The organism is Paludibaculum fermentans (assembly GCF_015277775.1).
Lineage (GTDB): Bacteria > Acidobacteriota > Terriglobia > Bryobacterales > Bryobacteraceae > Paludibaculum > Paludibaculum fermentans.
On record NZ_CP063849.1, the window covers coordinates 9,414,012 to 9,471,138 of the forward strand.

At 61.2% G+C, this 57,127-nt stretch carries 51 protein-coding genes (2 of these 51 only partly in view); 24 read left to right on the forward strand and 27 right to left on the reverse strand.

Annotation, left to right across the window (positions count from 1 at the left end; translation table 11 throughout):
* From IRI77_RS37355 to IRI77_RS37370, 4 genes are all read left to right on the forward strand, one after another.
* Positions 1–170, forward strand: partial view of a carboxypeptidase regulatory-like domain-containing protein gene (locus IRI77_RS37355; RefSeq protein ID WP_194450002.1) — the final stretch only. It extends 1,414 nt beyond the left edge of the window; 170 of the gene's 1,584 nt are visible here — the last part of the coding sequence; its start codon lies beyond the left edge, outside the window; the stop codon is at positions 168–170.
* A 91-nt stretch (positions 171–261) separates the two neighbouring features.
* Complete coding sequence (locus tag IRI77_RS37360; RefSeq protein ID WP_194450003.1) at positions 262–1,410, forward strand: esterase; 1,149 nt, start codon at positions 262–264, stop codon at positions 1,408–1,410.
* 120 nt (positions 1,411–1,530) lie between these two features.
* Positions 1,531–1,773 (forward strand): hypothetical protein, encoded by a 243-nt coding sequence (locus IRI77_RS37365; RefSeq protein WP_194450004.1) that lies wholly within the window; start codon positions 1,531–1,533, stop codon positions 1,771–1,773.
* Between the two features lie 175 nt (positions 1,774–1,948).
* Complete coding sequence (locus tag IRI77_RS37370; RefSeq protein WP_194450005.1) at positions 1,949–2,437, forward strand: CAP domain-containing protein; 489 nt, start codon at positions 1,949–1,951, stop codon at positions 2,435–2,437.
* A gap of 65 nt (positions 2,438–2,502) precedes the next feature.
* On the opposite strand, the gene IRI77_RS37375 is transcribed toward IRI77_RS37370, so the two are convergent.
* The 3 genes from IRI77_RS37375 to IRI77_RS37385 all read right to left on the reverse strand — a co-directional run bounded on the left by IRI77_RS37375 (position 2,503) and on the right by IRI77_RS37385 (position 4,713).
* Positions 2,503–3,390: an oxidoreductase gene (locus IRI77_RS37375; RefSeq protein WP_194450006.1), complete on the reverse strand. Its 888-nt coding sequence runs from the start codon at positions 3,388–3,390 to the stop codon at positions 2,503–2,505.
* Positions 3,391–3,402: 12 nt separating this feature from the next.
* Positions 3,403–4,071 (reverse strand): Rossmann-fold NAD(P)-binding domain-containing protein, encoded by a 669-nt coding sequence (locus tag IRI77_RS37380; protein WP_194450007.1) that lies wholly within the window; start codon positions 4,069–4,071, stop codon positions 3,403–3,405.
* Positions 4,072–4,179: 108 nt separating this feature from the next.
* On the reverse strand, positions 4,180–4,713 hold the full coding sequence (locus IRI77_RS37385; RefSeq protein WP_194450008.1) for a TetR/AcrR family transcriptional regulator: 534 nt from the start codon (positions 4,711–4,713) through the stop codon (positions 4,180–4,182).
* Between the two features lie 451 nt (positions 4,714–5,164).
* Here IRI77_RS37385 and IRI77_RS37390 point away from each other — a divergent pair, with 451 nt between their 5' ends.
* A complete protein-coding gene (locus IRI77_RS37390; protein ID WP_194450009.1) occupies positions 5,165–6,019 on the forward strand; it encodes a PEP-CTERM sorting domain-containing protein in 855 nt (284 codons plus the stop codon).
* A gap of 36 nt (positions 6,020–6,055) precedes the next feature.
* On the opposite strand, the gene IRI77_RS37395 is transcribed toward IRI77_RS37390, so the two are convergent.
* The 3 genes from IRI77_RS37395 to IRI77_RS37405 form a co-directional block, all read right to left on the reverse strand.
* Positions 6,056–6,346: a lipocalin-like domain-containing protein gene (locus IRI77_RS37395; protein ID WP_194450010.1), complete on the reverse strand. Its 291-nt coding sequence runs from the start codon at positions 6,344–6,346 to the stop codon at positions 6,056–6,058.
* A 41-nt stretch (positions 6,347–6,387) separates the two neighbouring features.
* A complete protein-coding gene (locus tag IRI77_RS37400; RefSeq protein WP_194453934.1) occupies positions 6,388–7,311 on the reverse strand; it encodes a zinc metalloprotease in 924 nt (307 codons plus the stop codon).
* 144 nt (positions 7,312–7,455) lie between these two features.
* Complete coding sequence (locus IRI77_RS37405) at positions 7,456–7,722, reverse strand: hypothetical protein (RefSeq protein ID WP_194450011.1); 267 nt, start codon at positions 7,720–7,722, stop codon at positions 7,456–7,458.
* A gap of 410 nt (positions 7,723–8,132) precedes the next feature.
* Between IRI77_RS37405 and IRI77_RS37410 the strand changes: the two genes are divergently transcribed.
* The 3 genes from IRI77_RS37410 to IRI77_RS37420 are packed head-to-tail and all read left to right on the forward strand — an operon-like array spanning position 8,133 to position 11,992.
* Complete coding sequence (locus tag IRI77_RS37410) at positions 8,133–8,474, forward strand: PadR family transcriptional regulator (protein ID WP_194450012.1); 342 nt, start codon at positions 8,133–8,135, stop codon at positions 8,472–8,474.
* 1 nt (position 8,475) lies between these two features.
* Positions 8,476–11,151 (forward strand): ABC transporter permease, encoded by a 2,676-nt coding sequence (locus IRI77_RS37415; RefSeq protein ID WP_194450013.1) that lies wholly within the window; start codon positions 8,476–8,478, stop codon positions 11,149–11,151.
* A gap of 58 nt (positions 11,152–11,209) precedes the next feature.
* Complete coding sequence (locus tag IRI77_RS37420) at positions 11,210–11,992, forward strand: MBL fold metallo-hydrolase (protein ID WP_194450014.1); 783 nt, start codon at positions 11,210–11,212, stop codon at positions 11,990–11,992.
* Positions 11,993–12,047: 55 nt separating this feature from the next.
* On the opposite strand, the gene IRI77_RS37425 is transcribed toward IRI77_RS37420, so the two are convergent.
* The 6 genes from IRI77_RS37425 to IRI77_RS37450 all read right to left on the reverse strand — a co-directional run bounded on the left by IRI77_RS37425 (position 12,048) and on the right by IRI77_RS37450 (position 21,780).
* Entirely contained in the window at positions 12,048–14,144 is a 2,097-nt protein-coding gene (locus IRI77_RS37425; RefSeq protein WP_194450015.1) for a VWA domain-containing protein, read from the reverse strand.
* 3 nt (positions 14,145–14,147) lie between these two features.
* A complete protein-coding gene (locus IRI77_RS37430) occupies positions 14,148–17,222 on the reverse strand; it encodes an outer membrane beta-barrel protein (protein WP_194450016.1) in 3,075 nt (1,024 codons plus the stop codon).
* A 122-nt stretch (positions 17,223–17,344) separates the two neighbouring features.
* Positions 17,345–18,217 carry a TIGR03435 family protein gene (locus IRI77_RS37435; protein WP_194450017.1) on the reverse strand — a complete coding sequence of 291 codons (873 nt, stop codon included), beginning with the start codon at positions 18,215–18,217 and terminating at the stop codon, positions 17,345–17,347.
* A gap of 61 nt (positions 18,218–18,278) precedes the next feature.
* Positions 18,279–18,965 (reverse strand): response regulator transcription factor, encoded by a 687-nt coding sequence (locus IRI77_RS37440; RefSeq protein ID WP_194450018.1) that lies wholly within the window; start codon positions 18,963–18,965, stop codon positions 18,279–18,281.
* Positions 18,962–20,632, reverse strand: coding sequence for a sensor histidine kinase (locus tag IRI77_RS37445; protein WP_194450019.1), 1,671 nt, complete (start codon positions 20,630–20,632; stop codon positions 18,962–18,964). The genes IRI77_RS37440 and IRI77_RS37445 overlap by 4 nt, the downstream gene beginning before the upstream one ends.
* A gap of 188 nt (positions 20,633–20,820) precedes the next feature.
* The gene (locus tag IRI77_RS37450) at positions 20,821–21,780 is read right to left on the reverse strand and encodes a ThuA domain-containing protein (protein WP_194450020.1); all 960 of its coding nucleotides are present in this window, start codon (positions 21,778–21,780) and stop codon (positions 20,821–20,823) included.
* Positions 21,781–22,062: 282 nt separating this feature from the next.
* Between IRI77_RS37450 and IRI77_RS37455 the strand changes: the two genes are divergently transcribed.
* From IRI77_RS37455 to IRI77_RS37475, 4 genes are all read left to right on the forward strand, one after another.
* A complete protein-coding gene (locus tag IRI77_RS37455) occupies positions 22,063–22,488 on the forward strand; it encodes a DUF1801 domain-containing protein (RefSeq protein WP_194450021.1) in 426 nt (141 codons plus the stop codon).
* 48 nt (positions 22,489–22,536) lie between these two features.
* On the forward strand, positions 22,537–22,911 hold the full coding sequence (locus IRI77_RS37460) for a VOC family protein (RefSeq protein ID WP_194450022.1): 375 nt from the start codon (positions 22,537–22,539) through the stop codon (positions 22,909–22,911).
* Between the two features lie 29 nt (positions 22,912–22,940).
* The gene (locus IRI77_RS37465; RefSeq protein WP_194450023.1) at positions 22,941–23,504 is read left to right on the forward strand and encodes a GNAT family N-acetyltransferase; all 564 of its coding nucleotides are present in this window, start codon (positions 22,941–22,943) and stop codon (positions 23,502–23,504) included.
* Positions 23,505–24,046: 542 nt separating this feature from the next.
* On the forward strand, positions 24,047–25,273 hold the full coding sequence (locus IRI77_RS37475; RefSeq protein ID WP_267239364.1) for an IS3 family transposase: 1,227 nt from the start codon (positions 24,047–24,049) through the stop codon (positions 25,271–25,273).
* Positions 25,274–25,415: 142 nt separating this feature from the next.
* Here the strand turns inward: IRI77_RS37475 and IRI77_RS37480 are convergent, their stop codons facing one another.
* Positions 25,416–26,225: an SDR family NAD(P)-dependent oxidoreductase gene (locus IRI77_RS37480; protein WP_194450024.1), complete on the reverse strand. Its 810-nt coding sequence runs from the start codon at positions 26,223–26,225 to the stop codon at positions 25,416–25,418.
* Positions 26,226–26,292: 67 nt separating this feature from the next.
* A complete protein-coding gene (locus IRI77_RS37485; RefSeq protein WP_194450025.1) occupies positions 26,293–27,081 on the reverse strand; it encodes an SDR family NAD(P)-dependent oxidoreductase in 789 nt (262 codons plus the stop codon).
* 103 nt (positions 27,082–27,184) lie between these two features.
* On the opposite strand from IRI77_RS37485, the gene IRI77_RS37490 reads away from it, so the two are divergent.
* From IRI77_RS37490 to IRI77_RS37500, 3 genes are all read left to right on the forward strand, one after another.
* Positions 27,185–27,745, forward strand: coding sequence for a TetR/AcrR family transcriptional regulator (locus IRI77_RS37490; protein ID WP_194450026.1), 561 nt, complete (start codon positions 27,185–27,187; stop codon positions 27,743–27,745).
* A 199-nt stretch (positions 27,746–27,944) separates the two neighbouring features.
* Positions 27,945–29,102: an enolase C-terminal domain-like protein gene (locus IRI77_RS37495; protein ID WP_194450027.1), complete on the forward strand. Its 1,158-nt coding sequence runs from the start codon at positions 27,945–27,947 to the stop codon at positions 29,100–29,102.
* 303 nt (positions 29,103–29,405) lie between these two features.
* On the forward strand, positions 29,406–29,855 hold the full coding sequence (locus IRI77_RS37500) for a hypothetical protein (protein ID WP_194450028.1): 450 nt from the start codon (positions 29,406–29,408) through the stop codon (positions 29,853–29,855).
* Between the two features lie 136 nt (positions 29,856–29,991).
* On the opposite strand, the gene IRI77_RS37505 is transcribed toward IRI77_RS37500, so the two are convergent.
* Together IRI77_RS37505 and IRI77_RS38820 are read right to left on the reverse strand one after the other, a co-directional pair.
* Positions 29,992–30,498, reverse strand: a complete 507-nt coding sequence (locus IRI77_RS37505) for a hypothetical protein (RefSeq protein ID WP_194450029.1) — start codon at positions 30,496–30,498, stop codon at positions 29,992–29,994.
* An 82-nt stretch (positions 30,499–30,580) separates the two neighbouring features.
* The gene (locus IRI77_RS38820) at positions 30,581–30,736 is read right to left on the reverse strand and encodes an ADP-ribosylglycohydrolase family protein (RefSeq protein WP_194450030.1); all 156 of its coding nucleotides are present in this window, start codon (positions 30,734–30,736) and stop codon (positions 30,581–30,583) included.
* Between the two features lie 123 nt (positions 30,737–30,859).
* Here IRI77_RS38820 and IRI77_RS37515 point away from each other — a divergent pair, with 123 nt between their 5' ends.
* The 4 genes from IRI77_RS37515 (at position 30,860) to IRI77_RS37530 (ending at position 35,199) form a co-directional block, all read left to right on the forward strand.
* Positions 30,860–32,299, forward strand: a complete 1,440-nt coding sequence (locus IRI77_RS37515) for an adenosine deaminase family protein (protein ID WP_194450031.1) — start codon at positions 30,860–30,862, stop codon at positions 32,297–32,299.
* A 90-nt stretch (positions 32,300–32,389) separates the two neighbouring features.
* On the forward strand, positions 32,390–33,304 hold the full coding sequence (locus IRI77_RS37520; RefSeq protein WP_194450032.1) for a DMT family transporter: 915 nt from the start codon (positions 32,390–32,392) through the stop codon (positions 33,302–33,304).
* Positions 33,305–33,375: 71 nt separating this feature from the next.
* Positions 33,376–33,549, forward strand: a complete 174-nt coding sequence (locus tag IRI77_RS37525; protein ID WP_194450033.1) for a hypothetical protein — start codon at positions 33,376–33,378, stop codon at positions 33,547–33,549.
* Positions 33,550–34,134: 585 nt separating this feature from the next.
* Positions 34,135–35,199: a metallophosphoesterase family protein gene (locus IRI77_RS37530; protein ID WP_194450034.1), complete on the forward strand. Its 1,065-nt coding sequence runs from the start codon at positions 34,135–34,137 to the stop codon at positions 35,197–35,199.
* A gap of 21 nt (positions 35,200–35,220) precedes the next feature.
* Here IRI77_RS37530 and IRI77_RS37535 read toward each other — a convergent pair whose 3' ends face one another.
* From IRI77_RS37535 to IRI77_RS37560, 6 genes are all read right to left on the reverse strand, one after another.
* On the reverse strand, positions 35,221–36,249 hold the full coding sequence (locus IRI77_RS37535) for a beta-propeller fold lactonase family protein (RefSeq protein ID WP_228486523.1): 1,029 nt from the start codon (positions 36,247–36,249) through the stop codon (positions 35,221–35,223).
* A gap of 195 nt (positions 36,250–36,444) precedes the next feature.
* Positions 36,445–37,458, reverse strand: coding sequence for an alpha/beta hydrolase family protein (locus IRI77_RS37540; protein ID WP_194450035.1), 1,014 nt, complete (start codon positions 37,456–37,458; stop codon positions 36,445–36,447).
* 223 nt (positions 37,459–37,681) lie between these two features.
* Positions 37,682–38,671: an aldo/keto reductase gene (locus tag IRI77_RS37545; protein WP_194450036.1), complete on the reverse strand. Its 990-nt coding sequence runs from the start codon at positions 38,669–38,671 to the stop codon at positions 37,682–37,684.
* Between the two features lie 155 nt (positions 38,672–38,826).
* The gene (locus IRI77_RS37550) at positions 38,827–39,363 is read right to left on the reverse strand and encodes a metal-dependent hydrolase (protein ID WP_194450037.1); all 537 of its coding nucleotides are present in this window, start codon (positions 39,361–39,363) and stop codon (positions 38,827–38,829) included.
* A gap of 99 nt (positions 39,364–39,462) precedes the next feature.
* Positions 39,463–41,832 (reverse strand): hypothetical protein, encoded by a 2,370-nt coding sequence (locus IRI77_RS37555; protein WP_194450038.1) that lies wholly within the window; start codon positions 41,830–41,832, stop codon positions 39,463–39,465.
* Between the two features lie 205 nt (positions 41,833–42,037).
* Entirely contained in the window at positions 42,038–42,778 is a 741-nt protein-coding gene (locus IRI77_RS37560) for a LytR/AlgR family response regulator transcription factor (protein ID WP_194450039.1), read from the reverse strand.
* Positions 42,779–42,888: 110 nt separating this feature from the next.
* Between IRI77_RS37560 and IRI77_RS37565 the strand changes: the two genes are divergently transcribed.
* Positions 42,889–44,025, forward strand: coding sequence for a zinc metalloprotease (locus IRI77_RS37565; protein WP_194450040.1), 1,137 nt, complete (start codon positions 42,889–42,891; stop codon positions 44,023–44,025).
* 288 nt (positions 44,026–44,313) lie between these two features.
* On the opposite strand, the gene IRI77_RS37570 is transcribed toward IRI77_RS37565, so the two are convergent.
* Both IRI77_RS37570 and IRI77_RS37575 read right to left on the reverse strand, forming a co-directional pair.
* Positions 44,314–44,601, reverse strand: a complete 288-nt coding sequence (locus IRI77_RS37570) for a HigA family addiction module antitoxin (protein WP_194453938.1) — start codon at positions 44,599–44,601, stop codon at positions 44,314–44,316.
* Between the two features lie 7 nt (positions 44,602–44,608).
* Positions 44,609–44,884 (reverse strand): type II toxin-antitoxin system RelE/ParE family toxin, encoded by a 276-nt coding sequence (locus IRI77_RS37575; protein WP_407674128.1) that lies wholly within the window; start codon positions 44,882–44,884, stop codon positions 44,609–44,611.
* 115 nt (positions 44,885–44,999) lie between these two features.
* On the opposite strand from IRI77_RS37575, the gene IRI77_RS37580 reads away from it, so the two are divergent.
* From IRI77_RS37580 to IRI77_RS37595, 4 genes are all read left to right on the forward strand, one after another.
* A complete protein-coding gene (locus IRI77_RS37580) occupies positions 45,000–45,275 on the forward strand; it encodes a hypothetical protein (RefSeq protein ID WP_194450042.1) in 276 nt (91 codons plus the stop codon).
* A 370-nt stretch (positions 45,276–45,645) separates the two neighbouring features.
* On the forward strand, positions 45,646–46,803 hold the full coding sequence (locus tag IRI77_RS37585; protein ID WP_194450043.1) for an RCC1 domain-containing protein: 1,158 nt from the start codon (positions 45,646–45,648) through the stop codon (positions 46,801–46,803).
* A gap of 808 nt (positions 46,804–47,611) precedes the next feature.
* Positions 47,612–49,672: an ATP-dependent nuclease gene (locus IRI77_RS37590; RefSeq protein WP_228486525.1), complete on the forward strand. Its 2,061-nt coding sequence runs from the start codon at positions 47,612–47,614 to the stop codon at positions 49,670–49,672.
* Positions 49,672–51,711, forward strand: coding sequence for a UvrD-helicase domain-containing protein (locus IRI77_RS37595; protein WP_194450044.1), 2,040 nt, complete (start codon positions 49,672–49,674; stop codon positions 51,709–51,711). Before IRI77_RS37590 ends, IRI77_RS37595 begins: the two co-directional genes overlap by 1 nt.
* A gap of 25 nt (positions 51,712–51,736) precedes the next feature.
* Here IRI77_RS37595 and IRI77_RS37600 read toward each other — a convergent pair whose 3' ends face one another.
* The 3 genes from IRI77_RS37600 to IRI77_RS37610 form a co-directional block, all read right to left on the reverse strand.
* A complete protein-coding gene (locus tag IRI77_RS37600; protein ID WP_194450045.1) occupies positions 51,737–53,689 on the reverse strand; it encodes a 5'-methylthioadenosine/S-adenosylhomocysteine nucleosidase family protein in 1,953 nt (650 codons plus the stop codon).
* Positions 53,690–54,558: 869 nt separating this feature from the next.
* Entirely contained in the window at positions 54,559–55,671 is a 1,113-nt protein-coding gene (locus IRI77_RS37605; RefSeq protein WP_194450046.1) for a hypothetical protein, read from the reverse strand.
* Between the two features lie 229 nt (positions 55,672–55,900).
* A protein-coding gene (locus tag IRI77_RS37610) for a glycoside hydrolase family protein (protein WP_228486526.1) crosses the window boundary here: on the reverse strand, positions 55,901–57,127 show its 3' portion. It continues 285 nt past the right edge of the window; only the last 1,227 of its 1,512 coding nucleotides appear in the window; its start codon lies off the right edge, out of view; its stop codon occupies positions 55,901–55,903.

Below are 57,127 nucleotides of genomic sequence, written 5' to 3' on the forward strand. Positions count from 1 at the left end.
GCAGCTTTGACTTCAAAAATGTGCGTCCGGGGGACTACCGGCTGTTTGCCGTCAACAACACCGAACTGGAATATGCCAATCCCGGCGCCATCCGGCCTTATCTCGAAGCGGCCAAACCTCTCCTTGTCGAGATGAACGGCGTTCTCGACGTGGATCTGGAACTGCCCTGATCGGAGCTTCAATGCGCCGCCGGACCCGTCCACACGCAACCGGCCGTGATAGCATCGGCGTGGCGAGAGCCAGATCCAAGGAGTAATAACTATGCAGAGAAAGGCCATGTGGACCGCCGCCGCTTTGTTTGCGGCCTCGGCCATCGTATATGCTCAGGCGCCGCAAACGCCGCCCGTGGTGTCGCCCGAGGTGTCGGCGCAGCGGACAGTGACGTTCCGGCTGATGGCGCCCAAGGCAGAGACCGTGGAATTACAGTGTGGTGACATGCCCGGTCTCACCAGGGGTGCGCTGCCGATGGTCAAAGGCGCGAATGGAGTCTGGGAAGGAACCAGCCCCGTTGTGCCGGCGGGTGCCTACCGCTACCGCTTCCTGGTGAATGGCGTGGCCGCCATGGATCCCCGCAATCCCCTGATGAGCGAGTCCAATACCAATGGCTGGAGCATGGTTGTTGTTTCGGGCGCCGCGTGGGTGGATGCCGCACAGGTTCCGCATGGAGCCGTCGCCGCTGTCACCTATTATTCCAAAGCGCTCAGCCGCAACCGCCGCATGCACGTCTATACGCCGCCCGGTTATGAGCTGGGCAAAGGCAAGTTCCCTATTTTCTATCTTCTACATGGGGCAAGTGACTGCGACGATTCGTGGACATCAGTGGGCCGGGCCGGCTTCATCCTCGACAACCTGATTGCCGCCGGCACTGCAAAACCGATGATCGTTGTCATGCCAGCCGGTCACACCTCGACCTCAATGGGACCCCGCACCGCCGGCGCGCGTGACGAATTCACCGACGACTTCGTGACTGACATCATGCCCTATGTCGAGTCCCACTACCGTGTCCTGAAGGGCCGCCAGAATCGCGCCCTGGCCGGACTCTCCATGGGTGGCGGCCAGACACTCAACATCGGCATGGCCCACCTCGACCAGTTTGGCTACATCGGCGTCTTCAGCTCTGGTGTTTTTGGCCGAGGACCACGGACTGCCGGCTCGACGGCGCCAGTGATTCCTCCTGAATGGGAGACTGAGCGGGCCGCCATGCTCGATAACGCCAAGCTGAAGCCGGGCTTGAAGGTGCTCTGGTTCGCCACCGGGAAGGACGACTTTCTACTGGGGACGACCAAAGCCACGGTCGAGATGCTCAAGAAGCACCACTTTGAGCCTGTCTTCAAGGAAACCGAAGGCGGACACACCTGGCTGAATTGGCGCGACTATTTGAATGAATTCGCTCCGAAGCTGTTCAAGTAGCTCCTATGGGCGCTGGTCCGCCCTTCTGTTCAGAGTGGGCCGTGGGGTCGAATCCCGGCCCGCTCTGAAATATCCTAAATACCTCAGTCGCTTCTGCCGATCATACAAACTATGAGGGATATGAGCGAATGGCCGGGTGATGGATCGGTTGTAACCGCTGAGCAGGTGGCTCAGTTGGACATCAACAACCGGAGTTGGGGCAAGGAACTTCGCACTGCCGCCGCGGAGCTTGTGAATCAGCGGTTGGCCAATCGAATCAGCCGCGAAGACTACACCGTTCGGCGGAGTCGAGGCAAGGCCGATGCGGGTGAGCACCAGCGGCGTGCCGCGGTTCTCGCGTCAAAACTGGTCCGGACATTTTGACCGCTGGACTGCGCCCGAACGCGCTTTCCGTGGCCTCGAGGGTTGAGATGATGGCCGGCCTGGATCCTCGCCAACCCAGCCGAGTATCGACGTACGGTTCATGTGGACCGGAATAAACAGCGAATTGTTTCCCGCACGGACTGCTCCGGCCAGTGCTAAGGTACGAAGTGTGCGGGTGTTCCATGGCCTCCCTCTGTTTCTGCTGCTGATTACTCTGGCCGTTGTCCCCACACTCTCAGCCCCCACAGATTCCCTGGCCCCGCTCATGCTCGCGGCGCACAATACTGTCCGGTCCAAGGTCGGCGTGGCGCCACTCGAATGGTCGCCACAGTTGGAGGCATTGGCCCGGCAGTGGTCCAAGTCATTGGCCGCGAATGGGCAGTTCCGCCATCGCCCGGGTACCAGTTACGGCGAGAACCTCTTTGAGATGACCGGAGATCAGGCCACGCCCCAGTTTGTTGTCGGCAACTGGGCGTCGGAAGCGAAAGACTACAACCTCGAGAGCAACACGTGCCGGCGCGGAGCCCAATGCGGGCACTACACCCAGATTGTGTGGCGCGATTCGAAGCAGGTAGGCTGCGCTGTAGGCCGCCGCGGTCAGCGAGAGGTTTGGGTTTGTTACTACGATCCGCCCGGCAACTGGGAAGGGGAGAAGCCCTACTAGCCTCTGTGCCGCCGCCCCCGGCAGGCGTCTCGAGACGGGGTCCTCCCCTGCAGGCCGCCAGTTCGTTACCTTTTTATGCTCGCCGGGAGCTTCGAAAGCAGCGTCTCAATGCCGGGCGCGCCATCGAAGTCAGAGAATGCGCCCAGTTCCTTCCACTTCTCGTCCTCGGCCGCCCGGCTTGACGCAATGGCTGCCGCCAGATGCTGCGCATCCGAGCCCAGCAGCAGTCGCAGGGGCGGTTCCTCCAACTCCACCAGTTGCAGCAATACTTGGGCCGCCTTCCGCGGATCGCCCATCTGCTGTCCGTCGTAGTGGCGGATGAACTCTGCGTACTGCCCGACGGAGGGCTGGTACTCCTCCCGCACGGCATCGACCTTCATCGACGACCCCGCCCAATCTGTCCGGAACCCGCCTGGTTCTACTATCGTGACCTTGATTCCCAACGGCGCGACCTCCTTCGCCAGAACCTCGGAGAATCCACCGACGGCCCACTTGGCTGACTGATACGCGGCCAGCCCCGGGGAACTGCTCCGTCCACCAATGGAGGAGATCTGGACAATGTGGCCTGACCGCTGGCGCCTCATCTGCGGGAGGGCGGCCCGCGATACGTTCACGACGCCGAAGAAATTGGTCTCCAGCTGGGCGCGGAAGTCCTCCTCGGCCACGTCTTCCACCGCCCCGACATTGCCGTATCCGGCATTGTTTACCACTACATCCAGCCGTCCGAACTCGTCCACAGCGGTCTGCACGGCAGAGCGGGCCATGACCGAATGCGTGACATCCAGAGCCACAGCCCGAACGTTTGTTCCATACTGCTGGACCAGTTCGGCCAGTTGCTGCGGGTCCCTGGCCGTAGCTACCAGGCGATGACCAGCGGCCAGTACGGCTTCCGTGAACGCACGGCCCAACCCGCGGGAACTGCCGGTGATCAGCCATACCTTTGAATTCGACATAAGCGTGTCCTTTCAGATAGTAAGTACCGCGCGGATATCGCGGGTCTCCAGCACCCGCCTGGCGTAGCCAACCCTGGCAACGCGCAGCATCGCGAGCCCCAATTCCTCCGTGGTCAGAACGTAGGAGGGAAGAATGCGTCTCAGTACGGGCAGCAAGGGCCGCAACGCCATATACAAGAATCGGTAGAGCTCCGTTTTTGATCGAGCTCCATGGACCGGCTGGATGAAGCCTGGTCGGAACATGTAGCTGGCGCCGAACGGCAGCCGCATCAGCGCATTCTCGGTTGCGCCCTTCACCCGAGCCCACATAAGGCGGCCCTTTTCCGTACTGTCGGTCCCCGCGCCCGATACGAAGATGAAGGTCATCTGTGGATTGAGGCGGGACAGCGTCCCGGCCGCGGCCATGGCGATGTCATAGGTCACCCTCCGGTACTCCTCTTCCGCCATGCCGGCTGAGGACACGCCGAGACAGAAGAAACACGCGTCAAACCCGCTGAGTTCCTGCTCCAGGCCGGCAAAGTGGAAAAGGTCCGGATGGATCAATTCCCGCAGTTTCCTGTCCTCGGCTCCTGTGGGAGTCCGGCCGATAGTCTGCACAATCTCCACGCCTGGGTCCATCAGAGCGGCGCGCAGAACCCCCTGGCCCACCATTCCTGTCGCGCCAAATATGAGTACTCTCATGACTTTCCCTTTGCCGCTGGTACGGGTCGGAACCCGCAGCCGCTGCCGGGTTCCTGGTTCTCTGTTCAGTTGATGCTTGAGCGCTCACTCAGGATTCACGTCCAGCTACTATTCGATTCGGATTCCGTTCCACATCACTTCGAAACCCAGGCTTCTGTACCTGTCCGCCTCATTTGGATGTGTAGCGATCAACTCCATCGTGGCCGAAGCCATCGCGTCGATCGTGGCAGTCAGGACCTCATGCGGCAAATCCCTGACCACCCCCTGCTCAATTGCCCCTCGCAGCATGACCTGGACTTCGGCGAACGGCGCAGACCCCACGGCCCGGGTCTCTCGAGTCAGCTTGTCTGAGACCTGCAATTGAGCCAGCACCCGGCGCTGTGCAGGATTCTCCATGCCCCAGTTAACAAAGGAGTTCCAGATGTGTTCCAACTTGCTCCTCACATCTGTGTGCCGGGAGAACTCCGACATCATGGCTTCGGCGAGATTCAGCTTGATCTCCCGGTAGAGGGCATTCAGCAACTCGTCCTTGGTGGCGAAATAAGTGAATAACGAGCCTTCAGAAATCTCTGCTGCCTTGGAGATCGCCGCAGTTGGAGCCGCGAGCCCTCTCTCCGCGAAAGTAAGGGCCGCCGCCGCCAAGATTCGGTCTCGCTTGTCCCCGCTTTTGAGCCGTGCCATCCGTTTCGTCCAGGCTGAGTGACTACTCAATTCTAGGCTCGCAGCGCGACTCTGGCAAGGCCCCATGCTACAAGTTGGCGTCCACGACCGGCTCTGTGGAGGACGCCTCTGCGCAACAGCCCGCAGCGTCACTCGATGTTTCAAAGGGTCAACACCGCGGCCGACCTGACGGGATCTATCTATGGATTGCTATATTCCCGTTTGAGCCCAGCGAAAGATCGCAATTTCGCGGGGTGTATGGTGCGCGGCAATTCTGATTCCGCGCCGATGTCAGGAATGGGCGCTCACGGCGACAGTTTCCGCTGGTACTGGGTCCAATCTATACCGAAAAGTGGGTCGGTCCACGGCGAAACGAGCTTATACTGATTCGCGCCCAACTAGCACAAGCTTGTTCAGGGCCAGGAGAAACCCTATGTACAAGGTGTTCCGTGTCACATTGTCGATTGCCAGTTTGGTGCTGCTCGGAGGAAGCATGAATGCAGCCACCATATACAACAATCTGACTCCCAACAACTTGATGGCCATCGCGTCCAGGACCAGCGGCGCTGCCTTTGAGATTGAAGCAGCGGACGACTTCCTACTCAATTCCGGATTCAAAGTCACCTCCGCCTCCTTCGTTGGCCTGGTGGTGCCAGGACAATCAGGCACCCCGACGGTTTCCCAGGTAGTCGTTGAGATCTACCGCGTGTTTCCACAAGACTCCAACACCGTCAGAATCCCCAACGTGCCGACGCGGGCAAATTCCCCTTCCGATGTTGCCTTCGATTCGCGCGACAGCGCGGCCAGCAACCTGTCGTTCTCCACTACCGTGCTAAACGCCTCATTCACCGCCAACAACAGCATTGCGGCAGGCGGAATCCATCCGGCACCGAACCAGACTACAGGCGGGGCCGGCCCGGTGACGGGGCAGGAGGTGCAGTTCGACATCAGCTTCCTGACGCCGGTCGACCTCCCCTCCGGCCACTACTTCTTCGTGCCGCAGGTCATGCTCTCGAACGGTGGGGAATTTTACTGGCTCTCCGCTTCAAGGCCCATCAGCGGTGCAGGCACGACGCCCTTCGCCCCCGATCTTCAGGCCTGGACTCGTGATGCAGCCCTTGACCCTGACTGGCTGCGTGTCGGTACCGACATAGTCGGTGGCGCCTCGGCCCCAACGTTTAACGCAGCGTTCTCTCTCGATGGCACCGCTGTACCGGAGCCTTCCAGTTTCCTTCTACTGTCCGGCGGGCTCGCCCTGCTTGTCCTCCGTCGCCGCTCCAAACTCTAGCCGAAGTCGTGAGGAGGCGCAGGGCGCCTGGCCTCCTCACTTCACCTGGCGCAAGACCAGTTTGTCTTTGCTCACTGCTTCGATCTTGTAATGCCTCCGCCCCTCGCCGATCCCCTCCAGGAACAGGTCTTCTTCCCTGACACTCCAGGTTCCGATGTCGCCGGAGAGAGGCACGTCAGCCGCTGATGGTCCGCTCCCGGTCATCACGCCACCGGGCTTCAGTGTGAATCCGTAGCGGCCCCGGCTTGGTGGGAACGGGTGAGACTCCGGGCGGAACACCATCGTCTCACCCGAATCCTCTTCGTGGGAGTGAATCCAGCCCTGCAATAGATTCGTCTTTTCGATGGAAATTACCTAAGTTCCGGAACTCACGCCGGCCGCCCGATCGATGACCTGGGCCCGTCGAGCGCGGCTGCCATCCGTGCCGCCTGTCCTTGAGTAAACATCACCATCGTATCGTCGTCCACGTAGTCCATGTAGTTGACGAACATGTCGCCGTTGGGGCCATTGCCGCAAGAAACATGAGGGAACTGCGGCTTTCCGTAATTCGGCCTTTGCGCTGAAGGCGTGTCGGCCACATCGTCGTTTCCGGTGCAATCCAGGCGGTCGCCCCAAATATGCAGCAGGTTCAGCCAGTGGCCCACCTCATGTGTGGTGGTGCGGCCCAGGTTGAACGGTGCTGCTGCCGTGCCCAGTGTCCCGAACGCCGAGTGCAGGATCACCACTCCATCCGTATCTGCGGGTCCGCCCGGGAACTGTGCATACCCCAACAACCCTCCCCCGAGTTGGCACACCCAGATATTCAGATACTTGTCCGCCGGCCACGCATCAGCACCCCCCGCGGTGGCTGATTTCACATCGTCGTTGGTTCCGAATGAGCCGGTCGTTGTCGCCGTTCTGGTGATCCCTGACGTCGGGGCACCGTGTGGATCTGTTGTTGCCAACGCAAATTGTATGCGTGTGTCGCTCGTGAGAGTGGCCCATACAGCGGGGACTTTGCCGAGATCCGTGTTCGCCGCCCGATAGTCCTGGTTTAGAACGTCGATCTGGCTCTTCACCTGGGCGTCGCTGATGTTGCCTTCCGGCGTGGAGGACACGATGTGGACTACCACCGGGATCTCCGTCACGCCCGTGCGCTCGCTCGACAACCCAAAAAGCAGGAATCGAGCAAGATGGCGTTCGATGTCGAGACGGCGTGCCTGGTACTCCGGGTCCTGCAGCAATCGTTGGTGAACTTCCGGCGCTCCACATTTTCTGATGGGCGGTTTGGGGACAGGTTGATCTTCCGGCATCACGATCCTCCTTATGCACGGCGCATTTCCAGAATGCCGCACAAGTCTTAAAGCGTAAACCGCTCTTATAGGTGGCCACGATGGCCCGTTGCTCGATCTGGCGACGCCCGTCGGGAGGATTGGAGGGCTGCCGCCGCCCGATCGCTAAACCAGATCGGCCTGCAGGTCGATGGTCCGGGGTTCCTCGAATCCAGTCTCCGCCGCGCCACAGCGGAAAATCACGTGGTAATCCTGCAGGTAGTAATACCGGCCCGATGGCCAGTCCGCCTTCCCGTTGAGCACAATGCGAACTGTCGCCCCATCCTGCAGGGTGGCCAGATGCCTGGACGCACGTTTCGGCGACGGCAGCGCCTGCAGACAGGCTTCCTGACTCAAGCGGACGTTCAAGCCTGTCCCTGAAAAGTCCAGCAAAAGGACTCCATAGTGATTCCGACCGAGAGCCGCCCGCGCAGCCGGAGGACGCAATAGGCTTCCGTCCAAGGTGACTTCGCACTCAATTAGGGCGCGCTCAACCGGCTGGGCCACCCATGCACTCAATGCGGCCGAAACCACAGGCTCGATGGACAGCGGGTCCAGCCTTCGCCGGGTGGATGGTGTTCTCCAGACAGCCTTCGGGAAGGACAACTCGCGTTTGATCACGATCACGGCCTGTCGCAATTCAAGAGCCTACCAGACGGCGAGAGGGATGGGAAGACAGGTTGCCCCCGTGGTTGTCGAAGTCGCGGAGTGACGGTGCGTGGCCAAATTGTTACCTCTGTCTCCCCTTGCCAAACTAGGAGAGCCACGTTACGCTATTCCTAGTTAGACTAGGAGACTGGTTCGTGGCGAAAACAGCTGAACTTTTGCCGGGCACCCTCGACATGCTCATTCTCAAAGCGGTGTCCTTGAGGCCCCTGCACGGCTATGGCGTGCTGTTGCGCATCAAGCAGATCTCCGGCGAGGCGCTCGATATTCCGCAAGGGTCGCTCTATCCGGCGCTCTATCGCCTGGAACATCAGGAGCTCATCGCCGCCGAGTGGGCCCAAAGCGATAACAACCGCAAGGCCAAGTTCTACACCCTGACGCCCGCCGGCCGGCACCGCCTGCGGGAAGAGACAGCGAGTTGGAACAGGCTGGCTACCGCGATGGCGGCTGCGCTTAGTGCGACCTCGGAGGAGGTGTAACATGCTGGGCGGCCTCCGCTCCCTTTGGCGTGTACTCTCGCGCCGGCGCAGCTTCGAAGCCGGAATGACGGAGGAGCTGCGGTTTCATATCGAGGAATACACTCAAGACTTGATCCGGTCCGGCCTCTCACCCCAGGAGGCGGAGCGCCAGGCCCGCATCGAATTCGGTGGTGTGAATACCGTTCAGGAAGAGTGCCGTGAAGCGCGCAGGCTGCATCTCTTCGATGCGCTTGGTAGGGAATCGCGCTACGCCGTGCGCTTATTGAGGAAGTCGCCGGGCTTCACGATCACCGCTACGCTGACAATCGCATTGTGCCTGGGTGCGAACCTCACCATCTTTGCCGTGATGGACTCCATCCTGTTACGCCCACTGCCCTTTCCTGAGGCGGATCGTCTGGTGACGGTTTACAACTCTTATCCGAAGGCCGGAGTGGAACGCGACGGCTCATCCATCACCAATTACTACGAGCGCCGCGGGCAGATTCCAGCCTTCTCCTCACTCTCGCTCTACCGGAATGCCACGGCGATTGTAGGCGAATCCGGATTCACGGAACGTGAACAGGTCGTCCAGGTGACACCCGAGTTCTTCAGCACCCTCGGCTTGGGACCCATGCTGGGCCGGGCCTTCACAGAGAGGGAGACTTCGTATCAGACCGACAATGTGGTCATCCTGAGCGATGCCTACTGGCGCCAGCACTTCAACTCCGACCCGGGGGCAATCGGCCGTCAGCTTCGCATGGACGGCAACCCCTCCACGATCGTCGGCATTCTGCCGCCAGGTTTCCGCTTCCTTTCCTCGGAAGCAAAGTTATTCAGCCCTCTCTCCTCGAATCCCGAGGCGCGCAGCCCGCAGAACCGCCACTCGGGCGGCAATTCGAAACATATGATCGCTCGCCTCGCCTCGGAGGCCACTCTCGGTTTGGCTCAGGCGCAGATCGACGCGCAGAATGCCGCCCTTGGGGCTGACAACCCCAAGGAGCAGTCCTTCCTGTCTGACGCGGGTTTCCGCTCTGTCGTCGCCGGCCTGCACGCGGATCATGTAGCCGGCATTCGACCGGTGCTGCTCTGGATGCAGGCCGGTGCGATTGCCCTGCTGCTGATCGGCGCGGTCAATCTGATGAATCTGCTGCTCGTCCGTGCCAATGGCCGGATGAAGGAGGTCGCTGTGCGCCAGGCGTTGGGCGCCAGCCGCTTGCACGTTGTGAGCGAAGCGTTCGTTGAAACTACGTTTCTTACGATGGGCGGGGGCCTGCTGGGGCTCGCTGTTGGTGCCGCGGGCATCCAGTTGCTTGCCGCGTTGGGCGCGGATCGTCTGCCGCTCGGCAGCAATATCGCCCTTGATGCCCGTTCCGCGGCCGCCGCGTTCGTGGGCGCCCTGCTGCTGGGAGTCCTGCTCGCCGCACCAATCGTCTGGTTGAACCTGCGTGGCCACTCCACGGCCACTATTCGCTCCGAAGCTCGCGGCGCCACCTCCAGCCGCGCTGCTCAAAGGCTGCGCCACGCCTTCATTGTTGCCCAGATTGCGTTAGCCCTTGTACTGCTCTCCGGCGCTGGTATCCTCGGCCTCAGCCTGGAGCGCGCCATGGCTGTCTCGCCGGGCTTCCGGCCCGGTCACGTCCTCACCAGCCAGATCTCAGTGCCGTGGAGCAGCTATCGGACCTGGCCGGACCGTGTCGCTTTCAACGAAAAACTGCTGCGCCAACTCGCTACACAGCCCGGAGTAGCCGCCACGGGTATCGTCAATAACGTGCCACTCAGCGGCAGAAGCGGCAAGAGCGCGGCCGCGGTCAAAGGGCACAGCCGACGGGCGGGCGAAGCGCCTCGCGGTCACTTTGCCTATGGGGTCGACGGCGACTACTTTGCCGCCATGGGGTTTAGCCTACGGGAAGGACGCTTCCTGACCGCTTCCGACTCCCGCCGTGCCGGGCGTGTCTGTGTAGTCGACGAGGACTTCGCTCGCTACTACTGGCCTGGGACCAGCGCACTTGGCCAACTCGTCTTTAACGGTCCCGATGTGAAAGACGACTCCGAGGCTTACACCGTCGTCGGGGTTGTCGGGAACGTGAAGCAGGCCGGTCTCACCGATGAGGTGGCGCAGGGCGCCGTCTATTACCCGTATGCCATGCGTTCGGACGAGAATCTCTTCGTCGTCATTCGCACGAGCCTGCCGCCCGAGTCTTTGGCGATGGCCTTGCAACGGACCGTCCGGCAGATCGATCCAGACTTGCCGTTGAGCGACGTGCGCTCCATGGAATCGCGCATTACCGACAGCCTTATCGCCTATCGTTCTCCTGCGCTCACTGTGGCGATCTTCTCCGTCGTTGCGGTGCTGCTCACCGCCATTGGCACGTATGGAGTCCTGAGCTATGCCGTCACACAGCGCCGCCGCGAAATTGGCCTCCGAATGGCGCTCGGTGCGCGGCCGGGGCAAATCAGGGCGCAGTTCCTCGCACTGGCGATGCGGTTGCTCGGCGCCGGAATCGCTGCCGGTCTGGTCGGTGCCTGGATCGCCGGTGAGTCGATGCGGGCCCTGTTGTTCCATGTACCGCCGGTTCATCTGGCCACCCTCATTGGTTCTGTCGCCCTTATCGGACTGGTGGCCCTGGGTGCGTGCCTGATTCCTTCCTACCGTGCGGCGCGGATTTCGCCCATGGAGGCACTCGCCGGAGACCAATGAGCGCCGCCTTGAGGGATGGCTGGAATCCCAATCGGCCCCAGGCGAATCAAAAGGAGAAATGACCGGTCGCAACCTGACTATCACCTACATCGGCGGGCCGACGGCCCTCATTGAGTTCGGCTCGGTTCGCGTGCTCACAGACCCGACCTTCGATCCCCCCGGTGGAGACTACACGACAGGTCCTGTCACTCTCCACAAACTCACCGGTCCGGCTATACCGGCTGACCAACTCGGATCGATTGACTACGTGCTCTTGAGTCACGACCATCATTTCGACAATCTCGATCACGCCGGACGGAGCCTGCTTTCCACCGCGAAGTCCGTCCTCACGACGGAGGAGGGCGCCGGCCGGTTGGGTGGCAATAGCGTAGGAATGAAGCCGTGGCAAAGTGTGGAGTTGGAGGTAGGAGCTGGAAACATCCTGAAGGTTGTAGCCACCCCCGCGCGGCACGGCCCCAGTGACGGGGACCGCGGTCCTGTGGTCGGCTTCGTTCTGTACTATTCAGACGCGCCCGATCGCTGTGTCTATTTCTCCGGCGATACCGTCTGGTACGAAGCGGTCGCCGAGGTCGGCCAGCGGTTCCCTGTCAAGACCGCCATTCTCAACCTGGGCGCGGCGCGGGTGCCGGTGGTTGGCTCTCAACACCTGACTATGACAGCCGAAGAAGCCGTGGAATTCGCCAGGTCATTCCCGCAAGCGACCATCGTCCCGCTTCACTTCGAGGGATGGCAGCACTTCTCTGAAGGGAAGGACAAAATTGCCCTGGCCTTCGCCGAGGCGGGGCTCAGTACCCGGCTTTGCTGGCCGGACTTGGGCGGCAGGAACCGAATCGTCCAGTGACTTTGCTGCGTCGGCGAACAGACGAATGCTATGGGCGCCCACTCCCGAGGGCGCCCTATTGCACCACGAGAATCGGCGCCTGCCAAAACGCTGCCTTCTGCCCCGCGGGGTTCAGCACCGTCACCTGGCAGTCATACTTGCCCGGCTGCAGCTGCGCCAGCGAAACATCGAACTGAATCGGCAGTATCTTCAATCGCCCGGTTCCGCCTGAAGTGACCTCAACAGGAACCGATTCGAACGCCTTCTCCTGGCCTCGATAGAAGCTCACTACCGCTACCAGCGGTTGAACCTCGGCCGTGCCCTGCTGATAGGAATGGAGGTAGACGAACAGATTGTGATCTTTGCTGAAGACCCGCGTCACACTGGGAATCAGCTTCTGCCCGTCCTGCACCAGCGGATTCACATCATCCCGTCGGTCTTTCTCCTTCACCGCGTTATACAGCGCGTCCTTCATGTCCACGCGCTGGCTGCCCAGCACGACCGAGCTGATGGCTACGCGATCCTCGTCTTTGTTCAGGTTGGGGATCACGAACTTCGATTGATAGGTTCCAATTCGGCCGGTCTCTGCATCGCGCGCCAGAAACTTGATCGTGTACTCGCCCGGCAGCAAGGTGTACCCGGTGTCGTAAACAATCGGCCGTTTCGCCAGCTCCGCCGCGGTCGTCTCACTCAACTTGGCGCTGACCTTGTCGCGGACGTTCATCACCGTCGTCCCAAATGAATTCTTGATCTCTCCAATGAAGTCGATCACGGTCCGATCAGCTCCGCGCCTCTTGGCGAGAGCCAGTTCCCGTCCTGGGATCTTCACCACCACGGGCACATAGTACTCCGCTCGATTCAGTTGGAAGTAGTCGATCTCCATGGCGATGGTCAGTTCCGTGATCGGATCCGGCAGCATTAACGCATCTTCCAGTTGACGCTCTTTGTCCGCCGCGGAGAACTTCGTGAACTGCTTGCCGGCGAAGTAACCCTGGCGATAGTCCAGGTTCGCGGCAACGTCGTTGTTCAGGGTGATCTTGATCCGGCGGAACTTCCCATCCTGTGCCGCATTGGAGGCGTAGTAGCCGATCACGTAATAGCTGGAGATCGCCTCCGCCGCCTGCACGATCCCCTTTGTCAGGTCGTTCGTATCGAACAGCGCCTTCCCTCCGGTATCCGCCGCCAGGGAGTAGAGCGTATCCTGCGACTGCTGGAAGCGCGCGGTGTTCGCCTGCATTCCGGCGCCGGAGTACATCCCGGCGTTGCCCGGCGAGGACTGGGACGCATCGCCCATGGGGGCATCGGCCACCAGTCCGCGTGCGTCAATCGGCCAGAACGAGACGCCGGAGCGGATCGCCGAGTTGACCGTGGCCATCAACTGCGCCTGATTGTTCATGCCGTTCAGACGCAGCCCGCTGGAGAAGTAGATCAGCGACTTCTTGGCGCTCAATTGCCCAAGCATCTTGGCAGCCGTCTGCAGTGCCGACAGTTGCCTGTCCGTATTGAAGATGTTGAACTCGCTGTCATCCTGTCCGAACGCGGCTCCGGCGTCGCCAGTGGCCGCATCGTTTGTTGACTCATCGAATCCCTGGCCTTCGCCGATGATCATTGTCTGCATGATGCTCAGCAGCCGGTTCCGGTCATCCGTGAAGTCCTGCAGGACCTCCACTGCGCCGCCCGAATACCGCAGGATCGAAAACAGGTCATCCGGCGTCATCTGGCCGCGAATGAATTTCTGGGCCGCGGCCAGCGCACGGATCTGTTCCGCCTGCTGCATCGCTGTCATATCGAAGTACAGCGCCATCAGGCGGCGGTTCTTATAGCGGCCGTCGCCCGCGGCTTCGGGCGCGATACGTGACTGGCCCAGCTTTTCGTACACCTTCACCTGCTCAGGCCCGCCTGGAGGCGCGCCGGCCGCCGCCGCCGTGAGCTTCTGGTATTCGAATACCCGGATCTGCTGGGGTACGCCGTCCTCCGTCACCGTGAAGTCCTTGGCCGTCAAACCTTCCACCGGCTTGCCCTTTTTATCCGTGACCGTCACAGTCTCGACAACCAGTTGGGCTCCGGCTGTGAACGTAGCTGTCTCAGCCTTACCCGCCTGGACATTCTCGCCTACTTGTTGCGCGGCAGCAGCCAGCGTCCAAAGGAAGAGGGATAGAATCGCTGAGCGCATCGATCAGAACCTCACCCGCAAAGTCGTCTGTATGCTCCGCATCGCGTTTGCTGCCGCGGGCAGGCCGAATTGGGCGCCATTCACCGTCGTATTCCAGGTTGTGTAATTCACCCGGTTCAGCAGGTTCACTGAGTCCAACCGCAGATCAACATTGAAGCGGTCCGTCAGCCGGAAAGTCCGGGCCATCGACGCACTCAGGGTGAACTGCGAGGGGCCGGTAATCGTATTCCGGCCGGCCGTGCCCCAGGCTCCGGGCTTGGGTGTCGAGTAGGCAGCCGGGTTGAGGAAGTGGCCGGGAGCCGCATCATAGAGCGCTGCGCCCGTGTAGTCGGGCCTGATGGTACCGGTGACTCCAGTCCCTTCAACCGCTGCCAGGTAGACAGGCGTCTGCGGCAACCCGCTGCCTGCCGTGATCTGCGTCGCCAGGCTCCATTCCTTCAGGAGCCTGCCTTTCCACCCGTTCAGGAAGCTGCCGCCGCTGAGACCCACGCCTGAGGTGTATTGCACCTGCGCTGTGAGCAGGTGCCGCTGGTCGAAATTCGACCGGCTGCGTTCCGAGCCTGTATCCCGCCAGTTCTGTGCGATGGAAAGGCCGCCGAGCCCGGTCAATGCCGAGGCCGGTTGCGCACCCATCTGATTCTGCCCGCCGGACCCTTGACCGTTCGCTCCGCCGCCCTGTCCTCCAAGTGCCGCCGCATTGTCGATCGATTTCGAGAAGACATACTGCGTCGATGCCGTGAAGCCCCCGCGGAGCCGCCGCCGGAGTTGAACGTGGGCCGCCTGACGGCTGGAATTGCCGCTCGACTGCAAATAGGCGAAGCCGCTGGGACAGGCCGGGCAGGGGTTTACCGCGCCGATCGGAAACGTGTTCGGCAGGACTGCCTGCATGGCGTGGGTTCCCTTGATGCCCGCATACGTCGCAGTCATCTGCATTGAACCCGGCAGATCCCGCTGTACGCTGAGTTGCCAGTTTTGCGCATAGCCGGGCCGGAAGTCCGGATCAATCGCGATCGTATTGTTGCTGCCGGAGGTGGCCGAGCTGAAGCCGTTCGCCAAGGTGATCGGATTTGCGTCACTGTTCTGAACGCTGGCCGTCGTCGAAAGAGGCGGTTGCTGCGCCATCCGGGTGGCCAGGGACGGATAAACTGAGGTGTCGTAGTAGATCCCGTACCCGGCCCGCACGATCATTGACGAACCAGCCAGAGGCTTCCAGGCAATGCCGATGCGCGGCGAGAATCCCTGCTTGAACGGGCGGAGCAGCGAGTTTGGGTATTGCCGCCCGCTTACGGCTCCCTTCGGATTGCTCGCCAACACCGGCGCCGCCACCGTGAAAGCCGGCGCGATGTCCAGGTTCACCAGGCGGTTTTGCCGCTCAGTGATGGGAGCCCCGTAATCCCAGCGCACGCCCCCGTTCAGGGTAAAGGCATGGTTGAGCCTCCAGTCGTCGGTAATGTAGGCGTCATAGACCGTCTGCCGGAAGTACTTATCCGCATTGCCGAACGCGATGGAACTGGTGCGCGGAGTGCCAAGCAGGAAGTCGGCAAAGTCCGAACCCGTCCCGGCCCCGGTGAACGTGAATGTGCCGCGCGGATCCTGCTGGGAAAGGTAATTGAATTGTTGCCTTCGGATGTCACCCCCGAACGCGACATTGTGAGCACCGTACGTCCAGAGCATCGAGGCGGAGAGTCCGCTCGTCTGGCTTCGGTTGAAGGAACTCTGCGCATCCGAAAGACCCGCGATACCGCTGGAGAAACTCAGCGCAGGCGGACCCCAGTTCGCCGGATCCTGGTTGTTGCCCGTGATGCCGGCCTCGCCCGACACGTTTACCCGGTTCGCGAAGAAAGGCGTCACCCGCGTCGACATCCGGCTGAACTGCACGCCCATGTTCAGAAACAGTCGCTGGCTGAATCGATGGGTCCAGTTGGCCCCACTATTGATCCCTTGAAGATTCCGCTTATCGAGAAAGCCGAATAGACTAGGGTCGTCTGCTCGTGTGCGTTGGAAACTGAATTGGCCGGATACCTGGTTGCTCCGGCCCAATGTCTTCGACGCGCGCGTCTGCAGCGCGTCCTGATGCGTGGGATTCAGCAGCGGCACCTGGAAGTTATACCCGCCGTTGCCGCCGAAGTTAGGCTGAGGGTAGTAGTTCAGAAGAACGCGCGCTTGCGGGCTGATTCGATTCTGGGGAATGGCATTGCCGGGGAAGAAAGTCCCCGTGAGAGGATCGATGATACTCTCCCCAAATGCTCCGTTCCGCTGCCCCGCGGTGGGCACGAGCGATGTCGCGGTGGTCGCGTCGTTATTCCGGGTCCATTGATAGCCGGCGAACAACATCGGACCATTCTTGAGTAGATGGGGAATCTTCAGCGGCCCGCCGAGGCTCGCCATTCCAGTCAGCCGGTTGTAGCTCGCCTTGGGCGTGTTCTGGCCGGTGAGCGAATAGGGCCGGGCATCAAAAGCCGAGTTGCCCAGAGACATGCCCAGGCCCCCGTTGTACAGTCCTTTACCCCCAAAGCGGTTGTTCCCGAACGCCGCCGCCTGTCCGAAGTTGGAAGCCGCGCCGTTGTTTACGCTGCCGTTAATCAGCAGCCCGTCGGCGGCCCGTTGGCTCATTTCGTCGTCGCCATTGACGGGCGCCGTGGTGGCCGCCTTGCGAGGTTCGGGCTTTGCCGCTACTTCCGGTGCCGTCGCGGGCCGCACCGCGGAGACCGCCTTGGGAGGAGCGACTGCTACCTGGATTTCGGCTTTGATCCGCTCCATCGACAGCAGGGTCAGTGCCCATTCCCGGGCCGCGGAGCCGGCGGCAACCGTTACCTCCTGCCGCATCAACTCAAACCCGAACATCTTCACCTGGACCGCCCAGGTGCCATCCATCAGGTCCGGGAAAGTGTACCGGCCCTCTGAATCGGTGACCGCTGTGGCGGTTCTGCCTTCCCGGCTGGCGGATACTGTCGCACCGGGTACGGGGCGCATTTTGAATGTCACGCGGCCCCGGTGTTCGGAGGCCTGGACGAGCGGAAGCAAAATACAAACCACCGCGCAGAGTCCAAGGTAGTGGCGGATGCGTCGGGAATCCATGGGTGAACTCAAGGTGATCAGGCGAATCGCGCAGTGCTGAGCACCGGCCGACCTCATGTTTCCGCCCGTATGTTTGCGGGCGAGGATAACTTCCGTCAGGTCAGCCGGTCTCGGCAGGGGCGCTAGTTCTCGGTGGGCGTCTTCTCGATGTGGTCAACCACCAGCATTTCCATCGGCGCCTTGCGCGGCTCCAGCTTGAGGCCATATTGCTGCACTGAATCGTAGATCGATCCAGCCCGTTCGACAGGGATATCACTGGGTGGGGCTCCGCCTCCGGGCGGCGGGCCTCCAGCTCCGGGGCCGCCCATCGGTCCACGTCCGCCGCCAGGCATGCCGCGCATGGTTTCAGGCGTAAAGACCAGGTCGAAGTCATACTGGCCCTCGATCCCGGTCATATCGACCACCGGACGCTCGGCAAAGCGGGAGATCATCTCAGCCAGGCCGGACACCGTCACGGAAGGAGCCTTTAGGTGCGCGCCCTCCGGCCCCATTGACATCATCACACCGCCCCTGGGCGGTGCGCCGCCGGGCGTTTTGGCGTCCGGAGCGGCGGCGGGTGCGGTCGTTTCGGCGGGTTTCAGTTTCGGACCGTTCTTGCCTGCCACCAGGGCATAGATTGCGCCCTCCTTGGTGTTCCTATGGACCGTGAGCTTGAAACGTTCCGTCAGCAGCGCCTGCAGCATCTCAGGCACCTGTTTCTCCGTCGCACCCTCGGGGAACTTCGCCACGATGTCGAAACGCTGGTTTCCCATCCACTCCGGACCTTCAATCTGAAACTCCTTCACCCTGAAAGCATTGCGGACACAGTCCTTCAGCGAGACGTTGGAGTAGCGCAGCATCCCTCCGTCCGTGTTCATCATGATGCGGATTCGGCCCATCTGTTGAGGCTCGGACAGTTTGATCGAGGCCACCTCAAACGCGAGCGTCCCGGCCGCCTGCTGGCCGAACGCAGCACAGCAGGAAAGGATCAGTGCACAGGCGAAACTGGATTTCATGTCAATAGCTTGCGACGATTCTGATGTTCGGCGAGCAAATTGTGTGTAAGGAATGTAAGCGTCAGATGGAAAGTTTGTAGCCTGCGCCCTTAACCGTCAGCAGCAGGCGCGGATACCGGGGATCGGCCTCAATCTTTTTGCGCAGCCCGGCGACATGCACATCCACCGTCCTGCTCAGCGTATCCCCACTCAGGTTCCACACATTCTCCAGCAGTTCTTCCCGCGTGATCACCGTGCCACGGCGTTCGATCAGGTACTCGAGCAGCCGGAATTCCACCGGTGACAGCGACAACGGTTTGCCGGCTCGGCTCACCTCGTGCCGGCGAAGGTCAATCCGCAGGTCTCCAAACTCCGCTCGCTCCGCCGTGACCGTTGCCGGAACAGCCGACCTCCGCAGCAGCGCCTCAATGCGAGCCATCAGTTCCACCGGCTCGCAGTTCTTCTGCACATAGTCGTCGGCGCCCAGCTTGAGACCCACCACCCGGTCGACCACTTCACCGCGCGCCGTCAGCATCAGAACCGGCACATTCTGGCCTTCCCGCCGCAGGTCCCGGCAGATATCGAACCCGTTCTTGCCTGGCAGCATTACGTCGAGGACGATCAGGTCAAAATGCCGTGTGAGCGCCAGTTCATAGCCGGCAATGCCCGTCTGGGCCCACTCCACCGTGTAGCCCTCTGATTCCAGTCGGTCGATCATCCCCACCGCAAAGGCGGCTTCGTCTTCGACGAACAGTATGCGGTGGCTCATAGCGGCAGATGCAGCGTGAAGGTGCTGCCACGGCCGGGCCTGCTCACCAATGTCACACTTCCTCTATGCGCCTCGGCTGCGCTGCGAACCAGGCTCAGCCCAAGGCCGGAACCGGGAATCTGCGCCTCGACGGCGGCCCGTCCCCGGCTGAACGGCTCAAAGATCTCGGTTTGGTCTGTCGGATCAATGCCGTCGCCCCGATCCTCCACGCTGAGGCGGATCTCCTTCTCCAGCGGAGCATGCACCGCGCTCACTCTGATCCACCGGCCCCCGCCGGCATGCTTCAGCGCATTGTCCAGCAGGTTGTCGAACGCGGTGCGCAGCAACTTCGAATCCCCTACGATCGGGGGCGTTGGGGAGGCAAGATCAACCTCCAACTCAAACCCGCCGCGCGTCAACTCTTCGCGCCGCGCGCCAATCGAATCCTCAATCAGGCTCCGCAGATCAACCTCATCCTTGGCGGGCCTGCGCAACCCGGAGTGAATCCCTGCCAGTTGCAGCGTCTGTTCCACCATCTCATTCAGGCGCCTGCTCTGCTGATGGATCAGCTCGCCGTATTGCTTCACCTTGTCTGGTCCCGTCACCAGCCCATCGGCCTGGTTCCGCGACAGCATCGCAATGGCCGACACCGGAGTCCTGAGTTCATGTGAAACCCCGGCCACAAACCGCATCTTCTGGTCGGCTAACCATTGCATCCGCCGGGCAGCGATAACAAGGAAGGCGACAGCCGCAAACAGCAGCACATCCACGCCGAGGCTGACCAGTAGATCCCACCCGCGTTTGCGCTCAAACGCCGCGGCCATTGGCATGCCCTTGTGTGCGATCTGCAGCTCCCACAGTCCCGTGTCTCGCAGGGAAGTCAAGCTACTCGTGAACACATGGTTCTCACGTTGGATCAAGACAGAGGCCCGTTGGCGGGGAGGCGAGCCAGTTGCCGCGGCAGGCGGCAACGGAATTGGCAGGCTCACATCCATGGCCGGAAAGACCGTCCGCAAGTCAGCGTGCAGCACGCCCCCATACAGGCGCTGATCCGGCCTGTTGAGGGATACCACTGCGAAATCATATTCGCTCGCCGCAGTACCGCCGAAGCTCTTTTGAATCAGGCTCGGGAACAGTGTCTCGCTCACATACTTCGTGTCGAAACGCGCCACGAAGCATCGGTCCATGCCCCATTTGATGGTCTTGGTAATCTGCGCTTCGCCCGGGACCTTGTGCTCCACGGAGACTATGTCGAAGATCGGCGCAAAGATCGTCGAAGGATCTTCCACTCCTCTGAGGGAACATCGCGCGGCCGGTAGCCATTCCGGCCGGGAGGCCGGGACAAACATTCCTTCCGCAGTCAGGCGCAGTACCTCCGGCGGTTTTTGGGGCTGCAGATTGAGGTAGTACAATTCACCGATCAGCTTCGGAGTCCCTGTCAGCGGAGCTCCCGATCGGAGTGCCGTGTTGGCTTCGTTTTGCAGAAACCGGACCGACTGGCTGACGACGCCGTTGAACTCACTGGCGAATAACTGGGCAGCCGAATTCAGGTGCTCTCGTTCCCTCTGGGCATCGGCCGCGGAAATCCGGCCAGACCACTGGTATTGCAGGACCGCAAGCCCCACCAGCAGGAACGCAAGTACCGAACTGACCGCGACGAGAGCTCGGGAGCTGAAGGATCTGCCCATTCACCTGCATTCTAGCCGAATCGCCAAGCTGCGTCGCAAAACGCAACTTGGCGTGGCTCTCGGGGCGAGGAAAAGGGTACCGCGGGCCATCTGCCGACAACACACGGAGCAATTCGTTGCTTCCGGCAAGGTCGGCCCCCTGATCCAGACGGGTACGCCCAACTCGATCAGGAGGCCCCAATTGGTGTTTACTTGGCCGGAGCGGCCGCGGGACGCGGACGCCCGCCCGGCGATGTCCAACCTGCCGGCGGAGCGTAATCCGCGCGCGTGCTCGACTTGTCCGCGGTCGGAAAATCCGCCGGGACCTTCTGTTTGACCTTGCCCGTCGCCGCCCATTCCGTCCCCCGCTGATAGGTGGCGATAAAGCCTACGCAATTCAGCGCGGCCAGGTCATGGCCCATGACCGTATGGAAAATGCGGCCCTTCCCGTAGCTCAGCACCATCAGAATCGGCTCGTGATGATTGGTGCCACGGTTTGAAGGATCCGACCACGCCGTTGCCAGAACCGTCATGTTCTCGCCCGGACCGCGCATATTCGCATACAGTTCGTCCGGCACGTGCAGCCATTCCTTGGGCAAGCCTTTCGTGATCGGGTGATCGGTGACCTGATTGACCACCTTATAGGCGAGCCGCGCGCCATGCTGTCCCGCTGGCCCCGGAGCGGGATCCGATACCAGCTTCCCGTTCTCGTAATAGAAGTGCGGCCCGGACTTCTCATTCCGCCCGCGCCAGCCGCCCACGCCGATCATTAGGTTGTACTCTTTCCAGTTCGGAAATGCATTGTCAGCGGCATGCACCGACACCAGTCCTCCGCCGTTCCGGATGTACTCTTCGAACGACGCCTTCAAGCTGTCCGGCCAGCGCTCGTCCGGCACATCGTAGTTCGACACGATGACCTTGTACTTGCTCCATTCCGGCTTGAACGTGCTGAAATCCGCACCCTTTGGCGGAGCGGTCACAACGTCCACGCTGAAAATGCCTGCATCGCCCAGCATCTTCTTCAGGTAAGGTGTGGTCTCCTGCCAGGCATGATAGGGCCCACCTTGTTCGCCATCCAACAGCATGACGCGGATGGGCGGGGCGGCGGTCGCCGGCACTACCCATGCGAAGAGGCCCGTCAACACCAGGCCCAAAACACTCTTCTTCATAATGATTGCTCCCATGACACCGCTGCAGGCGGTAACGGACGAAAACAGCTGTCCTGCCGCCCCTGCGTGCTGGCAAGGCGTGCCGGGAACCCTCGCTTCGTCGGATCGGGTGAAGCGCATGCTGGTCGCGTCCCCCAACAGTCTACAGGGAACTTAACAGTTTGGGGCGATCCCGCCGGTCCCGATGCCGGGGCTGCCAGTTGTGCGCCCGGCAAGACTCGAGACACCCAATTCGACCTCTTACGCTAAACTGAGGCCCTGGCCCAGTCAGCAGGAGCCCTCATGAAATCAAACTCAGCAGGTCCCCGGTCGTTGAAGCCGAAACAGGCAGTCGATCAGAGCGTGGAATCATTCCTTGCGACACTGGATCACCCACGTAAACCGGAAATTCTCGCTTTGCGTGAACTCATACTATCGGCCGATCCGAACATCCGCGAAGCCATCAAATGGAACGCGCCCAGCTTCTACACGACGGAGCACTTCGCCACCATGAACCTGCGCGCGAAGAATGGCCTGGGCCTCATCCTCCATTTCGGCGCGAAGAAGAATGCCATCTCGAAGACCGGAGTCCCCATCCCCGATCCGCACTCCCTTCTCGAATGGTTGGCGAAAGACCGTGCCCTGGTCACGTTCCGGGATCTCAAGGACCTGGACGCCAAAGGCGATGCCTTCACTAATCTCCTGCGGGAGTGGATCCGGCATCTCTAGCCGTCGAAGCCCCGGAAACACAACTCGCACACAAGCTACCATCGCCATATGCGCCTGCAATCCGCGATGCTCTACGTGAAATCCCTGCCGGAAATGGAGAAGTTCTACAGCGGGGTCCTGAGCTTGTCCCCGCTGGCCGAGTCTCGAGGGGACTCCTGGCTGGAGTTTGACACCGGCTCGACGACGTTCGCCCTGCACGCCATCCCCGCCCACATCGCGGATCAGATCGACATCACCTCACCGCCTGAATTGCGCGAAGAGACGCCATTCAAGCTTCTGCTGGAAGCTGACGACCTCGAGGCCGAACTCACCCGCCTGCGAACGTTGGGCGTGTATCTGGTCCAGCGGCCGTGGGGGACCTGGGACGGAGTCGATCCGGAGGGCAACATCTTCGGAATCGTCCCGTCCCGCCCCAAGCCCTGACCATGTCAGGCGGCCGGTAATATTAGGCAATGGCCCACGCGTCCGGCTTGGACTTCCTCTGCTTCCGCGAAGCGCGCTCCTTGGACATTCCGGCTCTGCGCCATCTGATCGAGTCTTCTGTTCGCGGATTGCAGGCCGCCGACTACTCGCCCGAACAAATCGCTGGAGCCATTGGCCCCGTCTTCGGCGTCGACACGCAATTGATCGCCGATCGGACTTACTACGTAGTCGAATCACCTTCTGCTGGTTTGGTCGGCTGCGGAGGCTGGAGTAAACGCAAAACCCTATTCGGTAGCGATCAGGCCAGCGTCCGCGAAGACGCGTTTCTGGATCCCGCCGTGGACGCCGCGAAGATCCGTGCCTTCTTCATTCATCCGGACTGGGCCCGAATGGGCATCGGCACCAGGATCCTCGACGCCTGCGAAGCCTCAGCCCGCGACGCCGGGTTCCGCCGTTTCGAGATGGGCGCGACTCTAACGGGCGAGAAGCTCTACCGCACGAGGGGTTATGTCGCGGTACAGCGGATCGAAGTGTCGCTCCCTAATGGCGCCACACTTCCGGTGATCCGAATGTGCAAAGACGCGGATTGGTGAGGATACCCGAAGCTCATGGCTGTCCCCGTGGCCCTCGGGTGCGGGCACGTAAACCGTGTGCCTCACGTCCCGCCGCGGTTCCCCCGCGTTCTCAACCCCGAAGTGAATCCCATCCGGAGTACGGTCCCATTGGGCTCCATACACTGCGCCCCCCAACTTCGGCGCTGCCAGGCTTGCTTGGCGTCTAATCCTGGCCCCCCCTCCGTGCCAACATCAATGAGACACTTCCGGTTTGCCTAATTAATGAGCAGGGCGGGAAAGAGAGCCCGCATGAACAAGCAGCAGATCAATGGTCTTACCTCGGCCTTGGGGGCCGCGAAACGAAGCGAGGACGAGCGTAGCGAGCCCGAGCGCAGTGTAGCGGCCCCCAAGGCCGGCGCCGAACGCCACGCCAACCCCGAGGTGAGACCGCGCGCCAAACGCCGCAGCTTCCCGGCTGCCTACAAACGGAAGATTCTGGCCGAGGCCGACGCTGCCACCGACAGTGGAAGCATCGGCGCGCTCCTGCGCAGGGAAGGCCTCTACTCGTCTCACCTCACCAATTGGCGTCGGGAACGAAACGCAGGCATTACCCAAGGTCTCACCCCTCGAACTCGCGGGCCCAAACCGCGGATCGACTCCTCCACCAAGGAGGTGCAGCGGCTCCTGCGCGAAAACGAACGGTTGACCGAGCGGCTGCGCAAAGCCGAAATCATCATCGACGTCCAAAAAAAAGTGGCCGCTTTGTTGGGACGAACCTTGGCCACGCCGGATCCGGAGGATCTTCTCTGATGGAGGCCGCCACTGCACTTGCCTTGCAGGTAGGGACTCGGCCGGCCTGCGTGGCGCTGGGCGTGCCCCGCGCCACCTTCTATCGTCGCTTGGCGCCGTTCTACGGTCCGCGTCCGGCGCCTACCCGGCCCGCTCGTGGTCTGTCCGACGTCGAACGCGAAACGGTTTTAGCTCAACTCAACAGTCCACGCTTCCGGGACCAATCACCCGCCGAAGTGGCGGCCACATTGCTCGACGAGGGCCAGTATCTTTGCTCGTCGCGCACGATGTACCGTGTGCTGGACGAAGCCGGCGGAACCCGGGAACGCCGCGATCAGCTCAGCCACCCCACCTATCAGAAGCCGGAACTGCTCGCCTCGGGTCCCAATGAACTATGGAGCTGGAACATCACCAAGCTCCTCGGCCCAGCCAAGTGGACCTACTTCTACTTGTATGTTGTGCTGGATGTTTTCAGCCGCTATGTGGTGGGTTGGATGCTCGCCCATCGGGAAAGCGCGCAACTCGCGAAGCAGCTCTTCGAAGATACCTGCCGCAAGCAGGGCATCCAACCGGAGCAACTCACCGTGCATGCCGATCGCGGTTCCTCGATGACCTCAAAGCCGGTCGCGTTCCTGCTCAGCGACCTCGGCATCACCAAGACTCACAGCCGGCCTCATGTCTCCAACGACAACCCCTATTCGGAAAGCCAGTTCCGCACCTTGAAATACCGGCCAGGGTTCCCTGACCGCTTCGGGTGCATTCAGGATGCAAGAGCCTTCGCGGTGGATTTCTTTCACTGGTACAACGAGGAGCACCATCATTCCGGCATCAGTCTGCTGACTCCCTCGGTGCTCCACCACGGTGAGGCGCCGCAGGTCATCGCGAGCCGCCAAACCGTTCTCGACGCAGCCTACCTGGTTCACCCTGAACGATTCGTGAAACAAGCGCCCAAAGCCAATCCGGCCCCCAGCCAGGTCTGGATCAATAAGCCATCCACTTCAGAGGACAATACTCAGTAAACTCCTCTGAACTGTGTCTCAAAGTCGTTGACGCGCGCCGCCCGCCGGGCAGGGAAGCCCTAGCCCGAAGAGATGTCCGCCGCTTCGACATCTAATCAGCCCGGGCCCCTACGCGCAACAGCCGACCCGCCCCGAGAGCGGATCAGGCCCTCGAAGAGACGCTTCCATAACGGTCGGCGGGCGCCGTCCGCGAGAGATTCGGCATCATTGCTATCCTCGCGGTTTCATACGCTGTCCACTGCTCCGCATCCGGCAGCGCCGGGATCGTCGCGAATTCGCCCTGATCCAACCCCGCCAAGGCCGCGTCCACCATCGCCTCCACCGGCATCACGATCTCCTGCGGCAAATGCTCCACCGGCGTGCCGGCCGTGCTCCAGAAATTTGTAGCCGTCGCACCAGGCAACACTACCTGAACCCGGATTCCCTTGTCCGCCAGTTCATGCTGCAACGACTGGCTGAAGGCGAGAACGAAGGCTTTCGACCCTCCGTACACCCCATTCAGGATCTCCGGAGCTATGGCTGCAATCGACGCGATGTTGATAATCGTTCCGGACCCGCGTGCCACCAGTCCAGGCACCGCAGCATAGGTCAGGCGCGTCAGAACTTCAATATTCAGGCTGATCATCTGCGCCATCGCTCCGATGTCCGAATTCAGCAGCGGAGCCGTTGCGCCCACGCCCGCGTTGTTCACCAGCATGGTCACCTGCTGGTCCTCGCGCAGCCTCTGCTCGACCTTAGCCAGATCGGCCGCATCGCTCAGGTCCGCGCCCAGGATCTCCACCTTTCGTCCTGTGGACCAGGCAATCGCCCCGGCCAGCTTTTCCAGCCGCTCAACATTCCGGGCCACCAGCAGCAGGTCATAGCCGCGCTGAGCCAAACGCTCCGCGTAAACTGCGCCGATTCCGGCAGAGGCTCCGGTGACTACCGCGATGCCTTTAGATGTCGGATTCATGTCTTTGTCCTCTCGTCCAATTCATTCACTCGTCCACTAACTGATCGGCCGCGCCTCCCGCAGGCACTCAGGACCCCTGGCGATAGCGCTCCGCCGCGTGTACCTGCAGGAAATTGGGGACCATCGCTTTGCGCGCTGCCTCGAAACTCGTCCACTGTTCCACTTTCGGCAGCGACGGAATGGTGATGGTTTCCCGGGCGTCAAAGCCCGCCAGCGCCGCATCCACCAACTCGCCCACTTCCATGACTGCCGGTAGCGAGTCCACATCCCGGCCGGACTTTGCCCAGATCTCCGTACGCGTAGCGGCCGGCAGCACCGCCTGCACATACACCCCCCTGGGACCCAATTCCACATGCAGGCCCTGCGTCAGGAACAGCGCGAACGCCTTGGTTGCGCCATATACGCTCATCCCCAGTTCCGGAGCGAGGCCGACGACAGATCCAATGTTGACGATCGCTCCCGCACCTTCCCTGGCAAGCCGCGGAGCCACGGCGCTCGCCAGGCGCGTCAATGCGGTGGTGTTCAGGCTGATCAACTGGGCCACATCGTCAGGAGCCTGATCCAGAAAACCCCCATGGGCGGCAGTCCCTGCGTTGTTTACGAGAATCCCGATCCGCGAGTCGTCGCGCAGCCTGGCTTCCACTCGCGCCAGGCCGTCACTGTCGGTGAGATCCGCGGGCAGCAGTTCCACCGTTACGCCGTTTTCCTGTCGCAACCGTTGGGCCAGTTCCTCCATCCGGACTCGATCGCGTGCCACCAGCACGAGAGCATGGCCCCGCTTCGCAAATCGGTCCGCATAGACCGCGCCAATGCCGCTCGACGCGCCTGTTATCAAAACTGCCGCTTTGGAGTTCATCAGTTGGGTCCTACCACCTTCGAGTTATTCATGATGACTGTCATCTGCCGTAAAGATGTTCACGGTCATGAAAAGGTGTCAGAATATTTCACAGGAGTCCTGCATGAAAGTCAGTCGCGAGCAGATGGCTGGGAACAGGCGAAAGATCCTCTACGAAGCGGCTCGTCTCTTCAAGGCGCGCGGCTTTGACGCCGTCACGGTCGCCGATGTAATGAAGGCCGCTGGCCTCACCCACGGCGGCTTCTACGGTCACTTCAAATCGAAGGAGGATCTGATAGCGCAGACCCTCGTCCACGCCCTCGCCCCCGCTGCGCCGGCCAGCTTCGATTTGGGCCGCTATGTGGGTGCCTACCTCTCCCGCAAGCATCGCGATGATCTCGCCGGCGGCTGCCCCACGGCGGGCCTCGGCTCGGAATCCATCCGCCAATCGCCTGAGGCGCGGGCTGCGATGACCGACGGACTCCGCCGCCGCATCGATCTCTTCACCGAAAGCGCACCCGGCAAAACAGCAACCGAGAAGCGTCAGGCCGCCATCGGCTCCTGGGCTGCAATGGTCGGCGCTGTCATCCTCTCCCGCCTCAGCGACGATCCGAAACTGTCCGACGAAGTTCTCTCTCAGACCCGCGCCTGGCTCCGTTCCAACGGCGTGACTCCGGCTCTCTAGCCGGAGCGTCACGCCACGTCCCGCGGAATTGCGCTGAACCACCGCCTCAGACCCACCGCCACAGACCCATTCCCGCCCGTCCCGCATCCTGATATCGTGTGTCCCAATCACCATGAATCGACGTTGCTTTGTCTCTACCGGCCTGCTCGCAGGCGCCGCCCCCGCCGTCGCGCAACTGCCTGACCTCGGTAAAAGCAAGATGAAGATTACTTCTGTCCGCCTGGTGAACACCCGCCCAAAGCGCCCCGTCCCCAGTTACACGCCGGCCCCCGGTTCCTGGAGCACGCAAGCCGTGGAAGTCGCCAATCCCATGTCGATCTACCCGCGCTACAAGGCCACCCGCTCCCTCTTCTTTCCCGACGCCGGCAAAGTCCCCGGCTTCACCGTCGAGATCGCTACCGATAAGGGTGTCAAGGGCTATGGCAGCGGGGGCGCCGCAGGCGGAGTCATAGTGGAAGGCCACCTCACCAAACTTCTGCTCGGCGAGGATCCTTTCGACATCGAGAAACTCTGGGACATCCAATGGCGTTCCACCATGCACTACGGCCGGATGGGCGTGACGATGAACGCGATCAGCGGGGTCGACCTGGCCCTCTGGGATCTCATCGGCAATGCTCTCGGGATGCCGGTATACAAGCTGCTCGGTGGGCAGACAAAGGACAGGATCCCTGCCTACTGCACCGGCAACGACATTGAGCAGCATGTCGAGTTCGGTTTCAAGCGACTGAAACTAGCCATGCCGCACGGCCCTGCCGATGGCCGGGAAGGGATGCGGAGGAACGAAGAGGTGGTGAAGCGGGCCAGGGCCGTCCTGGGCCCGGATGGCGAGATCATGCTCGACTGCTGGATGGCCTGGACCGAACGCTATACCCTCGAGATGGCGGCCCTGCTCGAACCACATCGCATTTATTGGATGGAAGAGGTCCTCCAACCCCACGACTACGCCGGTTTTGGCCGTCTCCGCAAGGCCATCCGCTCCACCCGCATCGTCACCGGAGAGCACGAGTACGGCCGCTACGGTTTCCGCAACCTGCTGGAGCACGAAGCGGCCGAAATTTGGCAGCCCGACCTTCACTGGTGTGGCGGCCTGACTGAGGCTAGAAAGATTGCCGCCCTCGCCGCCGCCTATGACATCCCCGTCATCCCACACGGCGGAGGAACCACGCAGGACGGCCTCCACTTCATCATGTCGGCCACCAATAGCCCATGGGCCGAAATGTTCCTGCCGCCTCCAGGTGGCCCACCCGAGGTCTACAAGCGGTTCGAGGAGGAGTACCGGGTCACCAGGGGTCCGGAAGGAATCTACACCGCCCCTTCGGATCGCCCTGGCTTCGGCTGGGACTTCGAACCCGTTTAGACAATCCGCTCAACCTTGCCGGCGGTATGGGTCGGCCGCCTAATTCGCCCATCTGGAGCTTCGTTCTTACCGGCGCGGATTCCCGCGCCCCACGTTGCGTGCCCCTCGGCGTTTGCCTCCCATTGAGCGCTTTTTGTGCGGAACACCTCGAAGTTGTCCGGTGTCGAACTTCCCAGGATGACCCGCATAAACTGCAGGTGGCTCCTGCCACTGGGACACGCGTTGTTGGATTGCATTGTCCTGGCGTGGTGCATGCATGGGCACGCACGTCCGCCGCAGTTCTCAACGGCCATTTGTGGTGCAATGCCAGCCGCTCTCTTGCTGCAGGAGAGCCCGGGCATAGCCTTCGATCTGCGCACGCTTCCACCGCCCAGCGACTATTTGTTCCTTCAATCCGGCAATGCTCTGGCCGGGTTGATTGCGGGTGTATTGAACCCATCCCCCTGGTTTGTGCACGGCGCACGAGGTTGGGATCCCATCGCGTTCACCACCTACCAACTGCTGGCGTTCGCATCGTGGCTCCTCATCGGAACCTGGGTCCAATCCGGGCATCCCCGCTTGCGAGCCGTGATGCTCGCTTACCTGCTGGCCCGCTGTTGGATTGCAGCCTTCGGGCTCTACGAGGTAGGTTGGCGAATCCAAACGGCATTCTGGATCTGCCTCACGCTTTGGCTCATACTCCGCGCGATACTCTGCACAATCCTGGCGGCAGTCAGGACCGTCAGGTCTTGGAGTGCATGGAAATCCCAATAGGAGAACCGGGGCGGGTCTGATCTACGCCGCCCAACTGAGTCGGAGCCATGATGCCGTGCCCGTTCTACACACACGTAACCGAACGCCTCACGCTACCGGTTCCAACCCTCTGGATTGCGGAACCACGTGCCCGTGCCTACTTACAGTGTTCAGCCACCTGCTCAACGTACTGCTTCAATTCACCCTTGGAGCGTTTCTCGAGTAGTTCGTCCAGAAACGGCCACTTTGCCTTCGGCTTGGTCTTCAAAATGGATTCGTAGGCGCTCAATGCGCCTTCCGTCGCGGCCATGAAAACGGCGGCATCGTCTTTGGCCTTCTCTGGGTGTTCAATGATGAAGGCCGCGGCCGACGGCAGCATTTGCGTGAATATCTCGGCGGCGTAGTTCTTCTTGGCCGTGAACACTGGGCCCACGAGATTGCCGCAGACTTTGACGTTGATATCCGGAACATCAATCAGCCAATGTACGAGCCAGTTACGCTGTTCCTTGGCTTGAGGGCCCAGTGGGTCAGCTTCCAGCGACCGCGCGATTGCCACGGCCTTGGTTCGATCCTCCGGCGTCGAAGGTTTGCGGTCCTGCGTTTCAGCGTGTGCCGCCAATACGGTTAGCAGCAAAGGAGTGATTGCATGGAAAGAAAAAGGCATTACAGACGCTATTATCCATGAAATGACTTGCGCTTAGCCCGCAGCGGCCCATACGCCAATAATCCAGCCATTGTTTTGCGTCTCAGTAGGGTGGCAGCAGCAGGCGATGGCCCTCCAGGGGCCCGAACAGCTTTCTCTGTCTGTGCGGTGACAATCCCTCGGCCGGCAGTCCAAGGGCGTCACCCACGGCGGTGCCGAGAATACAGCCGAGAATCGCCTCGTCCAATGGCAACCGCATTCAAAGAGGAGGACGCTAATCCGCAATGGAAAGTTGATGACAATTTGCAATCGCACAATACCGGCCGCAGCTCTCCGAACAGCGCCATCCCACCCCTCCCTTCGCTATCCTGAACACAGTCCCATGCCCAGGCAACAGCCTCAAGCTGAGTTCACCAGAGTATTGCCGGCCATCGCTGCCACCCTCCTCTTCCTCAGCCTCTGGTCAGCCGTCGCCCAACCCGCCGCCCACCCCTTTGAGCCCCACTGGCAGCACCTCAAATCGACCCTCTCCAACGACGACCTCTACCGCCTCATGTGGGCTCTCCCCAAGGGCGGTGACCTCCACAACCACCACGAATACTCCATCCCGATGTCCTTCTGGCTCGAAGGCGCGGCGCGGCACGGCTACCTCACCCGCACAAGGGTCAGCAGTTGCGGCGAGTCGGAAGCCTTCCAGTGGCTCACCCTCCGCCCGGATTCCGTCAGCAAGCTCTCCGCCTGCGCGCAGCGTGACTTCACGCCCGTATCCGCCCTCACCGCTCCCCAGCGCAAGGCCTGGCTCGCCGCCCTCACGCTCGACCCGAGCGAATCCAAGGACGAATTCTTCGATCGCCTGGTCCGCCGCCTCGGCGATCTCGAACGCGACCCGCAACTGATGGGCGATGCCCTGATCCTCGCCCAGAGGCAGCTTCAGGCCGAGGATGCCGTCTATCTCGAAACGCAGCTGGACCCCCGCGAATTCCACGGTTTGACGGAAGATCAAGGCGCCGCGGCCATCCGCGCCCGTCTGGCCAAACCAGACTCTCTCGCCACGAGAATCCCCGTGCGCCTGCAGGTCTCCGCCCTACGCTTCCTGCCCGGTGCGGAGGACGATCTCCGGCAGGGCTTCGCCTTCGTCCATCGCAATCGCGACCTCTGGGTCGGCATGAACCTCGTCGGCCGTGAGGACAACCCCGACGGGCGTCCCGCTCGGTTCGCTGCAGTGCTCCGCGAACTGCGCCGCGCTTACCCCGATGTGCACTTGAGCCTCCATGCCGGCGAGAGCAGCCAGGCGGACACCCATGTAGCCGATACCCTCGCCATCGGCGCCGAACGCATCGGCCATGGCACCAATGCCTATATGGACCCGAATGCCATGAAGCTGCTCCGCGCAGGCCGCCAGCTAATCGAAGTCAGCCTCACCAGTAACCTGGCGCTCGGCTACGTCCCCGACCTCCGTCGCCACCCCTTCCCCACCTACCTCCGCCAAGGCATGCCCGTCTGCCTGAATACCGACGACCGCGGCGTCATGGACTCCAATCTCACCGACGAATACTTCGCCGCCGTAGCCCTTTTCGACCTGACTTGGGCAGAAGTAGTCCAGATCGGCCGCTGGAGCCTGGAATACTCCTTCGCCGAAGCTCCGCTCAAGCAGGAACTCCTGGCTCGATTCGCGAGCAACGTTGCCGCTTTTGAGAAATCCTACTCTTCCGCGGATTGGCCGCAGCGCCTGTCGCGCGTGCCGCCGCGGTCCTCCGGCACTACGCCGCGCCTGATGAAATTGCGCCCGCAGCCCTCGGCCCGCCCCGCCGCCCGTAATTAGTCAGCCGTCGGGTTCAATTCGGCGAGACATGCGAGATGTTCGCGGGCTCCAAAACTTGTCCGAACCCGCTGCTTACGCGACCATATTCAGATGACGGCCAGTCCCGCCACCCAATCGCCAGAACATCACTCCGTCTCGAACCTCCTCGATTGGACCCTCCTCCTCCTCCCAGGCCTGATTTGGGGTGCATCGTTCCTCTTCATCGCACAGGGACTCGAAAGCCTGCCTCCGAACGGCATCACCTTTACCCGCCTCGTCATCGGCTTCCTGACCCTTTCCCTCTTTCCCGGAGTCCGCCGCCCCGTGGCCCGCGCCGACTGGGGCCGTGTCGCCCTCCTGGGCATCATCTGGATGGCCTTCCCGCTCAGCCTCTTCCCCTTCGCTGAACAGCGCGTCTCCTCGGCCCTCACCGGCATGCTCAACGGAGCCACGCCCCTCTTCGCCGCCGCCGTCGCCAGCCTCCTCGCCCGCAGCCTGCCGCCGCGCCCCGTCCTGCTTGGCTTGGCCGTCGGCTTCGCCGGGACCATTCTCGTGGCCGTGCCCAGCCTCGGCGAAGGCAGCAACCAGGCCGCTGGAGTGTTGATGATTCTAGTCGCTGTCATGAGCTACGGCTTCTCTATCAACCTCGCCCGGCCCTTGCAGCAGCGCAACGGAGCCCTGCCCGTCATCTGGCGCGCCGTAGGCTTCGCGGTCCTGTTGACGGCCCCATTAGGCGTACCGGCCCTCCGCTCCGCTCACTGGACCTTGCCCTCGCTCCTGTCGCTGCTCGCATTGGGCATCTTCGGCACAGGCATCGCCTACATCCTCCTGGCCGTGGCGGCAGGCCGCATCGGAGCGACCCGCGCCTCCGCCTCCACCTTTCTGATCCCCGGAGTCGCCCTCCTCCTGGGCGTTCTCGTGCGGGGCGAGCGCGTAGCCCTGCTCTCCCTCTGCGGCGGCGCCGTCTCCCTGGCCGGGGCGATCCTGATCCGCCGCGCCAGCCAGACCGCCGCGGCCAAATCCTGAGCCCGGCATACCAAGTGCGGATGCCTACCCACAAACCGCCCGGCATCCGTATGTGCAACGCTGGAAGTGCCATGAGAGACACAGAGACCATCGAAACTGAGCTGATGGAAATCAGCGCCATAGCCGACGATAGCCTCAAACTCGAGCGCATCATCGAGTGGTGTGCCACGCACCCTGACGAAGTCCCCTTCGCTTTGCACGTGCTGATGGGAAGCAAAACCAGCAAGCCCCCCGAAAGTGCCTGAGTCGCAGCCGGCCTGACCTCCTGAGTCGTGACGAGCAGCGGAGCACTGATCCAGATTCCCCACGTCCCTCCAGGCTGTTCAAACCCCGGCCGAAACGTGGGGCGAGCCTCCAGGCTTGCGGGCCGGCTCTCCAGCCGGCCTTCTTTCTTTGGGGTTCCATTTCGAGGTATCTTCACGGAGCATCACCTGGCCCCGTCGGCAGAAAGACTCTCGATCGCAGCCTAACCGGGAAGTGCCGGGCCGCTGTCCATCCACCGGAGAGCGCTTCAGTCCTCTGACGCTAAAGCGGGGAGGCGCGTCTGATCCGCTCAAGGTAATCAGCGGACGATGCCGCAAATCCAGCCATTCATCCTCAAGGAAGTAGACCCCTTTTACGGAACTCGCCCTCACGAAACCAGCCGCCGCCGGAATGAGTCCGAAGCCGAGAATAGACGGATCTTGTGAGCCCTGGGATCCTCTCCGTCACCTCAAATCGCGCCACCACAGAGTTCTGTTCAGCCTGTCCTCTCCGCTAAAATCAGAGGTTCGCCGACAGAGCCCTTCCCGGCTCCTCCATCTCATCACCCTGCCATCCTGAGTCACAAAATGAACAGAAGATCCTTCGTAGCTGCTTCCCTCGCCATACCCGCCACGGCCTCCGCCGCTCCACCTCCGGAATCCGCCCCCGGCCACGACGCCCTGCGTTGCGGCTCGGATGGCGTCTTCCGCATCCTGGCCATCTCCGACCTCCACTACACCCCGAACATCGACACCCACGGCATCGCGCTCGCGGAACGCCTCATCGAGACCGAAAAGCCCAATCTGGTCATCGTCAACGGCGACTGCCTCTCCGGCAAGGACAGCCAGGCAGAAGCGGAACTCCGCACCTCCATCGGCTTTGTCGCCGCCGCCATGGAGAAGAAACAGGTGCCCTGGGCCGTCACGTTCGGCAACCACGACCAGGAGCACTTCCCCAAAACTCAAATCGGCAAGGATGCCGTCCTGGCCATCTATTCCTCCTACCCTCACAACCTCAACGCCGGGTACAGGCAAGGCCTTCATGGGGCAGGGAACAAGCACCTCTTAATCTGGAACGCAGCCGGCACCCGGCCGGTCTACTGCGTCTGGCTGCTCGACTCGCAGGACTACTTCCAGGATGGGAAGAACCGCCCCTACGACTGGATCCATGCCGATCAGATCCTCTGGTACTACCAGACATCAGCCGAACTGGAACAACTCCACGGCGCCAAAGTGCCCGGCCTGATGTTCTTCCACATTCCGCTGTGCGAATTCAACGAGATGGTCAACCACGGCAAAATTGTCGGAACCAGGCAGGAGCATGAGTCGCCATCGCCCATCAACAGCGGGCTCTTCGCGGCGCTACTCGATCGCGGCGACGTGCGCGGCGTTTACTGCGGTCACGACCACGTCAACAACTATATGGGCCGCTGGCGTGGCATCGAACTCGGCTACGACGGTTCCCTCGGCCACTACGCCTATCCCCACGTTCAACCCGACGACCCCTCAAATCTCCACGTTCGCGGGGGGCGCGTCTTCGAAATCACCGACGGAGCGCCCGCTCGTCACAAAACCTGGATGCGCTTCAAGGACGGCTCCAGGAACTGGGAGTCACTCTCGGACGCCTTCACCCACGACCAGATCAAGGATTAGGGCGATGCCCGCTCCCGCTCCTCACCGGCCTCGCACCGCCCATGCCATGCCGTCCGGTTGCTTGCCTGCTTCGAGGCGCCCCGTCACTTCCATCGACTGCAAGTCGACAATCACCACATAGTCGTCCGGAGTGCAGGCCACGTAAGCTCGCGCTCCGCCCGGCTCCATCTGGATGCCCGCCGCGCCGCGACCGATCTTCAGCCGCTTCACCGTCCGGCGCGTCGCCGCATCCAGAATCGTCAAATCGGGCCCCCGCAACGTGGAAACGAAAACCAGCTTGCCGTCCGGCGTGAACTTCAATCGGTTCGCCCCCGTCACATCGGCGGCCAGCGTCTGGACCACCTTCTTCGAGGCAACATCCAGAATCGATACCGTCCCGTCCTGCGCATTGGCCGCCCAAAGCTCCTTGCCGTCCGGAGAAATATCGAATCCCTCCGCTCCGCGGCCCACAGCCACCACGGTCTCGTCCCAATCCTGCGGTGGAGCATTCATCGGGCCGCCCGCCCCAGGGGCCTGCACGCTTTTCTTCTCGATAAACGTCATTGTGGCGGAACTGACATTGGAGGTGACCAGCCATTTCAGATCAGGAGAAACCGCAATCATATGCGTCCGGTTCTGCCCGGTCCCCAACACCAGGTCGATCTTTTGTGAGGCGGGATCATAGCGCCCGATCACCTTCGCTGCCTCTGCCGTGAACCAGACCATTCCACCCTGGAAATCCAGGCCATGCGGTCCCCGCAACGCCCCAAGATCCACTGTGGGCAGCGCTTTCTGGCCCACCAGGTCAATCACGGAAATCGTGTTGTACCGCCCGCCTCCATAGTTCGAAATGAAAGCAAACCGCCCATCCGTCGAGGCCACCACTTCATGAGGATCCGGTCCGGAAGGAATCCGGGCGACCACCTGATGGCTCCCGGGATCGACGATCGCCAAAGTCTGTTCACTCTTCGAAAGCACCAGCAACGCCGCGGTAGGAGTGTCCGCCCCCGGCAGCAACCCCGGCATCATCAGCCCCGCCACGGCCAGTATGCAATCGATCTTCCACATCATGACCAAAGAGTATACCCCTGGCGGGCTGACGCACCCAGGCGCGGTTCATCCCGCCCCTCTCGGCAGGGCTGCCCTTTCCGAAGCGCGGGCGAACGGAAGCGCTCTGAACTCCACCCTCCCGCCATGCCCCACGAGGCCACACGGCAGCGGGATCACCGGAGCTTATGAGGCCCGGCCTCCACCCCGGCCGGCGCGTCACTTCTTCGCACCACCCCGCTTGCCCACCCGTTCCTCCACCCACTGCAGGACAAAATCGGCAATCTGCAGATTGTTCCTGTCCTGCATGATCATGTGGCTGTTCCCGCGAATCCCGCGTTCCGGCGGGTTGAACATCTGCGCCTTGCCCCCAGCCGCCTGGATCCGGCCGATCAGCGCCTGGCAGCTCTCGAAAGACTCCTGCCAGGAGGCTCGCGTCGAAATGCCCGTCGGGATGTCCCGGTGGTCGCCAAAGACCACCAGGATCGGTATCGACGCCAGCGTCTTGATCTGCTCCTCGGTATAGTTCGCCGGACAGCGCCCCGGCTCAACCAGCACCAGGCCCTTCGCCGCCGACGGATTCAGCAGCGCCGCCGCCAGCGGAAATGGCCCCGATTGCGAGTGCCCCATCAGCACCGCGCCCTTCAGTTGAACGGCAAGTTCAGACAACGCCTTCAGCGTCGGATTCGGTGTCGGAATACCGCCAAAACTGAGGTCGGGCACCCCCTGCTTCGAGAGTTCATCCACCGCCCCCACCGGAAACTGACTGTCCGGAAAGGGAGCGCCGGGCTTCGCGCCAAACCGGAAGTTCGGCCAGACCGATTCGTCGCTGAAGCGCAGGATATTGGGTAGGTTGCCCGGCGGCGTCGACCCCGCGCGCACGTCATTGAACAGGGCCTGGTTGAACCCGGATCGCCCGCGCCCCACCTGGTCCGGCACATACACCGGATGGCCCTTTCGCACGAAATACTCGTCCCACCCCATCCGCCCGTCCGGTGTGGTCTCCCACGATTTGCCCGTCAGGGTCGCGCCGTGAACCATGACCACCGGGACATTGCGGAACCCCCGTTGCGGCACCATGTACCGCACATACATCTGGTTGACGGCAATGTGACCCGCTGGGCCGAACCCGCCCAACTCCGTGCGTGTCTGTTCAGACTTCTCGCCGCCGATGAAGAAACTGCCTTGCGCCTTCAACACAAGCGGCGGGCTGGGCGTTTGAAGGTCTTCCATCGACTCGGCCATCACCCCGCCGGGCGCAATCAGAAAACCCCGAGCGCGATGACCTGGCTTCTCATTCTTCCTCCTCCAAATCCTTGGCCACCCTCATTTCTGTCCAAAAACCTCTTTCGCGATGCCGATAGCGGTTACCCCACTGGCGCCAGCAGGCTGAGCAGTCCGGCAGCGGCTGTCAAGCGTCCCATCGCTGGTCTGTCGCTGGTCTTTTCTTGCTCCGTCAGCGATTGATCATCCGCTGCAGTGGTTCGGGGTAACGTGCCCCCTCAAACGTGATCCGCGACGCGGCGCTCTCGATCTCCTGCCGGTCTTCTGGAGTCAACTCGATGGAGGCCGCGCCAAGATTCTCCTCCAGCCGGTGCGCCTTGGTCGTTCCTGGAATCGGCACGATCCAAGGTTTCTGGGCCAGGACCCAGGCCAGTGCGATCTGCGCCGGCGTCGCGTTCTTTGCCCGCGCCATCGCCTCCAGCAACTCGACCACGCCCCGGTTCGCCTTCCGGTTCTCCGCCGAAAAACGCGGCACGACATTACGGAAATCCGTGCTGTCGAATGTGGTGCTCTCGTCGATCTTGCCCGTCAGATAACCCTTCCCCAGCGGGCTGAAAGGAACGAAGCCAATGCCCAACTCCTCCAGCACCGGCAGGATCTCCGCCTCCGGCTCCCGCCACCACAACGAGTACTCGCTCTGCAGGGCGCTCACGGGCTGAACCTTGTGTGCGCGCCGGATCGTCTCGACACCCGCCTCTGACAGGCCGAAGTGTTTGACCTTCCCTTCCTGGATCAGGTCTTTCACGGTGCCGGCCACGTCTTCAATCGGTACATTCGGATCCACACGGTGTTGGTAGAACAGGTCGATGACTTCGGTCTTGAGCCGCTTGAGCGATGCCTCGGCAACCTCTCGGATGTGCTCCGGCCGGCTGTTGAGCCCCGCGATCTTCCCGGCGGCGTCAAACTGAAACCCGAACTTGGTGGCGATCACCACATCGGTCCGGAACGGAGCCAGCGCCTCGCCCACGAGTTCCTCATTCAGATACGGGCCGTAAGCTTCGGCGGTATCGAAGAACGTGACGCCACGCTCCACGGCCAGCCGCAGGACGCCGGTCATCTCCTGCCGGTCTTTCGCCGGGCCATACCCGAAACTCATGCCCATGCAGCCCAGGCCCAGCGCCGAAACCTCGAGCTTGCTCTTGCCCAATAGTCGCTTTTCCACACTGCCTCCTTTGGTCACACCTCCAGCCTAGGCCCGATCCCGCGGTCGGCGTTACCACAATCCTCTGCAATTCTTGCCTGATCCTGTCGATCGCCAAATCTCCATCGTCCCCGCAAAGCGATGGGCGGGCTTGCCTCGGCGACGCTCGAACCAGCTCAGTGCGGCTCGCGATGAGCGATCGCAAGCTGCGCTGCCTGGCTGCGTGTCCGCCACAGCAAGATGAAGATCCCCGCCAGCGCCGCGTACGTGGCCGCCAGCAGCCAGCCCGTCTCCCACGGGATCCCGTCCAGGTGAGCGGCCGAAACCGGCCACAAAAACTGGATCGCAAACCAGCCGCGGTGTGTCAGCATGTCGATCACGATATGCAGCAACCAGCCCAGTAGCTCCCAGACGGGCCTCCGCGCGACGATCCATGCGGACGCAAAGGCCAGCCCGAAGATCAACAGACTGTGGACGCAGTTATAAAGCCCAAAGACCCAATCCAGGCGCGGCCCCCCGGGTTGCGGCAGCAGCGTGGTCGTAACGCCGGTCACCCGCCACCAGATCCGCAAGACCGCCGGCACCGTGAAACTGGCGAGGTCCGGCAAAACTCCGAAGAACACCGCCCACCCAAGCCGCACCGCCGGACCCGGCCGCCGGTTCACAAAGATCGCCGCGGCCGCCGTGCACAACCCATGAGCAACAATGTCCACTTCTCTACGACTCCTGGTTCCTCATCCTAATCCCCTCTCGCCGGATCTGCCGCCAGGCCGTAGCCTCGCCCCGTGGCTTGCCGCCCCAAACCGCACAATCTACTGCGAGCAGGATTCGATCCTCATCGATCGTTCCAATAAGAACCCCGTCAGTTCCTGAAACATCTCGGTCCGTTGACCGGCCGAGAACCCGTCAAACAGGTCGCCGGTATGAGACATCCAGCAAAACCGCGTGCCGGCCGGATACTGCTGCAGCTTACGCTTCAGCCCGTCCATGGTTCTGCTGGAATAGCCGTCCACGCGAAAAGCGGACGGGTAGATCCACCCGCCATTGGTGGCCTCAATCGCTATCGCGCCTTGGATGTGCGCGCGTCCCCACCGCTCCTGGCACCCGTCGCCCAGGCATAGCGCGGCAAGGCGCTTCCGCCGGGGCTCATCCAGCAGCCACGCTTGCGCCGTGCCGATTGAGCTGAACAGCGCATCGCCCAACCGGCTCTCCTCATTCGCGCCGTTTCCGGTAAGCGGGTGGCCCTCCAGCTCTGCCGTTCGGCCGCGCCACTGCTCCACCCACTTCTCCAGGCGCCTCCACAGGTACGGTTCCACCTCCGGCCCGCCTTCGGATGCCAGCACCCCGGCCGCGCCCAGGGCCACCTCCGCGTCGGGGTCGTCCAGCCGGACAATCGCCTCCGCCTGGAGGGCCGGAGTCCACGCCACCGTTGCGACGCTGCCCAGCAGATAGCGGAAGAAGCCGCAGTGCTTGCGCTGGCCCATGGCCTGTTGGAGCATCCTTCGGCCCTCGCCATTCTCCTCGGGCGCCACCCGCACGAAGTAGCTCACCTCCGGCTGCTCCATGGCGCACGGAGCGGGGTGTTGGCCGGCAATCCTGTGCACCTCCTCCAGTATTCGCGGCGACGCGAACTTTGCCACCAGCGGCATCGTGGCTGCATAGTCGCGCTTCAATTGGCTCAGCAGGGCATCGTCGATCTCCGCTAGCGGCTGGGCCGGCAGCTCCCGCACCGCATACCCGGCAAAGCGCGGCGATCCGCTGGCAATGTCCTCCTGGATCACTCGAACAACCTCCTGCGGCGAGAGCTGCGCCAGTCGCTGCAAGGCCGCAATCGCCAGGCCCCCCTCCGTCCCCCAGACATTCGGGGGCATCGCCTGCCTCAACGCATTCTTTGGCTTCTGCCTGGCCAGCAGTTGCCGCAATACCGGAATCATCTCCGGACCTCTCACCAGGTCCCACTTGTGGTCGAGCAACTCAACTTGTTGCTCTTCAGGGAACTCCAGGAACTGGGCGATCAGTTGCGCCCGCGTCAATCCATAGTCGTCCGGCGGCACCAGCTTGGCGGCCTTGGCCTCCTCCGGCGCCACTGCGGCAATCGCTGCCGCCGAGGTCTTCCGCCCATCCGGATCCTTGGCGGCCGCCGCCGGAATCAGGCGGACCGCTTCCGCCCGCAGGATCGCCTCATAGCGGGCCCGCCGTTCCTCCATCAGTTTGTGGGTGCTGTCCCAGGCCGCTTTGTCGGGAATCTGCCAGGCGTGAATGGGCAAGGGCTTGGGTCGATCCTTCTCGATCCACCTGAACGCAGCCCGCACCCGTAAATCCCACTCCTGAAACCCGGCTTGCGGATCCGACAGGTAGGCGTCGAACGCGGCGACGGTCTTTCGCCGGGCGCGGGCTGCAAACAACAACAGCGTGGATGGGCTGGATCCACTCTTCCGGGCGATCTCGAACGCAAACTGCACGGCGGGCGCGGTTCCCAGGTACTCCAATTCACGCCTGGCCAGGAGCACCTTCTCATCTGGAGGGGCAGGGATGAGCGGCTGATCCTCCGCCTTGGCTGCCCCGGCCGCTGGCGGCTCCAGAACGGCCCGGATCTCCGCCAGCTTCCTCGCCTCCCAGGTCGGATCGGCAGCCTGGATCTCGATCTCGACCATGTTCGAAACCGCGGCGAAACCCACGGTCTTTCTCTCCGATTCGCCGGGCGCGCTCGCTCGAGCGAGGCGATGCGATTTCAAATAGAAGCGGTAACGGCCCGGACGGTCGAAGCGGAACCACTGATTGAGCTCCACTTCGACCCTCACCGGTTTCGAGTCCAGCACTGGATACCCGCGAATCCCGCCCGCCATCCCTCCCATCACGCCGCTCCCGAAATAGTCGATGTACGGATCCGTCACCTCCTGTTCCATGACGAATTCCTCGGTGGGCAGCCTTCCGCTGCGGTCGTAACTCGCGGCGTTGAGCTTGTATTTCTCAGGCGTATCGCTGGAGAACTCCAGGGTGAGCGGCAGTCGCTCTCCCATGTGGAATGTGCGCTTTCCGCCCGGGGTGTACACCCGGAAGTGGAGGTCGGCGGGATTCGAGGCAACCTCCTTCGCATGACTCGTGTCGAAATTCTCCGTGAGACTCCGTGCTCCGGCGGCGGAAAAGCTCGTGAGGGCGGCAGCCAGCCACAGACACGACATTGGCCTCAAACGCATAGGTATGCCTCGGAATGGCGGCTGCCAGTCGAGAAGCGGCCCGCCGCCAGCAACGGACGCAGTACGAAGGTGCGGCCCTCTCCGTATCGGGAGTCGCGCTGTTCCAAACTCCAAAGAGCTGGCCTTCTGGTATGAAGACACTGTCCAATTGCGCGAAGTTCCCAAAAGCACGCGCGACCCGCCCCAACCCTCAAACCATCCCCGCCAGGTACTCCAACAGGTGCCTGGTCCGCCGCCGGCTCACCTCCAGCTTCACTCCATTCCTGAGCGTCACCTCTCCGTTCCCACTCTCGGGCCGAACCTCGGTCACCGCGCTCAAATTCACCAGCGCCGCCCGGGAAATCCGGAAGAATCGCGAAGGCGCCAGTCGACGCTCCAGCTCATTCAGTGTCGGAGCCATCCAATAATCGCTGCTGTCCGCCACCAGGCGCGTCAGGCTTCCTTCCGACCCGAAGTAGAGGATCCGCGATTCCTCCACCACGACAAACTGCGACCCCTTTCGTGCCAGAAATCTCGTCGGCGCCGTCGCTCCCGGCCGCAAGGCCCGCTCCAACGCGGCCTCCTGGCTTCTCAGCGGAGTGGGCAGCGCGCGGATGCGATCGAGCGACTGCGCCAGCCGGGCCCGCCCCACGGGCTTCAGCAGGTAGTCCACCGCATTCAACTCGAAGGCCTCCACCGCGTATTGATCGCAGGCCGTGCAGAAAATGATGTGCGGTCGCGGCTGCGGCAGGCAGGCCGCCACGTCGATCCCGCTGCAGCCCGGCATCTGGATGTCCAGCAGGATCCCGTGCGGGCGCAGTTGTGCGGCCAACTCCATCGCCTGCGTCCCGTTGGCCGCCTCTCCCGCGATCTCACCATCTGGATGGGCGGCCAGCAACTGGCGCAGGCGCACCAGCGTGGGCGGTTCGTCATCCACAATCAGGACGCGCATCACTCGCCTCCGCGAATCCGAACCCCGCCCTTCACCGGGAATGCCTCGCTCAAAGCGTCCCCACCGCCCCCGTGTTATCGTCGAATCCGAGCCAACTTCCCCCGGCAATCATGTCCGAATCCGCCGCCACGCCCATCCTCGACCTCGAGCAACCCCCGCCGCCCCTGCCGGGCACCCTCCACCTCTACTTCATCGTCTTCACCACCGGAGTAGTTGTTCTCTCCTCACTCATCCTGCGGGACTTGCATCAGTTGCCTGACTGGCACTGGCCGGCAGTCAATGAGATCCTGCTCTTCCCGCTGGTCTGGCTGGGCATCGCCGCCCACGAAGCCAGCCACGCCCTCGTGGGCCGCATCGGGGGCATCGAGTTCGGTGGCATCTCGGTCGGTGGCTTTGTCTTCCTGAAGTCGGGCACTCGCTGGACCTGCCGCTTCGAGCTGCGTCATATCTTTTCCGGCTTCTTCCGGCCGCTCTGCGGCACTGTCGGCTTCGACCGTTCCAAATGGGCCTGGATGGTGGCCGGAGGACCACTCGCCAGCGTCGCCCTGGCCGTCAGTTCCGGCTGGCTCTGCGCCCAATCCGGCAGCGGCCGCTGGGCCTGGCTGGGCACCCTCTTCTGGACTTCGCTGTTCCTCTCCTCGGTTTCGCTCATCCCCTCCTCCAGCGGTTTAGTTCGAACGGATGGCGCCCGCCTGTGGCAGCTCTTGCGAAGGCCCCAGCCGGCCCGTTCCTGGATCGCTTTGCTGGCCATCCAGACTGCGGACACCGCGGGCATTCTGCCCCGCTCCTGGAGCCCGGAACCCGTCCAGGAAATGCTGCGCATGCCGCCCGCGGAACCGGAGTACTCCTACTGCCAGCTTCTGGTCTTCTACCGCCTCATCGACGAATGCGAGGAGACCGCCGCCTTGCCGCATCTCGAAAACGCGCTCTCCGGCCTGCGCCGTGCGCCAACGCCCTACCGGCAAATGGTCTACATCGAGGCCGCCTGCGCCAGCGCCAACATTCGCAAAAACCCGGAGCAGGCCAGGCAATGGAGGCAGCGCGCAACCGCCCTCATGAAACCCCGTTCCCTCGAAGCTGTCGATGCGGAGATCGCCATCGCCGAAGGCCGCTACGAAGCAGCCCTGAAGCATCTGGAAGCCGCCCAAGCCCACCTCGACAAATCCGGCTTCGACTCCGGCCTGGCCCGCTTTGCCCGCGAGCAATGGGCCCAGAGCGCTGCGCTCTGCCGCGCGGCACTCCGGTGAACCAACCCTGGGAAGCCGGCCGGGCAAGCCCCAGTCCCGGAGCGTAAGCGACGGGCTAACCAGGCGTACTCAACGGAGGGGGCCACGGCGACCCACTTGCCTTCAATGAAGTCTGAGTATGGCCCTGCGGGCCGCCAAAGCGGAGGAAGCCGCCCCCACATCCCCAGTCCCAGAGCGCAGCGACGGGCTACGCGGGCGCCTTCAATGGAGCCGCCCACTCTGGAGCCGGGTGGTTTGGACCACCTGGGCCGCATGGCCGCCGGACGGAGCCGCGAACTGAGGATCAGCTCAGGCGGCGGTGAGCCTTCTCACATGGAGGCCCTTCCTGCCTTTTTCGGCGTGCCAGAGGTCGTACTGGAGCTGCTGGTTGAGCCAACTCTCCGCACTCGTGTCAAAGGCGATGGACAGCCGGACCGCCATCTCCGGGCTAATGCCGGCTCGTCCGTTGAGGATGCCGGAAAGGGTCTTGCGGCTCACGCCCAGCGACCGCGCAGTCTCCGTCACGCTCAGCCCCAATGGTTCGAGGCACAGCGTTTTGAGTACCTCGCCAGGGTGTGGAGGATTATGCATCTTCATCGTTCCCTCAGTGGTAGTCTTCATAGTCCACACGCTCAACATCCTTGCCAGCCCAGGTGAAGGTGACGCGCCAGTTGCCGCTCACTTTCACCGCCCACGTGCCTTTTCTCGGGCCGCTCAGCTCATGGAGGTCCAAGCCCGGCAGGTCCATGTCGCAAGCGGTTGTCGATACATTCAGCCGGCCGAGGATCAGTCGAAGCCGGTCAGCGTGCTTGGCCTGAATGCCCGATCTGGTTCCGGCGGTAGAGGTCCGTTCGAGTCCATAATGCCGGGATCCTTCTATGGAAACGCTCTGAGTGTAACGCAAGTGGTTACAGGTCGCACAAGCCACATGGCCGTACCTCGAGAGCGCGCCCTCCGGCCTACAGCGCACGGGCAAGCTCCACCGGCAAACGATCTTGAGTGAGGCAGCCTGCGCCAGCGCCAGCATTCGCAGGAACCCGGAGCAGGCCAGGCAATGGAGGCAGCGCGCAACCGCCCTTGGGAAACCCCGTTCCCTCGAAGCAGTCGATGCGGAAATCGCCATCGCCGAAGGCCGCTACGAAGCTGCCCTGCAGCATCTGGAAGCCGCCCAAGCCCACCTCGACAAATCCGGCTTCGACTCCGGCCTGGCCCGCTTCGCCCGCGAGCAATGGGCCCAGAGCGCTGCGCTCTGCCGCGCGACACTCCGGTGAACCAACCCTGGGAAGCCGGCCGGGCAAGCCCCAGTCCCGGAGCGTAAGCGACGGGCTAAGCGCGATCCACCCTGCCCCCTCCACCGCAGCGCCCTGGCGAGGCACTCCTGGCGCCCTGCAACTGCGAAGCCGGCGCGGAGCAGCAGTCCAGTGCACCTTCCAGACCGCCAACTGCCCATCCGGGAACCGGCCAGCCACCTGAGCGGCTCATCCGTCCCCATCAAATCGCACCCTCAATTCCCGAGCGCCGCCACATGGCCGCCGGATGCCAACTCCTCGCCGCCGCGAACACCCACCTCCCGAGACCGCCGCCCGTTCGCCAGGAGCATCCCACCCCAGCGAGAGGAACCCCCCGTGCGAGACTCAATGGATGCGACTCGCCCTGATCCTCCCGTTCGCCTGCGCCCTCCCCCTGCTCGCTGCGCCCGACTGGCAGGACTCGGTACACGTCGCCAGTTCCAGCACCCACACCCTCGTCATCGCGCCGGACGGAACCGTCGCGTGCCAGGGCAGCAACCGCTACCGCGTGTGCGGCGCCGATCCGGGCATCGAGTTCGTCGAGAAGCTCTCTCCGGTGCCCGGCGTGCCCAAGGGGCGGGCGGTCGCAGTGCCGGACGCATGGATCAGTATGGTGCTGGGCGAGGACGGCCGGGTCTACGTCTGGGGTCGCAATGATTTCGGCCTCTTGGGTGGGACCGATCGCGGACCCACCTATGAGCAGCCAAAGCCCACCCCCCTCCCGGCGCTGCAGGGTGTCGTCGGAATCGCCGCTTTCGTCCACGGCGGAGCGGCCTTGCTCCAGGACGGCACGGTGTGGATGTGGGGAGAGGACCGCGAAGGGCTGCTCGCCACGGGGACCCTCACCCTGTCGGGACAGTCTGGAAAGCCGCACTACACGCCGCGGCGGGTGGAGGGGCTCGAAGGAGTCGTGCAGATCGTGGGCGGCTACAAGCACATGCTCGCTCTGAAATCCGATGGGACGGTTTGGACTTGGGGTGCCAACAAGTACGGCGAATTGGGACTCGGAGACCAACAGGCGCGAGCCAGGCCGGCCAGGATTCAGTCGCTGGCGGGCATCACCCGGATCTATGCCTCCGGAAGCACCGCAGGAGCGCGGCAGGCGAACGGCGCGTGGCTGGTATGGGGCCCGTCGCCGGCGCCCACGATTGTCGAGGATCGCGGGCCGTTGGTGCTGAACCCTGCACCCTTACCCGGCCTGCTGCGCGAGGCCACCGACCTGGCGGACGGCGCCGCGGCCTTCCGTGACGGCACGGTGCGCACCTGGGGCGGCAACTCGTTCGGGTCGCTCGGGACGGGAGGCGGCGTAGACGCATACTCGTCGCGAGGCGTGCTCGTCCGGACACTCTCGTCGGTCGTGCGCGTGTGGACGGGCGGCAGCAGGGGCTTCGCCCTCAAATCGGACGGCACCCTCTACATGTGGGGCCCCTCGGGTACAGAGAGCACCGGGATTTACAGGGTGCCCAAGGTGATCGCGACGTTTCCGATGGCCCCGCCGCCCAAGCAGTGAAAACTGCGGTCGCTGATTCAGCCTGTGAATAGCTCATGGATGAGGAGGAGGGACGGAAGACAGGGAGTCCGTTCTGAATCGTCGGCTACCCGGAAGCGGTCCATTGGGACGTGGAGTGGCCATCTCGAGCACGGGCCGCGTCCGAAAATCTCCTGGATCACCACACGGTAGCCAGGGCCTACTTCTTCGCGCTCGCCCGAGCGTCGACGCGGATCATTGGTACTACCCTCGCCTGTGCCTCCGTCCGCTCGACCGGCCGTCCCTGAAACCATCTGTACTCAGCACGGGAACGGCTACTGGCCCTGGCTGGGCTCCCTCTTCTGGACATCGCTCTTCCTCTCCTCGGCTTCCCTCATCTTCTCCTCCAGCGGCATCATTCGAACGGAGGGTGCCTGCCTGTGGCAGCCCATTCGAAGCCCTCGGACGGCACGTTCCTGGCGACAACTCAGGACCTGGAGCCGGCCTAGCCTGCTCTGCCCGGAAGCGATGGGTATAGATAGCTCCCCTCAGTGTGCGGTAAGTCAGTGAACAGACTATCAGAAGCCGCGGTTACTCAATCCGCCGCCGTCCTCGCGTTTTGAGTCATCCGCGAGGATTCACGGGAAAGCTCCCAGAGCTGGGTCACTGCCTCCCGCTAGGCCGAAAGCCGGCCTGCCGGTGTCTACCATGGACTCGACACCGTCGAAACGCCAAAGATATCTCTTGCGGTTTCTGCAGAAGCGCTGATCTGTCGGCTGAACCAGCTTTGAGGGCAGTTTCGTCAGCCGGGGATTGAGCGGCGTGCGTTAGTGAGCGGTGCCGGACTGGTGTGCCAAAGAGTGCCGAGAAGAAATCGGAAGCCCATTGGATATTCGATATACTGGAGATGGTCAGCAGTTTCTACCTTGGCACGCAGTCTATGCATATTGCGCAAGTGCACATAAAGAATTTCCGGCTTTTCGACGACTTGTCACTCAGCCTTGGTCCTGGACTCAATCTCATCGTCGGGGAAAATAACTCCGGCAAGACCTCTCTGGTCGACGCAATCCGGTACACTTTGGAGACGAACTCATCCGAGTGGGTAAAGATTCAAGAGAGCGACTTCCGGAGAGGGCAATCGCGCTTCTCGATCCAGCTAAAATTCGAAGCGATCACAGTGCGGCAAGCGCGTGTTTTCGTGGAACATATCACGCACGAGGAAGTTCTCGAGAAGCGGGAAAGATGTTCGGCCCTATACGTCACGTTAACTGCCGAACTCACCGACCATGTCGCCCGCGGAGTTCGGTACATTCGTACCGAACTCCGCTCGGGTAGAAACGGAACCGGACCAACCATAGAGCGTGAAGTGCGGGCGTACCTCTCTGCGACATACCTTCGTCCGTTGCGCGATGCAGAGTCCGAACTCACGGCCAGCAGAGGGTCACGGTTGTCTCAAGTGCTGCATTCTTCCAAATCGTTAAGGGAAGCAACCAACGTTATTGGCCTGCTGACAGCCCTCATCAACGCAAACAAGTCGATTCTCGGTAACCAAGCCATCAAAAAGAGCCTCAATCAAATTCAGCAGCAGATAAGATCAATCAGCTTTGCCAATAGTACTTTCCGGCCCGCTATCGAGATCGTCGGAGGTACCGACATCAATAGGCTCTCTGAAGCTGAAAGAAAGCAGATGTGTCGAGCAATCCTCGAGAAACTGCAATTGCTTATCGACGAAGAGGATCGTCAACAAGGTCTTGGCTATAGTAATTTGCTATTTATGGCTACGGAACTTCTTCTGCTCGAACAGGAACAGGATGACTTTCCATTCTTGCTGATTGAGGAACCCGAAGCTCACCTTCATCCGCAATTGCAGATGAAATTCCTAAAAGCGCTGCGGGACGACTTTGGCCAGCTAGGAATGCCCAGTCTCCAAAGTATTCTGACAACGCATAGCCCTAACCTAGCATCAAAGGCGCCCCTTGAATCGGTGATCATCATGGCACGAGGCCAAGCCTTCCCTTTGAGACCCACTGACACAGCACTTGACAGTGACGATTATGTGTTTCTAGAGAAATTCCTCGATGTGACCAAATCGAATCTGTTCTTCGCGAGGGCTGTATTGATTGTCGAGGGAGATGCGGAGAACATCCTCCTCCCAACCATCGCGGAGCTTCTAGGGAAACCTCTTGAGGACTACGGCGTCTCAATAGTGAACGTTGGTAGTACAGCGTACGCGCGGTATGCGAAAATATTCCAGAGGAAAGATTCTCGACGGTGGATTCCGATTCGGGTGATGTGTGTGAGAGACCTGGACCTTTGGCCCAGAAGGGCCGAGTTTCGAGGGGACGGCGACACTATCGGTTTCAAGAAAGCAATTCCGAAGAAAGCAAATGGAAAGGGCGGCAACGAGGACTGTTGGATCGATTTCTACGACACCAAGGCACTCCAGGACTTCAAGGATCTTCGCAGAAAAATCAGAGGGCAGAACGTCGAGGTCGAACTATCTGCCCGGTGGACGTTTGAGTATTGCCTTGCCTTGGGCTCGCTATTCGCGTTGCTTTACGAAGCAGTGAATGGGAGCAACGAGGACATCGATACTCTGCCCACGGATCCAGAGGAGCGAGCAATATACCTATACGGACTCATTGAGAGCCCGTCTCGGAAAACGGAGGTGGCCTATCGACTGGTGTCGCTCCTCAGGAAGACATTTACGCCTGCGCGCTCTGCACCTTTGCCCAATGAGGACGCGACTGCATCAGAAGAGCGAGAGCAGGCATTTCAGGCGAGGGCAGCCCAACTGCAGCAGGAATTGCGTGACAAACTGCCTTGTTACATAGTTCGTGCCATCGATTACGTAACGAACAATGCAGAAGCGCCTATGTTGCCTCCCACTGCCGAAGCGGTCCAGTGCTGATGTCTCCAACCCAAATAGGTGAGTCCGATATCGACCGCCTCTTGGCGCGTCTGAATAGTGGCGAGCCCGATCCGACTCGGCATCTGTCTCTCGATGAGTCGAGGCGGAGGGCAATTCTGAATTCCACCGACGTGCAAGCCTGTCCTGGAAGCGGTAAGACGACGCTGGTCGGCCTCAAGCTGATGCTCCTCCTGGAGAATTGGCACGACGCCTACAGTGGAATCTGCGTTCTGACGCATTCCAATGTTGGAATCGCCGAGATCTTGTCACGCGTCGGGAGCGATGTTGCAGGCAGCAAGCTGCTCAGCTATCCGCACTTCATCGGGACCATTCAAGACTTCACGAACACCTTCCTTGCCCTGCCATATGCGAGAAGCCGGGAATGGGATGTTCACCTTGTCGACGAAAGCGAGTTCGCCAAAATCATAGAGTCCGCCTTTGGGTGGAACTTCAAAGTCCATGATCGGAAGGAAAATGAGAAGTATCAGTTCTCCTACTATTTCAAGAATGGAAAAATCGACGCATCACTCTTCTCTTTCGAGCACAAAGACGGCCAGCTCAAAATAAAAGCGGACTTCATGGATCGTGTTCATCGGTTCGTCGACCTCAAAAGGAGTGGGTATGACGAGGACTATTTCTTCGACAAACGCGTCCGGTTTTGCAGTGACGGTCTGTTTTTGTATTCAGAAATGTACGAATTGGCGAAACAGGCAATCGCTTCGAATAGGGAACTGGTAGCGGCTCTGCGTTCGCGCTTCAAGATTGTGATACTCGATGAGATGCAAGATACCCAAAGGCATCAGGATGAGTTACTTAATGTAATCTTCCCCCCGACCAGATGCTCAATCCAGCGATTTGGTGATCCGGATCAGTCGATTTTCGATGCGATGGGCGGCCAATTGCCAAACATCACGTACAATGAGGCAGCATTGCACTGTATCACGGAGAGCCACCGCTTTGTCCCGTCCATCGCATCGACGCTTGCATCGCTTAGTTATCGTCGGGTTGGTTCATTCACAGGATTGCGGTCTCCGCTCGCAGATAGTCCGCGCAACACGATCTTTCTTTTTGAGAGTACCTCTATCGAGAAGGTGTTACCGGCCTTCGCCACATTGGCGCTAGCGTTACCTAAGCAACATCGATCTGTAGTAAAAGCCATTGGCGGGATAGGAAAAACGGCCAGCGCGACAGGTCTCACTCTGCCCAGTTACTGGGCCCCGTTCGATTCCAAAATCCAGTCCGCAAGCTTTCGAGCGAAGTCGCTGTGCGATGCCGTGCGGTTTTGTGCTCGGGCTGGCGGTGGTGACGTCGCGAGCCGCTACGACGTGCTACTAGTCGCGGTTCTGGATTGGATGAGGCGAGCCGGTCGGAAGTACACAACGCGCTTCGGCAAATGTATATCATTCAATCGCACAATGCTAAACGCCTACCTGAAAGAGCGAGAGAAGACGCTTGCTTTCGGCGAGGTGATGAATTTATTCATCCGTGGATATGTTCCGTCTGAGGACGAGTGGCAGGAAGCTGTCAATGTGCTCACTTCTATTTTGGAGCTTCCTGAGTTGAATGAGAGAGCCTCTGAGTTTGTGGCATATAACAGAGTTCATTATGAAGAATCGGATGAACAGATATCACTAAAGAATCCAAATGTCTACGACTCTGTGGATGGCGTGCGGATCGTGCTCTCGACGATTCATGGCGTGAAAGGTGAGACACACGACGCCACGCTAGTCTGCGAGACAAAATACGATCATTGGTATGACATACGAGAGATGGTTCAGTTTCTCTGTAATGCGGATTCTGTTCGACCTATAGCCGATTACACGCAGCCGAAGAGTAAGGAGACAAATCGGGCGACATTTATGAAGCGTCTGTTTGTCGCGATGAGCCGTCCTCGTTACTTGCTTTGTTTGGCAATGACAAAAAGTCATCTGACCGGGGCTCAGCGAACGCATTTACAAGCCGTGGCGGGATGGGCCATCAAAGACCTAACAGTAAAGAGCGGAAGCGCGGAGGCGAGATGCCTATTTGAGCAGAGTTAGTCTTCCCAATGGCGCAGCAGTGAGTCTAACTAGTGGTTGAGTTGCCTGCATTTTTATAAGCATTCAGGCTAATGGCGGAAATGAGGGCGCGGACATACGCCGCCGCCGCTACTGCTGCGTACCCCTGCCAATCATCGTTCTTTTTTTCATCGCAATAATCACAGATGCCTCGGACGATTAAATACTGCTGGCCGGCTGTCCAGGCAGCGTCGGCGATACCAGATCCTTCCATTTCCACCGCGGCGACACCGCAGTCTCGAGCAACTTGATCTCGAAGAGTCGGATTCTTGAGAAGAACGTTGGCTGCACCAATAATGCCATAGTGAATTTTTGGTAGACCGGCATTGCGACTCGGATCAACTGGATGAGCTACAGGGATTGGATCGCCGGTGTCCCATTTATACAATAGATCCGTTGATTCATGGGGGCGCGAAGCATTTTCTAGGAGGTTAGCTCTTTGCAGGAATTCCTCCCACGGATATCGTTTCATGAGTCGCTCCGATTCCAAAACCCGTGACGAGCCGATCATTCGCGCTGAAGGTTTTGAGGAGGAACTGCGGAGGTGTATTTTATCAATTCCTACTTTGAGATTGTCATACTGTACTACGCCCGATGAATTGGAAACAACTATATCTCCTAGTCTGATGTGCCTATCAGGTGATTCCGGCTTCGGTATCCCGCCGGCAATTCCTACCATAATCACATCTTCGATACTGGGAAAGCTTCTCAAGAGGTGGCTTGCCGCGGCCGCCGCGCTGTTATTCCCCATCTCCTTCAATAGCGTAACTGCAACGATATGAGATCCGCTTTCATCCCTCGCCGGAATCGTTCCGAGAACGTAGTCGTTAGGGTCACTTGCGATTGGGCTAGTCCTCTCTTCTTCCAGCATAGTTCGCATTGCGGCAAACTCCTTTGGAAGCGCAGTGATGATGCCTATGCGGATGGCTTGGGCACGCAGAGATTTTGCAAGCCCTGACTGTAAGGAATTATCTTCCGGAATCACCGCGAGGCTCAACAGCGGCCACACACTCGACAAAACATCGACCACACCCGTCGATGAACTTCCAGTCGCTCGACTGCCTGCCATCCGAGCGTCGGTCGCGATCCGAATTGCCGCGTTATATAGGTCTGATGCCAGCCCAACGTCTTGTGACTTAACTTCTTCCGAGAGTCGAAGGCATAGCAAAACCATGGCCCTATTCGCCTCACCGCGATCCAAAGGCAGTTTGTGCGCAATAACGGGCAGGCCGCCCAGTTCTTGAAGTACCGACGCTCCGATTTGCTTGCCGCGAAGCTCGGCGTCGGAAGGGTTCAATGTGAATAGCTCATTCACCGGCGCGAGATCGAGCTCCTTGGCCATGCGGCCAACAGTAGATTCTGGGATGCTAGGGCAGATGCAAATCGAATGACCACACTGCATACATAGGCCTGGATATCGCAACAGAAAGGCCTCCTCAAAGTCAAACGGAGGCTGACCGTCGAGCTCCAGCCGAACGCGATGTTCGTTTGCGAAGCCCATCAAATAGGAAAAGACATCGGCGGCTTCACCTGCGAAGTATTTCGGATGCTTTTCGAATACCCTAACCGCCTCTGCTAGTTCTCCTAACTCCTCAAGTAAGCCCAGCGTGCTCCGCCCGCTATTTACAGTGACTGTATCGCGTTCATAGATATCGTGGAACATCTGCTGCCACTGATTCAATCCGCGCGGACGCCTGTGGCTGTTTTCGGCGTGCTTCGCCAGGACGGCCGCGTGGTCCACTGTCCTAGTAGTTCCCTGCGTGGTTTTACAGATTTTGTCTTTATGTGGGCATTGTCGACAGTAGGGGCAGGCGTACGGAAATTTGCGGAAAATCAGAGACTCAACACTGGTTACTCGGAATCTCGCCAGAAGCGGAAAGAACCAAGCCAGGGATTTGCACAGTGCGTCTTCAATATTGAAGTCTTCCCGTTTTTTCTTTCGATCGTAGGCGGTCAGCATGCCGCACGTCTCCACAAAATGCCCAAAGGTTGCACTTGGAGATCTTTGGGCGTTCTGCTCCGAGTAAATCGTCGATACCATCAAATACAGGTCGTCCAACGAGTATTGCGCACGGTTGCTGCCAGGAGCGAGAGTCATACCTCTTTATATCAGAAGTCGATATCGGTGCTACGCTGAAAGTCGCAGTTGGTGTGTCATTTGATAGCGAGGGCCTCCGTATGCTACCCCCACTGGAGGGGCATGGCGTCGCCATATCGCCCGTCAATTCCTCCGCTTTACTCCGGATTGGCGCGCCACCCGGAAGTGGAGCCCGCGGTTCCGGGCACGGCGTGCGGGAGTGAGGCCAAAACTCCGGTGTTCGAAGATTACGTCTGACAAACGCACCAGTGGGCGCAGGTCCACCCAAGCTGCCAAGATCAATCCAGTCCAGTGTCATTCAGAGCGAGGCCCCCTTCAGCTGAAGGATTCGCTGACCTGCTCTTGAGCAACGCTGTCCGATTCTGCCGCTAATGCGGGTCCCGGGGGAAGGCCGCACTTCTGGACACGCTGGCGGATCACCAATCGCTTGGAGGTTGGGCGGAGACTAGCCAGCTTGTGGGAAGTCGACTAGCCTTCATGGAGGTTCCACCCCTTTCCTGGGTTGATTTCCGGAGTTAGGTCAGGAGCAGTGGGAAGCCTAAATTCCACACACATGCGCACCACAAACGATGCACAAGGGTTTGCGGCGGTTGAGGACGTCGAGCAAGTTATAGGAAGTGGCCATGCGCTATGCCGAGGAGCGGCCAAACTCTCTTTGGGGATGCATCCGTTGGCGCGCCGCGATGTGGAGCAGAGGCGGTGCCCCTGGGCAAATCGCAGGCGTTACTGGCTTATTCATGATGCAAGTCTGGTGTAATACCGAGCGGGAACGTCAGACGGAGGATGTCGTCTTGTGCCCTGTTGACCTGTGTGAGGTAATGGTAGCGGCTCGTTCCCGGTCGGTTCGTGATCGCCGTGTACCCAATCATGATTACGGCAATGCCTGCATCAATAGCCAGTGCCAGCGGGTTTGAGACGTCGCAGTAGGACTTCAGGCCGAGGCCTGCGGCGGCCCCAAGCAAAGGCGCAGTAAGTTTTCTTGCGAACTCCTTAGTCGTGTTTCGCCAAACATCAACTATTTCGGTTGCACACTCTTTGAGCTCCCTGTCGTACTCTTCGGGGTCTTTCTTGTTCTCAACGCGTGGGGCGGCCTCACGGATAATCTGCTGAAATTTGGTCAGGTGGGGGGATGCTTGTAATTCTGGAATGGCCTCAGGTGGAATGGCTCGGTAGTTCACCCCGCTAAGGGTGATGGCCAGTTGAGCAAGATCGTAGCGCTTTTGGGCGCTACGCGTCTGGTCGACCGGACGTGGCCTATGGAGGAGTGCTGCTGCAACGTCGCCCTCCGTTGTGCCGAGCAGGGCTTCATGGTAACGATGATTTGGCGTAACGATGTCGAGGTGGTTTTCTGCTGCAATGCTTAAGCCCAGCGTGGTCATGACGGCGCTGCCGAGGATGGGGTGCAGCGCAAACCATTCGCGATTCCCATACGCGTCGGGGTCGTGCCCGAGCCATGCGAGGTCGTGCGCTCTTAGGTAGTCGAGAAGGTCATGGTTGAATTTGGCGGTATGTATCCAGTACTCGTCTGGTTGTGGGGCGTGGGGACGGCTGTAATTTCTTGTGATCTCGTTTTTGTGCTCGGTGAGCAGCGTGATGAGTTGTTGCTGAGCTGCATTGGCGCGCCCGGAGAACCGCGGGGCCACTGCCTGGAGCAGCGGGCCGCCTGGTCCCTTGAGGCTGGTGTACTTATGAATGATCGGGTCATCTTCGGGGGTGTAAGTGTCGGGGACAATGCGCGTTAGTGTGGGCACGCATAACAACGTTGCCTTAAGCCAGTGCTCATTTCTGATGTGGATGTACGGGTAATACAGTGCCGAACGGCGGGGATTCGCATGCAAAGACATACATCAGGATTATACCGGCGAGTACTCCGAAAAGACACACGAGGCTCGGGATCACTGGCGTGGCGCCGGCAGCGCTTTGGTACAGGGGGTTGAGCGTCTTTCCCAACGGTGCAGGGAGAGGAATGGGTTGTCCTGCAACGCGCCAGAGGGTGGTGTCCGCGATTCTGTGTAAACGCTTCTCGGGTCGCGTTTGCATTCTTCGTTCGGTTCCTGAGAATCGCCTCTAAGCTCACCCCAAAAACCCGAACGAATAAACATCCGCATCCTTCAAATGGAACCGCAGCCGCACCACCCGCCCCTGCGCCGCCCCCACCCCGACACCCTGCTTCCACCGCGCGTACCCCTCAATCTCATCCCCAATCAGTTCGGCCGCATCAGCAAGCCCAAACCCCGGCAACGCCTGCCTGTCCCCATCCAGCAACTCCACCCGAACGCTCCCCGCCGCCGAAGTCGCATAATTCAGCGCCAGCCGGTGCCCCGTGAACGTCACCGGGTGCGTCAGCATCGTCCCCCCGCCATACCCCGCATGCAGCGACGCAAACCCATCCAGCCGCAACGCATACCTCCGCAGATGCGCCGTCGGCTGCCCATAGTCCCGGTTCACATAGAACGACATCTCCGCCGGACCCGTCTGCGCCAGGTTCAGCGCCGGATAGTTCGACCGCGATACCCAGTTCTGCAGCCCCAGACCCGGCCGCAGGAACGCATCCAGGAACGTCCGCGAAAACGACCGCCCACCCCGCGACGTCACCAGAACGGCGTCCGAACAATCCTGGAAATACTGCGGATCTACCTGCACCGCCCGAGCCTGGGCCTCCGTCAGCACCTGCCGGCCCGGGAAGAACCGCGCGCAGATCCCCGCATAAATGTGCGGAGCCCGGAAGTACGGCGACGTCTGGTTCGTATACAAATGCTCCGGCGGCGCGCCCCCATAATCGACCGGCCCCTCCGTCGTCCAATGCACGAAATCCTCGCTCACCGCCCGCGACACCCAGCGGTACTTCGTCCCCCCGATCTCCTGCCACGTCCGGTAATACAGGACATACTTCCGCTCGTGCTCGGAATAGAAGGCGACATTCTGCGAATCGAACGTGAACTCCTTCGGCGAAGGCAGCACCGGCCCGGCCTGCACCGGCGTCCACCGGAACCCGTCCGCCGAAACGAACCCATGCAGCCCGGACGAGTGCACCCCCGCAATCGCCTTCAACGCCGGCCCGGCCCCCACCCCGGGACACGTATCCACAAAGGGACTGAAGTTGTGCGAAAACGGAGCCGCGTTCGCCAGCACGACATTGTTCCGCGGAGCGCCGGCCATCGCAAACAACCCCAATTCCGGCCGGGTAAACGTCCGCCCATCGGCCGACTCCGCGACGCAAGTCACCTCGGCGGCCCGCCCGTCCGGTCCCGAGGACGGCACCCCGCGATAGTAGAGCAGCCACCGCCCCCCGTGCCGCAG

Bases quoted from the DNA above. Each gene is read 5' to 3' on its own strand.
- IRI77_RS37360 (WP_194450003.1), top strand. From the start codon at position 262: ATGCAGAGAAAGGCCATGTGGACCGCCGCCGCTTTGTTTGCGGCCTCG.
- IRI77_RS37365 (WP_194450004.1), top strand. From the start codon at position 1,531: ATGAGCGAATGGCCGGGTGATGGATCGGTTGTAACCGCTGAGCAGGTG.
- IRI77_RS37375 (WP_194450006.1), bottom strand. From the start codon at position 3,390: ATGTCGAATTCAAAGGTATGGCTGATCACCGGCAGTTCCCGCGGGTTG.
- IRI77_RS37380 (WP_194450007.1), bottom strand. From the start codon at position 4,071: ATGAGAGTACTCATATTTGGCGCGACAGGAATGGTGGGCCAGGGGGTT.
- IRI77_RS37390 (WP_194450009.1), top strand. From the start codon at position 5,165: ATGTACAAGGTGTTCCGTGTCACATTGTCGATTGCCAGTTTGGTGCTG.
- IRI77_RS37400 (WP_194453934.1), bottom strand. From the start codon at position 7,311: ATGCCGGAAGATCAACCTGTCCCCAAACCGCCCATCAGAAAATGTGGA.
- IRI77_RS37415 (WP_194450013.1), top strand. From the start codon at position 8,476: ATGCTGGGCGGCCTCCGCTCCCTTTGGCGTGTACTCTCGCGCCGGCGC.
- IRI77_RS37420 (WP_194450014.1), top strand. From the start codon at position 11,210: ATGACCGGTCGCAACCTGACTATCACCTACATCGGCGGGCCGACGGCC.
- IRI77_RS37425 (WP_194450015.1), bottom strand. From the start codon at position 14,144: ATGCGCTCAGCGATTCTATCCCTCTTCCTTTGGACGCTGGCTGCTGCC.
- IRI77_RS37430 (WP_194450016.1), bottom strand. From the start codon at position 17,222: ATGGATTCCCGACGCATCCGCCACTACCTTGGACTCTGCGCGGTGGTT.
- IRI77_RS37435 (WP_194450017.1), bottom strand. From the start codon at position 18,217: ATGAAATCCAGTTTCGCCTGTGCACTGATCCTTTCCTGCTGTGCTGCG.
- IRI77_RS37440 (WP_194450018.1), bottom strand. From the start codon at position 18,965: ATGAGCCACCGCATACTGTTCGTCGAAGACGAAGCCGCCTTTGCGGTG.
- IRI77_RS37445 (WP_194450019.1), bottom strand. From the start codon at position 20,632: ATGGGCAGATCCTTCAGCTCCCGAGCTCTCGTCGCGGTCAGTTCGGTA.
- IRI77_RS37450 (WP_194450020.1), bottom strand. From the start codon at position 21,780: ATGAAGAAGAGTGTTTTGGGCCTGGTGTTGACGGGCCTCTTCGCATGG.
- IRI77_RS37455 (WP_194450021.1), top strand. From the start codon at position 22,063: ATGAAATCAAACTCAGCAGGTCCCCGGTCGTTGAAGCCGAAACAGGCA.
- IRI77_RS37460 (WP_194450022.1), top strand. From the start codon at position 22,537: ATGCGCCTGCAATCCGCGATGCTCTACGTGAAATCCCTGCCGGAAATG.
- IRI77_RS37465 (WP_194450023.1), top strand. From the start codon at position 22,941: ATGGCCCACGCGTCCGGCTTGGACTTCCTCTGCTTCCGCGAAGCGCGC.
- IRI77_RS37480 (WP_194450024.1), bottom strand. From the start codon at position 26,225: ATGAATCCGACATCTAAAGGCATCGCGGTAGTCACCGGAGCCTCTGCC.
- IRI77_RS37485 (WP_194450025.1), bottom strand. From the start codon at position 27,081: ATGAACTCCAAAGCGGCAGTTTTGATAACAGGCGCGTCGAGCGGCATT.
- IRI77_RS37490 (WP_194450026.1), top strand. From the start codon at position 27,185: ATGAAAGTCAGTCGCGAGCAGATGGCTGGGAACAGGCGAAAGATCCTC.
- IRI77_RS37495 (WP_194450027.1), top strand. From the start codon at position 27,945: ATGAAGATTACTTCTGTCCGCCTGGTGAACACCCGCCCAAAGCGCCCC.
- IRI77_RS37500 (WP_194450028.1), top strand. From the start codon at position 29,406: ATGCCAGCCGCTCTCTTGCTGCAGGAGAGCCCGGGCATAGCCTTCGAT.
- IRI77_RS37505 (WP_194450029.1), bottom strand. From the start codon at position 30,498: ATGCCTTTTTCTTTCCATGCAATCACTCCTTTGCTGCTAACCGTATTG.
- IRI77_RS38820 (WP_194450030.1), bottom strand. From the start codon at position 30,736: ATGCGGTTGCCATTGGACGAGGCGATTCTCGGCTGTATTCTCGGCACC.
- IRI77_RS37515 (WP_194450031.1), top strand. From the start codon at position 30,860: ATGCCCAGGCAACAGCCTCAAGCTGAGTTCACCAGAGTATTGCCGGCC.
- IRI77_RS37520 (WP_194450032.1), top strand. From the start codon at position 32,390: ATGACGGCCAGTCCCGCCACCCAATCGCCAGAACATCACTCCGTCTCG.
- IRI77_RS37525 (WP_194450033.1), top strand. From the start codon at position 33,376: ATGAGAGACACAGAGACCATCGAAACTGAGCTGATGGAAATCAGCGCC.
- IRI77_RS37530 (WP_194450034.1), top strand. From the start codon at position 34,135: ATGAACAGAAGATCCTTCGTAGCTGCTTCCCTCGCCATACCCGCCACG.
- IRI77_RS37535 (WP_228486523.1), bottom strand. From the start codon at position 36,249: ATGATGTGGAAGATCGATTGCATACTGGCCGTGGCGGGGCTGATGATG.
- IRI77_RS37540 (WP_194450035.1), bottom strand. From the start codon at position 37,458: ATGGAAGACCTTCAAACGCCCAGCCCGCCGCTTGTGTTGAAGGCGCAA.
- IRI77_RS37555 (WP_194450038.1), bottom strand. From the start codon at position 41,832: ATGTCGTGTCTGTGGCTGGCTGCCGCCCTCACGAGCTTTTCCGCCGCC.
- IRI77_RS37560 (WP_194450039.1), bottom strand. From the start codon at position 42,778: ATGCGCGTCCTGATTGTGGATGACGAACCGCCCACGCTGGTGCGCCTG.
- IRI77_RS37565 (WP_194450040.1), top strand. From the start codon at position 42,889: ATGTCCGAATCCGCCGCCACGCCCATCCTCGACCTCGAGCAACCCCCG.
- IRI77_RS37570 (WP_194453938.1), bottom strand. From the start codon at position 44,601: ATGAAGATGCATAATCCTCCACACCCTGGCGAGGTACTCAAAACGCTG.
- IRI77_RS37585 (WP_194450043.1), top strand. From the start codon at position 45,646: ATGCGACTCGCCCTGATCCTCCCGTTCGCCTGCGCCCTCCCCCTGCTC.
- IRI77_RS37595 (WP_194450044.1), top strand. From the start codon at position 49,672: ATGTCTCCAACCCAAATAGGTGAGTCCGATATCGACCGCCTCTTGGCG.
- IRI77_RS37600 (WP_194450045.1), bottom strand. From the start codon at position 53,689: ATGCTGACCGCCTACGATCGAAAGAAAAAACGGGAAGACTTCAATATT.
- IRI77_RS37605 (WP_194450046.1), bottom strand. From the start codon at position 55,671: ATGTCTTTGCATGCGAATCCCCGCCGTTCGGCACTGTATTACCCGTAC.